Here is a 45,067-nt window from a genome sequence, read left to right as displayed (position 1 = left end):
TTAAAAGTTATTAGATCGAGTGCGAACGTTCCACGTTCGCCCCGATGTCGCTATTTGGCGCAGTAGAAAAGCGGTGGGGATAAAAGAAAAACCGCTGATAATGATTGATTATCAGCGGCTTTCGTTGTATTACCATTTGATTAAGTGATCCGCTTGGGGCTCGAACCCAAGACCCCAACATTAAAAGTGTTGTGCTCTACCAGCTGAGCTAGCGGATCGGTGCTTTTATAATGTGCTTCATAAAAGCGTGTGCAAAGGTAATATGTTTTTTTGAAACGGCCAAATTATTCCGGCTGTTTTTGCTCATTTTCTTCTTTTTCGGACGTTACGTCGATAGGGTGGGAGCTTGGCGTAGTGGCCGCCTCTTCGGTGCCTGAGGTGGCTGTTTCTTTGGTTACATATCGCTGGTAATAAGCTATTAGCAGTGTTGTCAGTGGCAATGCTATTATCAGGCCGATGAAGCCGAGCAGTGCTCCCCAAACCGACAGCGACAGCAACAGCACGGCCGGGTTGAGCCCCATGGCCTTGCCCATTATCTTTGGTGTGAGTATCATGTCGGTTATGAGCTGAACGACCAGGAACACCCCAACGGCCGATGCCAGTATTATCCAGAAATTCTGTCCCGTGTCGGCAGCTTTGAGCAGCGAAAGAAACACCATCGGTATCAGTGCCAGTCCGTGCACGTATGGTATGAGGCTCATTATGCCAATCATTATTCCGAGGCCGATGGCCATGGGGAAATCGATGATGGTGAAGCCGATGCAGAACAGAATGCCTATGCATAGAGCCACGAGGCTTTGGCCGCGGATATAGCTGTTCAGTTCGCGCTCCACGTCGCCAATCAGCGCTTGCCAGAAATGCCTGTTTTTGGGTGGGAATATCTTTATGAATCCTGCCGCCAGCTTCTCATAGTCGAGCAGAATGAAAAAGAGGTATAGCAGGGTGATCAGCGATGCCACGATGCTGATTATCACGTTGGCCGTTTGTCCGATAAACGTGAATAGTTTGGGCATGGTGTCGCTGAGGGCCTTTTTTACCTCCCTGTCGTTGAACACGTCCTGTATGGCCTGGCTGTTTTCTTCAATCCAAGTCCTTATGGCCAGCGGAAAGTTGCTTATGTGCGTTTTTTCATGCAGGTATCGGGTGACAAGCTGTCCCAGTTTCTCGAACTGGTCAATCATCGGCGGGATTATCAGGTAGATTATTCCGCCTATCACTGCCACGAGAAACACCAGCGACACGACAATGGCCAGCACACGGCCGGGAACGTGCAGGCGGTACTGCACGAACCTTACTATGGGATAGATGAGATAGGCCAGCAGCCAAGCCACAAAGAACGGCAGCAGCACGCTGCCAAGGTAGTTGAGCACATAGAGAATGGCTGCTATCAGCAGTGCACAGAGCATACCGCGCACAAATCTGTCGAAGGTTATCGTTTTGTCGAGCATGGGCATAATTCTCTTATATAATAATTAGTCAGCCTCTGGCATTGCCTGGTTCGTGAATGGCCTTCTGGTAGCATTCGCGGCATAGCGGCTCGTATTCGGCTGTCTCGCCGAGCATCACGCGCTTCTCGTCGGCCACGGTGCGGTGGCTGGCGTAGGCCAGGGCGCCGCAGCGCACACAGATGGCATGCACCTTGGTTACATCGTCGGCAATGGCGCACAATGCGGGCATTGGCTCAAACGGCACACCCTTGAAATCCATGTCCAGCCCGGCCACGATTACCCTTACGCCACTGTTGGCCAGTTGGTTGCACACGTCAGGCAGGCCATTGTCGAAAAACTGGGCTTCATCAATGCCGACGACGTCGACATCTTCGGCCAGCAGAAGAATTTCCTCCGACGAGTTCACCGGCGTGCATCTTGTCTTGTGCCTGTCGTGGCTCACCACGTCTTTATCGGAATATCGAGTGTCTATGGCGGGCTTGAAAATCACAACCTTCTGCTTGGCAAATTCGGCCCGTCGCAAGCGGCGTATCAGTTCTTCGGTCTTGCCCGAGAACATAGAGCCGCACACTACTTCTATACGTCCCTGTCGGCGGGACTCCCCTGTTAAGTTATCTGTCATTTCGACGCAAAAGTACAAATACGTTTTAAAAATTGCAAAGATTTGGCTGCTTTTTTTTGGCCGTAAGGAACAAATCGTTACATTTGCAAATAATATGGGGATACTTTACGTTGTTCCCACCCCGGTGGGAAACCTTGAGGATATGACATTCCGCGCGGTGAAGGTGCTCAAAGAGGCTGATCTCGTGCTGGCTGAAGACACCCGTACGTCGGGTGTGCTGCTTAAGCATTACGGCATCAGCAACCACTTGATGTCTCATCACAAGTTCAACGAGCACGGCACTTCGGCTGCCGTGGTGCAGCGTCTGCTGGGCGGTGAGACCGTAGCCCTCATCAGCGATGCCGGTACGCCAGGCATTAGCGACCCGGGGTTTTTCCTCGTGCGCGAGGCTGTTAGGGCAGGTGTCGAGGTGCAATGCCTGCCGGGGCCCACAGCCTTTGTGCCGGCCTTGGTGGCCAGCGGCCTGCCTTGCGACAGGTTTGTGTTCGAGGGATTCCTGCCACAGAAGAAAGGGCGGCAGACCCGTCTTGAGGCCCTTGCCTCAGAAACGCGCACCATGGTGTTCTACGAGTCGCCCTTCCGCCTGTGTAAACTAATAGGGCAGCTTGCCGATGTTTTCGGCGGTGAGCGCGCTGCCTGCGTCTGCCGCGAGATATCCAAGTTGCATGAGGAGAGCGTTCGCGGCACGCTGGCCGAACTGGCCGCCCATTTTGCGGCAGTGCCGCCGCGTGGCGAGATAGTGGTAGTGGTTGCCGGTGCAGATGAAAAAGAAAGTAAAACTAAAACTCAGTGAATATGAAGAAACTATTGTTTGTAGGAATATGCTTGATGGCCATCGTGGCGTGCAAGCAAGACAAGCCGAAGACAGACCTTGCGGCAGCGCAGCAGCGTGACTCACTGACACAGGTTATTGCTCAGAAGGACAATGAAATCAACGACCTGATGTCAACTATGAACGAGATAGAGGAGGGGTTCCGCGAAATCAATGAGGCCGAAAACCGACTCAGCCTGGCCAAGCAGGGTGAGGGCAGCAATCGCGAGCAGCGAATACGCGAGAATCTGCAGTTCATACAGTCGACAATGAAGCAGAACAGGGAGCTCATTGCCAAGTTGCAGCGCCAGTTGCGTGAGGGAACTATCAAGGGCGACCAGTTGCAGCGTACAATAGACAACCTGACAAAGCAGATGGAGGAGAAAGACCAGCAGCTGCAGCAGCTCAGGGCCGAGCTCGATGCCAAAGACATCCACATCATGGATCTCGACGAGAAGATAGCCAATCTCAACACCAATGTCAACAACCTCACTGCCGAGGGCAAGCAGAAGACAGAGACCATAAATTCGCAAGACAAGCAATTGCATTCGGCATGGTATGTGTTTGGCACCAAGAGCGAGTTGAAAGAGCAGCGCATATATGTTGACGGCAAGGTTTTGCAGTCTAACTTCAACCGTGATTACTTCACCAAGATTGACATTCGCGTCACCAAGGAGATAAAGCTCTACTCGCGGTCGGCAAAATTGCTCACGGCGCATCCCTCTGGCAGTTATACACTGCAGCAGGATGCCAACAAGCAGTATGTGTTGCGCATCACCAATCCACAGCAATTCTGGAGCACGAGCAAGTATCTTGTGATACTTGTAAAGTGACGGTGGCACGGCAGGCGGGCGCATTCGCCATCTTGCCGGCGCCTGGATGTCAATATGCTGTATAATAAAGAATTACCGTCGGGGGGAAGGCCATTGCTTTGGTCTTCCCTTTGGTGGTTTTGCATGCTTGTTGGCTACAGTTGCGTGCGGCTTGTGTCATACTGCGATACGTCATGTCTTAATTAGCTGTATTCTACATTCTTAGAATACTAATGATAATTGTTTTACCATTAAGCCTGATAATGTGGCAATGCCAAAACTCAACAATGTTCCTGCTAATGCATTTGTATGAATAATATCTCTGCCAACCCCAATATTATAAGTTAATTGACTTAAGTAGCTGTTCAAAATTAACCGATACAATAGACCTTGCAGGTGTCCTCTATATCTTTGCCACCATCTTGTGTGCTCTTTCGGGCCGCATACCAAAGTCTCATCGGTCGCGTAGCCCGCTACGCTCTCTCTTCGGACTTTGGCATGCATCTCCGAAATAGCGCACAATTTGATGGCAATTAATTTTGAACACCTACTTAAGTAGCTGTTCAAAATTAACCGATACAATAGACCTTGCAGGTGTCCTCTATATCTTTGCCACCATCTTGTGTGCTCTTTCGGGCCGCATACCAAAGTCTCATCGGTCGCGTAGCCCGCTACGCTCTCTCTTCGGACTTTGGCATGCATCTCCGAAATAGCGCACAATTTGATGGCAATTAATTTTGAACACCTACTTATAAAATGGAATAATAAGCGATTTGGCTGATTTCGATACATTATAAGTACTAAGTCTTATCTTGTCTGACTTATATTTCTGACTTTCCTATTTTAAAAATATGCCACTTATATGATTTGACACGTGATAAGAGTAAGATAAAATGGCGATACTAAAATGGTTGTAGACAATAAGTCACTTGTTATGGTGCAACGATATGGTGCTAAATATCAATGATTTATAAAATTACATGTGTTGTTGCCACCAGCCGTAACAATGCAGCCTGTCCAATCGGTTCGCCCGTTTTTGCCTGCCCGTCAGGCTGTCGTCCATGGACTGACGTTTTGGTTTGGGGCAGCCACGCTACAGTTTTTGTTTTGTGTCGTTTGCATTCGTGTTTGGTCTGTTTCTGTACTTCTGTGTTCTTTGCCATACGTTCAAGTGTCAATTCACTCGAGTTTCTGCACGGTTTTGCTTTTGTCTTTATCCTGGAGTACCCACGCTGCTTGCTTTGCACACATTGATAAGAAGATGTGGAAAACTTATTGTCATCAGTTTGTGCACAGTCCTGTCGATGTTTTACAAGGCACAATAAGAGTGGTTGAAGCGGACTACACACTCGATTTGTCTTTGGAAATAACCCGGAAGGGCGTGCAAGATGGCGGCAAGGACAAGATACACATATAGATTGGTTTTGCGCCGGTTGATTGTCAACTGATACTTTACTTTGGTGTTGCCGTTGCCAAGGCTCTGCCGTCGCCCTTTCGGCTGCCGTCAATGTAGGCTTGCGTTGTCATGGTTCATTATCAATCATATATTCATACGTTAGCCTGGCCACCGTGGCTGCAGTTGTGCATGCTCGACAGCCACGTGCCAATGGTCTCCCCAACCGCTCTCCGCTCACCGTGCGGCCACCCTTTTTAGACGTTTTTCATTGCCTTGAGCATCGGTTTGGGTGTCTCCAACCCCGTTACAGGCCATTTTGGTTCTTTTTCAGGTATAATTATCTCGCTCATTTTGCGCGTATTTCCGTGCAAGAGGCTTTGAGTTTTGCTCTGCGCGATTCTCACGCCATTTAATTTCCCCCACATTATATATATAGAACGCATTTTGCCGTCTTTCGACTTCAGTCCGAGTGATGTTTTTGTGGCTGTTTCTTTGCAGGAAAGAAGAGCGTAGCGGGCTACGTGACCAACGGCCGTGTAGAATCAGGACGAAAAGAATATCGGAATGAAGCCCAAAAATACTTTACGCAAATAGTTTTGATGAGTTCATAAGTGTCTGTTGACAATCAACCGGCACAAAACCAATCTATATGTGTATCTTGTCCTTGCCATCATCTTGCACGCCCTTCCAGGTTATTTTCCACAGACAAATCTGGTGTTTGGTCCGCTTCACTTCCTTCTTCGCCCTTGCCAAAAACATTCCCGTAACTGCGCATAATCTGATGATGATTAATTTTCAACAGCTACTTAAAATGTGTATTTCTTCGTATCGGCGAAGCCATGCTCCGGCATAGGCCAAAGGCATTATCGGCAGCAGGCATATTGCCTGAAGGTTGCCTGATGGCGCTCTATGTGCTTGAAAATCAGGGTTTCCCTCCTGCGCCTTTGCTTCGTGTAGCGCCTTTGCCAGGGCACTGCGCGCCCAAGTGCTGAGCCATCTTTCAGCAACTTGCCTTGAGTGCCGGCATGCACACCAGTCTTTGCCCAACCTTCGTTTACGTTATTGTCATGCTGTTGTCAGCGTATTCACATACAGGCAGCCGCGAGTTTTTCCACAGCTATACTTGGGCTCGTTGATTGCAACAGTTAAGTTATTTTATAATCGCTTTTGTTATCAAGAATGAATTTCTTTATTTTATCATTACCCAAATCCTAATTATCCATTCAAGGCCTTTCTTCATAACATCCGATTTACTGTGCTGTCTGTCGGTAGCGGCATTGTTGTACACTTTGAAATTTAACATTTGCTGTATCTTTTGAGTCTGTTCAATTACACCTTTGCCGGTGCTCAGTCCGCCCGTTTATATTTTTCGCATATATTTCAAAATGCTGAAAGCCCTTCAAGCCAGTTCCGTTAAAGTCTGTGTTTCTGTGTCTGTTGTTTCCTCCCAAATGGTAAGTTTCTCACCCTTGTGGTTTATTCGGCTGAACTTTGCGGCATGTTAATATGGGGTTGACGCCATTTTTTGAAGCAGATTTAACATGCGCATCGCGGCCATCCGCCATCGCCTGTCGTTCATTTGTGCATTTTGTGCGCAATTTTGTGTTTGATATCAATTTTACAGCACAATAGTATTTCAGTGCAATTTGTTCTCAAAATTATGTCCTCACCGCCTGTTTCCGTGTTACTTTTGTCGGCATAATCATCGGTCCTTGATATTTTCAGTTACTAATTCGTGCCATTATAGTTTTTAAAGTTCTCCGTTTTTTCCACCAGAGATATAATAATTATGTATGCGTGCGCGCGTACCTATAATATATAGTAGCCACGGCCTTCGTGAATTTAAGACTTGTTCTGTATATATCCTCTATATGCAATAAATATTTACATTGCAGTCTTTGCTTCCCATATTGCCTGTTTTGCACGCCCAAACAGCCCGTTTTGTGTTGTCAAAAGGGTTGTTTCGCCATGCGTTACCGGCCATTTTGCCTTTAGCCATTTACTGTTAACGTAACACATTGGGCTGCAACGGGTTTGCAAAGCCAAGCAATAGAGTAACAAAACTTTACATGGCTATTTCCTGGCGATGCCAGGTTGTATGGTCGGGTGGGGGCACTCATATTTCAATAGACCACGTTTTGGATGGATATTTATACGTTGTTTGACTTTGACGTTTGGGTATTTATGCAGCTTTTAGTGCTTAATTGACACCCAAATCGTTTGCAAACTGTAAACGAATGACTGATAATCTTTTCAATGTGGAATGTAAAACAATCACTTTTGAGGCTTTTGTAGCACGAAATAAGTTAAATATTTGATTTTTTTAGCCATTTATGCTGTGGGGTGAATAATTTTGTTTAATTTTGCATGTTGTAATGTTATAGTAGTAATTTAGTAAAGAAGAGAGTATTTATGGAAAGAAGATTAACTATGCTTTTGGCTTGCCTTCTCCTTTCAATAGGAATGGCTTTTGCCCAAACAAAAGTTACAGGTACCGTAATATCTCAGGAAGACGGGCTGCCGATCATCGGTGCTACGGTCATGGTTGAGGGAACCAAGACCGGTACTACCACCAACATGGACGGTCAGTTTACGCTCTCTGTGCCGGCCGGCAAGAAACTTCAGATAAGTTATGTCGGCATGAAGCCGCAGGTAGTGGTTGCGAAGCCTGGGATGAAAGTTTCGCTTGAGAGTTCTGCCCATGTCGTAGACGAAGTAGTCGTTACGGGTATGCAGAAGACCGACAAGCGTCTTTTCACCGGTGCAACTACAAAAATCGATGCCGAAGGGGCAAAGATTTCCGGTGTGGCTGACATCAGCCGCTCGCTTGAGGGACGTGCTGCCGGTGTGTCTGTGCAGAACGTGTCTGGTACATTCGGTACTGCTCCCAAAATCCGCGTCCGCGGTGCTACGTCTATCTACGGCAGCTCCAGCCCCCTCTGGGTTGTCGATGGCGTTATCATGGAGGACGTGGCAGAGGTTAGCACTGACCAGCTCTCTTCTGGAGACGCCAATACGCTTATCAGCTCGGCCATCGCAGGTCTTAACTCAGACGACATCGAGAGTTTCCAGATTCTGAAGGATGGTTCGGCCACATCTATCTATGGTGCACGCGCCATGGCCGGTGTGATTGTCGTTACCACAAAGAAAGGTAAGTCGGGCCAGGCTCACATAAGTTACAACGGTGAGTACACCATGCGCCTGATACCGCGATACTCTACGTTCAACATCATGAACTCACAAGACCAGATGTCTGTGTATCAGGAGCTTCAGCAGAAGGGCTACCTCAACTATGCTGAGACTGCCAACGCACAGAACAGCGGTGTGTATGGCAAGATGTATGAGCTCATCAACACCTACGACCCGAACACCGGCCAGTTCGGACTGGCCAACACTCCGGCTGCCCGCGCCGCTTATCTGCGCGCTGCCGAGTATCGCAATACCGACTGGTTCAAGGAGTTGTTCTCCAACTCCATACAGCACACCCACTCTGTCAGTATGTCGGGTGGTTCCGACAAGGGCAACTACTATGCTTCTGTCAGCGCAATGTACGATCCGGGATGGACGAAGCAGAGCAAGGTTGAGCGCTATACGGCAAACTTCAACGTAAACCACAACATTTCGAAGAAGCTGACCGCCGGCATCATCGGTAACGCATCTTACCGTAAGCAGAAAGCTCCCGGAACGCTGTCTTCGCAGCCCGACCCTGTGTCTGGCGAGGTTACGCGTGCGTTCGACATCAACCCTTATTCTTATGCGTTGAACACTTCGCGCACGCTCGACCCGAACGTGTATTACACGCGTAACTACGCTCCGTTCAACATCTTCCATGAATTGGAGAACAACTATATCGACCTGAACGTGGTGGATTTCCGTATGCAGGCCAAGTTGAGCTACAAGCCCATCACCAAGGTTGAGCTCACCGCCCTCGGCGCTGTGAAGTACAGCTCGGCCACCCAGGAGCACAATATCCTTGATGCCTCAAACCAGGCACAGGCTTACCGCGCCATGGGTACGTCTACAATACGCGACAACAACGACTATCTGTATACCGACCCAGATGACATCTACGCTCTGCCGGTGACGGTGCTGCCCTATGGCGGTATCATCAACCGTACAGACGACCGCATGTTCGGATACGACTTCCGCGCCACTGCACAATATAACGATGTGTTCGGCGAGGACACGCACATCGTAAACGCATACGGAGGTATGGAAATCAACAGCGTGGAGCGCCACAACACATGGTTCCGCGGCTGGGGTATGCAGTATGAGCTTGGCGAGACTCCGTCGTGGGCATACGAGGTGTTCAAGAAGAGCCTTGAGCAGGGTGAAGATTACTACTCTCTGAGCAATACCCACGAGCGCAGCGCTGCATTCTTTGCCAACGGAACTTACTCTTACAAAGGGCGTTACACCATCAACGGAACTGTTCGCTACGAGGGTACCAACCGCTTGGGCAAGAGCCGTGCGGCTCGCTGGCTGCCTACGTGGAACGTGTCGGGTTCTTGGAATGTTCACGAGGAACCCTTCTTCAAGAAGTTGCAGCCCGCCATGTCTCACCTGGCCTTCCGACTGTCTTACTCTTTGACTGCCGACCGCGGCCCGTCGTATGTCACAAACTCTACGGCCGTCATCATGGCCCAGAACCCGTGGCGTCCGTTTGCCGACGTACAGGAAACTGCACTTTATATATATCAGCTCGCTAACGACGACCTGACTTACGAGAAGAAGCACGAGTTCAACTTCGGTCTTGACATGGGCTTCCTCAACAACCGCATCAACCTGACTTTGGACGCTTATTCACGCCGCAACTTCGACCTTATCGGCCTCGCGCTGACAACAGGTGTGGGCGGTGAGCTGCAGAAGTACGGCAACATCGCCTCAATGAAGTCGAGCGGTGTCGAAATGTCGCTCTCTACAACGAACATCAAAAACGAGGACTTCTCGTGGACCACGAGCCTCATTTACAGCTACACTCACAATGAGGTGACCGAGCTGCGCAGCGCAACAAGAATGCTTGACCTGGTTTCGGGCGTAGGCTACGCCATGGAGGGATATCCCGTGGGCGCCATCTTCTCGATACCGTTCGTGGGTCTCAACGAGGAAGGTCTGCCGCAGTTCATCAATGAGTCTGGCGGGGTGACGGTGTCTGACATCAATTTCCAGCAGAACGATCCCGAGCAGCTCAAGTACCTCAAGTATGAGGGCTCGGCCGATCCTAAGCATGTTGGTAGCTTCGGCAACATCTTCAGGTATAAGAACTTCACTCTCAATGTGTTCCTTACATACTCGTTTGGAAATGTGGTGCGTCTTGACCCGGTATTCTCTAACACCTACGACGACCTCGTGGCTACGCCGAAGGAGTTCAACAACCGTTGGACTGTGCCCGGCGACGAGAAGCATACCACCGTACCGGTTATACCGAGCAAGATGCAGAACCAGCTTGACGCCAATCTGCGCTATGCTTACAATGCATACAACTATTCGACGGAGCGTATAGCCAAGGGTGACTTCATCCGCATGAAGGAGATTTCATTGTCTTACGATTTCCCCAAGTCGCTTATCCAGAACTTAGGCGTAAATACACTCTCTTTGAAATTGCAGGGCACCAACTTGTTCTTGCTGTATGCAGACAAGAAACTCAATGGCCAGGATCCTGAGTTCTTCAATACCGGTGGTGTGGCCTTGCCTATGTCCAAGCAGTTTACTTTAACTTTGAAGGTTGGTATTTAATCAATTAGATGAGCTTAACAATGAAAAAAAGAAATATTTTATATGTCGCAGCCTTTTCAGCCTTGATGGGCTCGTCGTTGGTGTCATGTGACTCTTACCTTGACACGATGCCCGACAACCGTGCTGAAGTTAACACCGAAGATAAGGTGGTTAGGTTGATAACATCTGCTTATCCCGACAACTCTTATATAATGGTGGCAGAGTGCATGTCTGACAATACCGACGACATGGGGCCGCGCTTCTCGAATTATACAAGCCGTTTCTACGACCAGGTGTTTGCTTGGCAAGACATTGTTGACACGGATAATGACGACATGCGTGTGTTCTGGCTCGCTTGCTACGGGGCCATAGCCAATGCCAACGAGGCACTGCAGTCTATCGAGGAGATGGGCGGGGCAACCACCCAGACGCTCCGCGAGGCCAAGGCCGAGGCTTTGCTCTGCCGCGCATACGGCCACTTCCTGCTTGTAAACATGTTCTCGCTGAACTATAACAAGGCTACCAGCTCTACGGATCTCGGCGTGACATACATGACCGAACCCGAGACAACGGTCAACCCTTCCTATGAGCGCAACTCGGTGGCCGACGTGTACGACAAGATAGACAAGGACATCCAGGAGGCTCTGCCTATGGTAGGCGACACACACCTCGATGTGCCCAAGTATCACTTCAACAGGCAGGCTGCCTATGCTTTCGCCACCCGCTTCTACCTCTTCTATGAGCAGTGGGACAAGGCTGTGCAGTATGCTACGGAGTGTCTCGGCACCAATCCTTCGTCGATGCTGCGCGACTGGGATGAGATGGAGTCGTATGGTATCACCGACGACCTGACTCCGCGTACCAACCAGTACATCAACAGCTCTGACAACTCCAACCTTATGCTGAGCACAGCCATCTCCATGATGGGCTACTGGAACAGCAATTATTCTTACATGTCTAAGTACAGCCACGACAGTTACATGTCGACGACAGAGACTCTTGAGGCCACCAACATCTGGGGCGGCTCACGACTGATGAGGTGCCAGCCGCTGAGGTTTATCGGCGGTACGCTCAACCGTGTGCTGGTTGCAAAGTCTCCCCGTCTGTTTGAGTATACCGACACGCAGAACCAGACCGGTTTCGTCCGCTCGGTTTATCCTCCGTTCAAGGCCGACCTCGTTTTGCTGGAGCGTGCCGAGGCTTACATCATGTTGGGTGAGTATGAAAAGGCTTGCGCAGACATGACGCTTTGGATGCAGAACTGGACAACGTCGACCATGACGCTCACGCCGGAGAACGTGACGTCGTTCTACAACTCAATGTCTTACTGGACATGGGATAACCCGACGTTGAAGAAGAAGCTCCACCCGGCATTCACCATCGATGCCGACGGAAGCACTCAGGAGTCTATGTTGCAGTGTGTGCTTAACTTCAAGCGACTGGAAAACATAGCCGAGGGCTTGCGCTGGTTTGACATCAAGCGCTATGGCATCACGGTTTATCGCCGTACGATGAATGCTTCTGATGAACCTGAGTCGATATCAGACTCTCTGCCAGCAAATGATTTGCGCAGGGCCATACAGTTGCCTTCGCAGATAATACAGGCCGGCATGCAGGCTAATCCCAGATAAGTCAGTCGAACTAACCAATTAAAGTGATTGTAAGTATGAAAAGAAATATATATTATTCTTTCTTGCTGGCGGGAGCAGCATTGGCTTTCACAGCTTGTAGTGATGACGACTTTTCTTCTCAGTCTATTATTACTACAGACATGGTGGAGCAGACGCCTCTCGACAAGTGGCTCGAGGTGAACTACCTTCAGCCATACAACATCGAAATGAAGTATCGCTACGAGTTCAACGAGAGCAATGCTGACTATTATACTGTACCGGCTGAGTATGAGCAGGCTGTGCAAATGGCTCACATCGTGAAGTACAGCTGCGTCGAGGCTTACGACGAGGTGGCCGGCATTGACTTTACGCGCCGGTATTTCCCGAAACTGTTCTTCCTCGAGGGCGAATGGCACTATCGTAACAATGGTACGTTTGAGCTCGGAACAGCCGAGGGCGGCCGAAAGATATTCCTCATGGGCGTCAACTATATCGATAGCTACAAGTATTCGATTGAGTCGCTTAACGAGTATTACCTGAAGACCATCCACCACGAGTTCACACATATCCTGAACCAGACGGTAGACTATTCTGCCGCCTACCAGATGATTACTTCCACAGGCTATGTGGCCGACAGCTGGAGCGACGCTCCTTGGAACACCGACTACCTGAAGCGTGGCTACATCTCTGCCTATGCCCAGCAGTCTCATGCCGAGGACTTCGCCGAGATGATGTCGATGTATGTCACAAACACCGAAGAGCAGTGGGAGCAGTGGATGCAGGAGGCTGCCGGAACTGACGACAACCCGCAGCCCGGACGCGCATACCTTGAGAGCAAACTGGACATCGTCCGTTCTTACATGAGGGATAACTTCAACATTGACCTGGATGAGTTGCGCGACGCAGTGCTTCGCCGTGAGCATGACATCGTTTCAGGGAAGATTGATTTGACAGACGTTTCAATTGATTAAACAAATGAAGGTTATGAAAATTAAGAATATATTGTTTCTGTTAGCGCTGGCTCTTCCGGCATTGGTGCTTACTTCTTGCCAGAGTGAAGAGGACGATGCGTTCAACGAATCATCATCCCTGCGCCTTCAGCAGGCCATGAATGAGGCAAAGAAAGTCTTGCGGAGTGCTCAATACGGTTGGGTGATGGACTATTATATAGGTGACGACCAGCAGTATGGAGGCCGAGCCATGACCGTAAAGTTTGACTCGCTCACTTGTACTGTTGCATCGGAGAGCATGCCTCGGGAGTGCACTTCTTACTATAAGATGAGCACCGACCAGGGCCCTGTGCTTACTTTCGATACATACAACGAGGTGCTTCATGAGCTGTCTACGCCGAGCTCTACCAACTATGAGGGGTATCATGCTGATTACGAGTTCGTTGTTGAAAGCGCTACGCCTGAGCTCGTTGTCCTCCGTGGAAAGCGCATCGGCAACTATGCCTACCTGCATCCTCTCACCGAGGCGCCGCTCGACTACCTGGCTAAGGTCAATGCAATGAGAGACAGCATCTATGTCGCCACGGCTGACGGCATGATTGGGTCTGACTCTGTTTCGGCTTCATTTGACTATGACAGCCGTACTGTAACGTTCAACTACACGAACAACAGCGTTGATGAGCAGGTTCCCGTCGCATTCACTTATACTGACTCGGGCATACGCTTGTATGATGACGTCGACGTGAATGGCACTACTCTCTCTGAGTTTGCTTATAATGGCAATGGAATGACGTTCTCCGGGATAAACGCCGGGGCAAACAACTTTGCCATGACTGGGTCTGTGCCTGACGACTATGTGTCTTTCGAGAAGTTTGCCGGCAATTACAGGTTGCTCTATTATGTGCCGGGCAACAACAATGATATGGTTGAGTCGACCATCGATGTGACGCTCACTCCTTCTGAAGACGGCACTTCTTACAATATGTCCGGGCTCAACCCGAACTTTGAGGTTGTGCTTCATTTCAACCGCCAGGCAGGCCGCCTCGAGTGGAATACGCAGGCCGTAGGCCAGCAGGGCAGCAATATAATCTGGCTGAATGCCATGAACTGGGCTTCAGGCGGCAACCTGTTCCCGGCTTACACAGGCTGTGGCATGGTTACGGTATGGAATGGTGACAGCGAGAATCCTGTGTATAATTGGGTGACAAATTCCGATGTTAACCTGACAACAGACTCGTTCTGCTTCTGGCTCACAGACTCTTCTGGCGAGAGCCTCGGGCAGTTCACTGAGTGGGGTGTTAATGGTTATGTGCTCATGCTCAACATAACATCAATGACAAAACTAAATTAATCGACAGTTATGAAGAAACTTTTTAATATATTGCTTGCCGTTTGTTGCCTCGGTTCGTTCGTGGCTTGCGACGACGATGTCGAGAATCCCTATGCAACGGAAAGTTCAATTTCGATTGTGGCCGCTCACTTGGATTTCTCACCGGCTTCTTCAGTGGGCTCAATACACTTCGCCTCAAATTCTGGCACGGTGACTGCAACAGCGCGTGCATCATGGTGTACTGCCACCGTCAGCGCCGACTCGGTAATTGTTTCTGTCGATCAGAACACCGGCGTTTCCGGTCGCTCCACTGTGGTGGTGCTCCGCAACGGTTCCGACTCGATACAGGTGCCTGTCACCCAGCGCGGAATCATCTTGTCGGTAGACAAGTCTGAGATATCGTCGGGCAATGCTGCCGGTTCTGATGTGGTTGTTTTCACATCAAACATGGACGTTCAGGTTCTCTCAGCCCCCGATTGGATAACCACGTCGCTGTCGGGAGATACCCTCGAGGTTTCTTTCACGGCTAACACAACAGGGCATATCCGTCGCGGATATGTTGCATACCAGTCGGGTGGAGTGAAAGACTCGTTGCGCGTGCAGCAGGCTGATTTCGATACCGACATTGCCGGGACATACACGTTCTATTACAGTGACGATGCCGAAGGGCCACAGCGCAACTTCAGCGTTACCGTTTCAAGGGATGCGTTGCGCATCACTGCCCTGGGCCTGAGCATACCGATGGCTTACGACTCTGATGCGATGAGCTTCACGATACAGAGCGGTTGCTATGTCGGACGTTACAGTTCCTATTATGTCTATGCTGCGTTCCAAGCCGGTAATTACTGGACCGCATACAACACTATGTCCACCCTTACGCTGTCGTTTGATTACGACGATGTAGAAGGCACAAGTGGAACGTTCAGCGGTTACCTCGGGACCACAGCCGGAGCGTTGCCTATAGACGGCATCATCCTTGAGGCGTTCTCTTCCAACTCGATGACGGAGAGTGCCGACCAAGGCCCGCTCATGACGTTCTACCGTCCGACGTTGAAGCGCGCTCCCGTTGTAGCGTCATCTTACGTTTTGCGATAACTAATCATCAAATGTCCGTGTCGGCCGTTGGCCGATACGGACATTATAACCTTTTAAATCAAGATTGAAATTATGAAGAGTATCAAAGTTTTGCTCGTAGTTGCTTTCCTCGCCATCGTAGGTATAGCGCAGGCACAGACATTGCCGGCCGTTACTCTTAAAGACATTAACGGCAAGACGGTACAGACAGATAAATTGTCGAATGACGGCAAACCGTTTATTATCTCTTTCTTCGCCACATGGTGCAAGCCCTGCAACCGTGAGCTTTCTGCCATCAGCGAGGTTTACGCCGACTGGCAGGATGAGACAGGCGTCAAGCTCATTGCCGTCAGCATCGACCAGGCACAGAACATCAACAAGGTAAAGCCCTTGGTTGACAGCAATGGCTGGGAGTATGATGTGCTCCTCGACCCCAACAGCGACTTCAAGCGTGCCCTCGGCATACAGATGATACCTTATGTGATCATCGTCGACGGCAAGGGCAACATCGTGTACAAGCACAATGGCTACACCGATGGTGCCGAGAAAGAGCTGATCGAGAAAGTGCGTGAACTGATTAAGTAACCCTTTAAGCCAATTGTTTTGAGACTGTTTAGACTAATATCCGTATTTGGATGCTGCGTCGCTTGTGCGTCTGTGGCCATGGCCCAGGAATCGGAAGCCGGTGGCAACAAGGTTCAGGTGAGCGGTAGCATACAGAGCGACATCCTTATACCGCAGTCCGACGCGACGATTGGCGCTGAGGATTATAGCGAGTTTGCCCTCACCAATACCTTTGGCGAGGTCAACTTGTCGAGCAAGTACATCGACGCCGGGGCGCGTGTGGAATATCTTGACCACCCGCTTCCCGGATTCGAGCCCGACTACAAGGGGTGGGGAATACCCTACATCTATGTTAAGGGTAAGTATAAGAATGTAGAGGTGACCGCCGGTAATTTCTACGAGCAGTTCGGTTCGGGCTTCATTCTCCGCACGTATGAGGAGCGCAGCCTCGGCATCGACAACTCTTTGCTTGGCGGCCGACTGGTCTACAAGCCTTTCAACTGGGCTACGGTGAAGGTGCTGGCAGGCAAGCAGCGCCGCTATTGGCATGACGGAGGCCCGTTTGAGGGGCTCAACCGCTCGTGGGTTGGCGGTGCCGACGTTGAGTTGAGTGTTGACCAGTGGTTCAAGAAGATGCAGGAAAAGAACACATACCTCACCTTTGGCGCCTCGTTTGTCAACAAGCACGAAGGCGACGAGGAGATGATTGTGAGTTACGACGGCAAGCAGCGCCTTAACTTCCCGACCGATGTCCAGGCCTTCGACGTGCGCCTGCGCCTGCAGACCGGCAACTGGAACGTGCTGGCCGAGTATGCCCAGAAGTCGCAAGACCCGTCGCAAGACAACGACTACATCTACCGCAAGGGGTATGTGGCCATGTTGTCGGCCAGTTACTCCAAGCGTGGCATGAGCTTCTTGGTGCAGGCCAAGCGCAGTGACAACATGTCGTTCCGCAGCCAGCGCACACTGCCGTCGCTGTCGGAGAACTCTTCGTTCATCAATCACCTGCCTGCGTTCACGATGGAGCACACCTATGCTCTTGCCGCACGTTATCCGTATGCCACGCAGCCCGATGGCGAATGGGCTTACCAGGCCGAGCTGGCTTACAACTTCAAGCGCCATTCGTTCCTCGGAGGTAAGTATGGCACGAAGGTTAAGTTGAACTTCTCGCATGTTCACTCCATTGCCAAGAACACTCGTTACGCCGACGGCATCATGCAGGGTTCCAACGGTTACTATCCCGGAACCGACGGCTACGGCTCTGCTTTCTTCAAGTGGGGCGACTCTAAGTACTATCAGGACTTCAACGTACAGATTGAGAAGAAGTTCACCAAGGCCTTCAAGCTCAACCTTATGTACATGAACCAGTTCTACAACAAGACAGCGGTAGAGGGCCACGGCGGCATGCTCCACAACAACATCTACGTGGCTGAGGGCAAGTATCAGTTCAACGACAAGTTCACCCTGCGTGCAGAGGCCCAGTATCTCGACATGACTTCGGGTGTGAACAATGAAGATGGCGACTGTGATTGCGTCTACGGACTGCTCGAGCTGTCTGTGTTGCCATACCTGATGTTCACCGTTTCGGATGAATACAGCATCGGTGACGAGATACATTACTACAACGGTTCAGTCACATTTGCCAAAGGTGCCCATCGTCTACAGGTGGGATATGCGCGCACCCGTGCTGGCTTCAACTGCTCAGGCGGCGTATGCCGCTGGGTGCCGGCAAGCAAGGGAGTGACAATGTCGTACAACTTTAATTTCTGACATCGACTATGCAGTTAAAGAAATCAGTATTCATGGCTTTGGCCCTCGTGGCGATGGGAGTTGCCTCTTGCGACCAGATAAGCGATGGCGACCGTTACCTTGCTGTCGACGACCCCATATCACCCGGCGACAGCACCGGTTCTGACACTACCGACATCAACGCCCCGATATACCACTCAGTGTTGGTTGAGGAGTTCTCCGGCCAGTTGTGCGTCAACTGTCCGGCTGCATCCGAGGCTCTCGAAGTTATGCAAGAAGCCAACGGCGGGCCAAACAAAGTCATTGTAGTTTCAATACATGCAGGCAGGAACATGAATCTCGCCATAGGGGTGGGCCAGAATCCGCAGTTTGAGGGCTTGGCCACCGATTTCGGCGAACAACTCTTCAGCCGATACGGTCTGCAGAGCGAGCCTAATGCCATCATCGACCGCACTGGTGGGGTGCTAAGCCAGCCCAACTGGCTCACGGCCATTGTCAACGGGCTAAGGCGCGAGACTACGGTTGCTCTTTCCGCCCGTTCGTCATACAACGAGGCTGACCGTAGCGTGACGGTCAGCGTCATGGGCCGCGCCAAGTCCGATTTCACCGGCAACGCCCATGTTTGGCTCACAGAAGACAGCATCGTTACGATGCAGCTTTTTAGTAGCGGGCCGGTCATAGACCACCGTTTCAACAACATCTTCCGCACATCAGCCACGCCGATTGATGGCGTTCCTGTCACAATTAGTGCCGGCGAAGATATGAAGGAAATATACACCACAACGATAAAGCTCGACGATATATGGCGTCCGCGCCACATGGCTGTCGTTGCTTTCGTCGACAATTCATCCGGCGTTGTTCAGGCTGCGCGCACCGAAGTCCTGCCGTCGGAGTGATTAATTAAAACATTACAAACTTAACAGGTTATAGGCATGAAAAGATTGTTTATTACATTTATCCTTGCTGTTGTATCAACAGTGATGGTTGTAGCGCAGACGTTTGAGTTCCGTATGGATGGCAAGACCGTTCCCGAAGGCTCTACAGTAGAGTTCGTTTCCACTTATGAGCCGCTGTTTATGCGGGAGGACTGCTACATGGGCAATCGGCTGGTGCTTTGTAACCTGACGTCAAGCGAGTTGAAAGGAAGTCAAATCCAGATTAACTATAGCTACGTTAGCGGTTCGTTGGGTGATGGCGTTTACCCCGTGAATTGCATGGGTGGTGAGTGCAGGACCAACGTGTGGTCAACTTACACCGCCACTTTGGGATTAGGTCCCAATGGCAGCATGGGTGTTGACATTCATGTGGAAGATGTCAAGAACGGCGAGATGCTAACCAAGCTTAGTGTAACCATAGGTCGTGAGACCCATGTAGTGTACATCAAGTTTGTCTGCAACGCGACATCGGGCATTGGCAATGCCGGCATTGCATCGGCATCGTTTGATGTCTACGACCTTACAGGCAGCGTAGTAGCCAAGGGAGTCTCGGCGTCGGGTCTCCGCTCGCTTCGTGCGGGAGTGTATATATTGGTGGATGCGAACACCCACACTGCCCGCAAATACGTGGTTAGATAAGATTGCTTAGTCTATCTTATATTTACTGAAACTAATTTTAGGGTTATGATCAAAAAATTACTTTTATGCTTAGCCATGGTTGCTTTCGTGGGTACGGCGAATGCCCAGAACGCAATCAGGCTCGGCTCCGGCTTTGCGAAAAACAGTAGCAAGCAGGTTCAGAAGGCAGCAAGCCTGAAGTTGCCAGACTTCGGCTTGAGTGTTGTCAACAAGGTATCGGGCCGTCCGATGCAGCTTTCCTCGACGGCCAATGGTGCCAAGAAACTTGCGCCCATGCAGCGTGCAGACGCAACCTCTTATGTTCTGTGGGGCTATCCCATGAACTCACAAGGTTCCGGCTATGTGTGGGGATGGAATGCTTTTTCAGAGGTGTTTGATGATGCTTCTATGGCCGGCCTCACAGACTACAATGTAGCTGTATATGTTCCATCTACTTATGCCAAGGCCGTTATCGACTCTGTTTACTCAGTGTTCCCGTCTGGCGCCTATTCAAACTTTAAGATTTGGGTAAGTGCTTACGAGACAGACGGCCAGTACATCATCCTGCCGTCAACCCCCGAAGAGGCCGACTATTGTGAGAACATTGGTGACCACCAGGTTGATGCCCCGTCCGGCATGGTTACTCAAGAGGGCTACGAATTGTCAACCCCGTATACAGTGCCTGATAACGGATGCTTCATCGGCATCTCGTTTACAACAACCGTAGAGTTTCCATTGTTCACTTGGAATGTTGAATCATCGTCGGGTGCCTTCTACATGCAGATGCCTTACCAGGGCGAAATGTTGTGGAACAACATGGCATCATACGGCCTTTTCGGCAATCTGCCCATCATGGCATTGATGGACATATCCAATTGCTCGCAGAACGATGTGTCGATACAAACGATTCCCGAGACAGCCGTGCTGATGAATACCGCTTATGATTTTTCACCGATTGTATACAACAACGCTATCGCCACCGATGTGACAAGCGTAAGCTATGTCCTCACTGTCGACGGCGAAGCCCAGGAGGAGCAGACACTTAATTTCTCTTCGTCTCTGCCCGGTGGATCTGGCGGTTACATCAGTGTTCCTTACACATTCACAACAGAGGGCATCCACCCAGTCAGCATAGAGATTACCAAGGTAAACGGCGAGGCAAACGCTTCGACATCTGCTTCGACGGCATTCGATGTGCTGGCCCTTGAGACATCAGCCACGCGCACACCGGTTGTCGAGGAGTTCACCGGCACATGGTGCGGATGGTGCCCTCGCGGCCATGTTGGCCTTGAATTGCTGAAGGAGCGTTATGGTGAAGGCATTATAACCCTTGCCGCTCATGCATCATCCAGTTCTACAGTAATCGACCCGATGGAGTGTGCCACATACTTAGACGTTGTTTACGGTTTCGCCCAGGGCTTCCCGTCAGCCCTTTACGACCGTTGCCTGCTTGGCGACGCATACCAGGGCATCGACGGTAACCAATATGCATTCGGTGCCAACCAATATATTGATATATTGAACTCATCGTTCCCCTCTGAGGCAACAGTTACCCTTACCGCCGACTGGGGCGACACAGACAAGAATGTAATCAATGCAAACGTCGGTCTCACCTTCGGTTGCACGCGCATCAGCCTTGGTTCCGCCAATCCGTATGCCGTTGCCTTTGTGCTCTCTGAAGACGACATGACCGGCGAGGGCCAGCAGTGGCTGCAGTACAACTATTATTCAGGCGAAACGAGTTTCGGCAATGATGACAATATGCTGAGCTGGGTTAGCGCAAGCGAATATGTAAAGATGGATTACGACAACGTTGTCGTCCAGGGATGGGATGCGCTTCTCGGCATCGACGAGAGCGTGCCTTCCACTGTGTTCAAGGGTGAGAACCTGACATACAACGCCACTCTCGACATCTCGGCCAACACCCTCATACAGAACAAGGAAAAGCTGCATCTCACAGCCCTTCTCATCAACCGCAACAACTATTCAATAGTCAATGCGGCACAGGTGAGCCTCGGCGACGGTGGCAGCTCAGCCATCGAGGGTGTCACTGACGATGCCAACGGAGCAGCCGAGGTTGCCCGTTACAATGTCAACGGCGTGCGCCTTGACAAGGCACAGAAGGGTCTTAACATAGTTAAGTACTCCGACGGTACCACCAAGAAGGTAATCGTGAAGTAAATCAAGCATATTGTTGTCTGCGGGTTATGCCCCTCATGCGGGGCACAACAGGCTTGTTGGAAGTCGCGGGCAGCAATGCATAACAACAAAGCCGCAGGAAACTGCGTGTTTCCTGCGGCTTTCACATGATCGTTCTCCGGCCACCCGGTGGCCCGGCACACATAGCGGCAGGCTCTTCCGTTACATGGGGCCACAGTCAGTAGTATTAACTTAAGTCACTATTCATTATGTTTATGTTTAACAAAGTTCGTTTCATGGCAGATGCAGCATCCCACCCCTTGTAATGCAGGAGGGCGAGGCTGTAGCCCGAAGTCAGAGTCACGGTTCACAATGTTCATGTTTAACTAAAGTCGTTATGTGTGACATGCGGCCGCCCATGCGCCTTTGCGTTGTCACGCAAGCCTTGCGCAGGCTTTTATAGTCACAATCCGTCATGCCCATGTTCGACTCTCTTCGTAACGTTTGACATGCAGTAGCGTACATTCCTTCCAAGGGTGTCGCGGCCAGAAATAAATATATTAAATCACTATTAATTAAATTAATGTTTAACTAAAAAATTATCGTTATGATTAAAAGGTTGCTTTTAGGCGTAACTATGTTGGCTTCCCTCGGCTCCGTGAGCGCGCAGGAGGCTGTTGTGCTGAATCCTCAGCAAGTAGAAAACGTTAGCTCGTTGATGGAGAAGTCAGCAAACTTAAAAGTAGGTGACATGGGGTTCGCCGGTGCGTCCCAACATCCGTTGGGCATAGCACAGATGCCTTCGCAGTTGCGCAGCATGAAAAAGCCTGCTCCGATGCGTCGTGCAGGAGAAGATAATACCATTTGGTTCGCCTACCCGATGAGTGAAGATGGCAAGTTTTCAGCAATAGGTTGGAAAATCATTTCAGTTATTTTTGATGACAAGGCCAGTGCTTACGCACAACTTACCAACTATAACGTGGCATTTATGGTGCCCGGCAATTATGCCAAGGCCGTGGTCGATTCAGTCATAATGGTGTTGGGTGTCGGCAAGTACACAAACGTAAAGCTGTGGATAGACGGTGTTAAGTCAAATGCCCAAGGGAGTATATCATTCCCGCAAACGCCCGACATGGCCGACTATCACGAGAATCTAGCCGACTTCGAGTTGAAGGGGGCGGGTAGGAACATGTTTGCCCTCAAGGACCTTGAGCTGGCTTCCAAATACACCATTCCGGAGAACGGATGCCTCATTGGCTTTTCTTTCACAACAACAACAGAGAGCCCTCTGGTGTTCTGGGGTGAACCCATGAGTGGCGGTTTCTTCTTTGGTGTTCCAGCACAAAATCAAGACGTCTTTCTTGACATGTCATTGTTGAAACTTGGCAGCTTGGTTGCGATGGCCCGTCTTGATGTCACCAACTGCTCACATGCCAATGTCTCAATGGACAAGCAGCTTGAGAAGCCGGCGCTGATCAACCAGGAGACAAGGCTGTCGGCTGCCGTCTACAATAATGCAGCTTCCGCAATTGACAACGTGAGCTTTGTGCTTACAGTCGATGGCGAGGCCCAAAAGGAGCAGACATACAACTTCCCGGCCCCTCTTGCCGGAGGCGGCAATGACGAACTTGTAGTGCCTTACACCTTCACTACCGAGGGCGTCCATCAAGTGGAATTTAAGATAACAAAAGTCAATGGCGAGGTCAACACTTCGTCGAATCCGTCAACTTCATATGAGGTGTTTGCCTTTGAGAAGTCGGCCAAGCGCACGTCGGTTGTCGAAGAGTTCACCGGTACTTGGTGCGTTAACTGTCCTCGTGGCCACGTCGGTGTGCATAAGCTGAAGGAGAGGTATGGCGACGACATAATCATCCTTGCGGGGCATGCTTCGAGGGACGAGAAAGACGTCGATCCGATGGAGTGTGCTTCTTATTATGATGTTATTAGGGCATACAACCCCGATTTCCCCATAGCCTTGTACGACCGTTCGGCTTTTGGTGACCCATATGCAGATCCGGCAAGCAGCACACTTACTTTTGGTTCCTACAAATATGTAGAATTCGTTAAAGAGATTATGCCAACAGAGGCAACGGTGGCTCTCACGGCCGACTGGGCCGACACAGGCAAGTCGGTCATCAATGCCAAGGTTGATTTCAGCTTCGGCTGCTCTCGCATCAGTCTTGGCTCTGCCAATCCTTATGCCATAGCCTTCGTGCTTTCAGAAGACGGCATGCAAGGCGAGAAAGACGACCACACCTGGTATCAGGCCAATGGATTTTCAGGCGGCACAGGATATAATGCCGACTTTGGTAGTTGGACAAGTGCAGGCCGTTATGTTAATATGGCATACGACAATGTGATTGTTCAGGCGTGGGATGCCCTCAATGGCATAGACGAGAGTGTGCCCTCGGTGGTGATGAAGGATGAGAAACTGTCGTACAGCACCACTCTCGACATATCGGCCAATACGCTCATACAGAACAAGGAAAAACTGTATCTCACGGCCCTTCTCCTCAACCGCAACAACTATTCAATAGTCAATGCGGCACAGGTGAGCCTCGGCAATGGCGGCAGCGCATCCATCGAGGGTGTTACCGACGATGCCAACGGTGCAACGGTGGTGGCCCGTTACAATGTCAACGGCGTGCGTCTTGACAAGGCTCAGAAGGGCCTCAACATCGTCAAGTACTCCGATGGCACCACAAAGAAGGTGATGGTCAAGTAATGCAGATTGTTTACCTCGTTTACCCCGGTGTGTCTTGACATAATCGGCAAGTGCATCGGTTATATTTAGAATGGCCGCGCATCCTTATATTTTGGCCGCAGGAAACAAACTGTTTCCTGCGGCCTTTTTGTCGTCATTCGGTTTTCGGCCGTGCCGTAGGCGTCGTGCCGCTGCCTGGTGGTTTTGTGGCCAGCCGTCCGCCTGTGGGTTGATGGCAGCCTTCCCCTTGGCCCCAATTGTCACTATTATGTCCCAAGCGGCTTCATCTCCGCTTGTCTGTGGCGTCGGCCTATGCATGGTGGCATCCTGTTCACCCCCAATTCCTCGTTATGGGGCAAGGCACCCCCGCCCGGTTGCTGGGCATATTGGCCGCCGCCTTTGCCCCCGGCTTGGCGGGCAACGGCGCGGCAATGCGTCAGGCAATATGCCGGCAACAGAGCGAAAGCACCATAAGGCCGTGATAAGCATCAAAGGCGCATCCCCGGCGGATATGATGGCCGATTGGGCTCAATATGAAGCTGTGCACGGAATGCCCGCAGCAATCACCCTGTCTCTGATGGCGTCGAGTTCGTCGCGTGTGGCTTTCTTCAGGCCGTGGTCGGGCGTTTCGCGGTCAATGGTGTATATCATGACTTCACGCGGCGCAATCTCTACCACCTTATCAAGCCACGGGCCTACATATTCCTCGCCCGTGTTGTCAACGCTCACGCCCCCCGTAGACCCTTTCATGAACATTGTCTGTATTATCAGGTGCCCTTCATACGACTTCAGTGTCGACACCACGTCGTCCACATTGAATCTGCATGCCGGTCGGTTCACCAGGTTGATATACCCCGGGTCTACCGTGTCGAGTTTCAGAATGTTGTTGTCAACCCGCATGAGCGCATTGCGCACGTCGGGCCTGTGGGCCGCCGTCGAGTTGCTCAGCACCGAAATCCTTGCCTTCGGTGCATACCTGTCGCGCAGGCATATAGTGTCGCCTATTATCGCTGCGAAGTCGGGGTGAAGCGTAGGTTCGCCGTTGCCGGCAAACGTCAGCACGTCGGGCAGCAGTCCCTCGACCGCCATCTGCTTCAGCTTTGCCTCGAGAGCGCCAGCCACCTCTTCCCGAGTGGGTCTCGGCAGTGCAGGTCGCCTTTGTGCGTTCAGTCCGCATTCACAGTAAATGCAGTCGAAAGTGCAAATCTTGCCGTCGGCCGGCATCAGGTTGATGCCAAGAGATACTCCCAGCCTCCGGCTGTGTATCGGCCCGAAAATGGGCGAAGGGTATATCACAGTGCTCATGATTCATTTCTTTTGGTTAATACGTTGATGGTGCAGTCCGGCACCGCCAGATGCCCGGCCTCGGGCCCGGCCGGCGCCTTCGGCCGCGCCGCCGTGCCAAGACCGGGGCCGAAGGCGTGGCATTGCCACTCTTGCCCGGGTGCATCTTGTCTTCTGCAAAGGTATACAAAATAATGCGACACCCGTTGTTAATAGTAGTTAATCAGTTGCCCGTGAACGGATTTTTTTGTTACTTTGCACAATCTAAGATGTATTACATCCTGCTAAGATAATGGGAAAGAGACGTAAAAGAGCCGGCGGCCGCCATGGGCTGCAGGTGGTTACTTTGTGTATAAGCACCACAATGGTGCTCGTTTTGCTTGGGCTGTTGGTGTTTTTCGTGCTCACGGCCCGCAACCTTTCGGCCTACGTTAAGGAAAACCTCACGGTGACGGTGATGTTGGCCGACAGCGTGACCGACAATCAGGCGCGCCTGATGTGCCGCGACATGTACCGCCGGCGTTACACCCGCAACGTTGACTACATAAGCAAGGAGCAGGCCCAGCGGGAGCAGACGGCCGCCATGGGCGCCGACCCGTCTGAGTTTCTCGGCTTCAACCCGTTCTCGGCCACGCTCGAGGTGCGCATGAAGTCGGAATATGCCAACCGCGATTCGCTCCGTTGGATATCGGCCGAGCTCATGAAAGACAGCCGTGTTACCGACGTGGCTTACCAGGAAGACCTCATGGACAGCGTCAACAACAACCTGCGCAAGTTCAGCGTGGTGCTGCTTGCGCTGGCCGTCCTGCTCACGTGTGTCTCGTTCTCCCTGATTAACAGCACCGTGAAACTGAGCGTTTATTCCCGCCGTTTCCTCATCCACACGATGAAGCTTGTCGGTGCCTCGTGGGGCTTCATACGTCGCCCGTTCCTGCGCAATGCCATAGGCATAGGCCTGCTGGCCGCTGTGCTGGCCTGCGGTGTGCTTGGCGGCGGGGCCTACCTGCTCTATACCTACGAGCCTTCGATAGTGGCCGTGGTCACATGGCGCGAGCTTGCCATCACCGGGGTTGCCGTGTTTGTGTTCGGCATAGTCATCACCACCCTGTGCTCTTGCATCTCGGTCAACAAGTTCCTGCGCATGTCGGCCGGCGACTTGTATAAGATTTAGCCTGCCACCCGCTCCGGCAGCCACGCGGGGGTGCCATTGCGTGGCCGCAGCCACGGCTGCATGCAGCCGGCTCCGGCCCGGCGTGCGTCGCAGTCTGCCGCCGTGGGGGCGTTTGCATATTGGTTTTTGATAAGAGTATTAGTTTAATTATAATGGACAAGAGAAATTTAGCATTCGACCGTACGAATTTCATATTGCTGGCAGTATGCATGGCAATAGTGATAGTCGGCTTCGTGCTCATGAGCGGGCCCGGGTCGACTGAAGACGTGTATAACCCCGACATCTTCAGTGCGCGCCGCATCAAGGTGGCTCCCGTTGTGTGCCTTGTCGGCTTTGTCGGCATGGTTTACGCCATTATCCGCAAGCCAAAGTCTGTTGCAGGCGAGGCCTTAGAGAGTGTAGAACCAACCCAGGAGGCAACGGCAGAGTAAGATGGGAGACATGACATTGCTCGAGGTGATAATCATCGCCATCGTCGAGGGACTCACCGAGTTCCTGCCTGTGTCGTCAACAGGCCACATGATAATTGCCCAAAACGTGCTTGGCGTAGAGAGCACCGTGTTTGTCAAGGCATTCACGTTCATCATCCAGTTTGGTGCCATACTCTCTGTGGTGGTGCTCTACTGGAAGCGTTTCTTCCGCCTCAACCGTGAGCCGCTGCCCGAGGGGGCTTCGGCTGTCAAGCGTTTCCTCCACAAGTTCGACTTCTACTGGAAGCTCCTGGTGGCCTTCATCCCAGCCGCCGTGCTCGGGCTTTTGTTCAGCGACATGATCGACGCCATGCTCGAGAGCGTCATGGTTGTGGCCATCATGCTCGTGGTTGGCGGTGTGTTCATGCTCTTTTGCGACAAACTGTTCGGCAACGGCAGCGAGAGCACCAAGATGACCGAGCGCCGTGCGTTCATGGTGGGCCTCTTCCAGTGCATCTCGATGATACCGGGCGTTTCGCGTTCCATGGCCACCATCGTGGGCGGCATGGCCCAGAAGCTCACCCGCAAGGCCGCGGCCGAGTTCTCGTTTTTCCTCGCCGTGCCCACCATGTTTGCCGCCACGGTCTACAAGATGTACAAGCTCTTCAGCGAAGGCGGCACCGACATAATCATGAACAACCTCGGGGCGCTCATCGTAGGCAACCTCGTGGCATTCGTCGTTGCCATGCTTGCCATAAAGTTCTTCATCAGCTATGTGACAAAATACGGCTTCAAGGCATTCGGCTGGTACCGCATTATCGTCGGGCTGGTCATCCTTGCGCTGCTGTTCACTGGCCACACACTTGAGATGGCATAATGAACTTCACCGAGGGAGAGTACATCTATCTTGACAAACCCTACGGTATGTCGAGCTTCGGGGCGTTGGCAAGGGTGCGTTACCTCATATCCCAGCGCCTCGGCGTGAAGCGGCTCAAGACCGGCCACGCCGGCACGCTTGACCCGTTGGCCACCGGCGTGCTCATACTCTGCACCGGCCGGAAGACCAAAGAGATTGAGAGGCTGCAGCTCACCACCAAAGAGTATGTGGCCACCATGCAGCTCGGGGCCACCACTCCGAGCTTCGACATGGAGCACACCGTCGACGCCACCTATCCCACGGCGCACATCACGCGCGCCAAGGTCGAGGCCGCGCTGGCCCGTTTTGTGGGTGAGATAAGCCAGGTGCCGCCCGAATACTCTGCCTGCAAGGTGGGCGGGGCCCGGGCTTACAGCCTGATGCGCAAGGGGCGCGACGTGGAGCTCAAGCCCAAGACGCTGCGTATCGACGAGATAGAGCTTATGGATTTTGATGCCACGCGCATGAGGCTTGCCGTCAGGGTGGTCTGCGGCAAGGGCACATACATACGCGCCCTGGCCCGCGACATTGGCCGCGAGCTGGGCAGCGGAGCCTTCCTCACGTCGTTGCGCCGCACGCGCATTGGCGCCGTCAGGGCCGAAGACTGCGTGACGCTCGACGACTTTCCGGCGTGGCTCGAACGACAGGACATTGAAGACAATATACTGAAAGGAGATTGAATATATGAAACTGACACAATTCAAGTTTAAGTTGCCAGAGGCGCAGGTGGCCCTTGAGCCGCCGTTCCGCGCGTTCCCCAATCCCGACGGCACCGTCGACAAGGTGTACCATCGCGATGAGTGCCGCCTGATGGTGGCCCACCGCAAGAGCAATAGTATAGAGATGTGCAAGAAAGACGCCGAGGGCAACGACATGCTAGATGCCGATGGCAATCCCGTTTACCTCGGTTTCCGCGACATAGTGAACTACTTTGACGACGGCGACGCCTTCATCTTCAACGACACCAAGGTGTTTCCGGCCCGACTCTACGGCACCAAGGAGAAGACCGACGCAAAGATTGAGGTGTTCTTGCTGCGCGAGCTCAACGAAGAACTGCGCCTTTGGGACGTGCTGGTTGAGCCGGCCCGGAAGATACGCATAGGCAACAAGCTGTTTTTCAACGACGACGGGCCGATGGTGGCCGAGGTCATCGACAACACCACGAGCCGCGGGCGCACGCTCAGGTTCCTGTATGACTGCCCTCACGATGAGTTCAAGCGCGAGCTCTTTGCCTTGGGCGAGGCACCGCTGCCGCGCTACATCATCGACCGCAGGCCTGCCACGGCCGACGACATGGAGAACTTCCAGACCATCTTCGCCAAGAACGAGGGGGCTGTCACTGCACCTTCCACAGGGCTGCACTTCAGCCGTGAGCTGATGAAGATGATGGAGATTCGCGGCATCAACAAGGCGTTCATCACCGTGCATTGCAGCCTCGGCAGCTTCGAGCCCATCGAGGTGGAGGACCTGACTAAGCACAAGATGAACTCCGAGCAGATGATTGTGGGTGCCGAGGCTTGCCGCGTGGTCAACGAGGCTAAGCAGGCCGGCCACCGCGTCTGCGCTGTCGGGGTGAGCACGGCACGTGCCACTGAGACTGCCGTGGGCACCGACGGGCTGCTGAAAGAGTTTGACGGCTGGACAAACAAGTTTATCTTCCCGCCCTACGACTATGGCATGGCCAACAGCATGGTGGCCAACTTCTACCATCCCGAGTCGACCATGCTCATGGCCACGGCTGCCTTTGGCGGCTACGAGCTCGTGATGGAGGCCTACAAGATGGCGGTAAAGAATGGCTACAGGTTTGGGTGCTACGGCGATGCGCTGCTCATACTTGACGACTGACGTGGCCGGAGGCATGCGACATGAGTGAAGGCATGGCATTCCACGATGTCTATCTTGGCCTCGGGGCCAACATCGGCGACCGCGCAAAGACCTTGGCCGCTGCCACCGACAGGATTGGCGAGCTGGTTGGCGAGGTGGTGGGCCGCTCCGCTCTGTATGAGACAGAGCCGTGGGGGTTTGAGTCAGACCACATGTTTGTCAACTCCGTGGTGCATTGCCGCACGGCCCTGAGCCCGCGGCAGGTGCTCGAGCAGACGCAGCTCATAGAGCGCGAGCTCGGCCGGAGGCGCAAGTCGGTTGGCGGGTGCTATGCCGACAGGCCCATCGACATCGACATTTTGCTTTACGACGACATCACCGTCGACGAGCCCGACCTCAAGATTCCGCATCCGCTCATGCACGAGCGCGACTTCGTGATGATGCCCCTCAACGAGATATTGGGGCGCTGACGGGCTTTCGGCCTGTCAGCGGGCATGCGTCCGCTTGGCCATGAAACAAGGCGCCACAGGCAGTGCTGTACTGCCTGTGGCGCCTTTCGCATATATCTGGCCGGCTCTGCGCCATGGCCCCCTGGCTGCTGCGGCTGCTTGCCGTGGGGCAAAAGCAAAGGCAGGAAGCTCCGTTTTGCCGGTGCTTCCTGCCTGTTTTCCTTTTCCGCCTGGCGCTTGCCTGTTACTTGCGCAGGCCGAGAGCCTTGATGATGGCGCGGTAGCGGTTTACGTCGCGGTCGTAGAGATAGTTGAGCAGTGCGCGGCGCTTGCCCACGAGCTTGGTCAGCGACCTTTCGGTCACGAAGTCCTTGTGGTGCTTCTTGAGGTGCTCTGTCAGGTGGGCGATGCGGTATGTGAACAGCGCAATCTGGCTTTCAGCCGACCCTGTGTTGGTCTTTGACGTTCCATACTGCTCGAAAATCTCTTCCTTTTTTGCCTTGTCTAAATACATGGTTTTTTGTTTGATTAATTTGTTTGATAATTACATCCTTCTGATGCCGGCAGCCTTAATCACAACGGCCGCATCGTCGAATGCATCGGACTTTCCGAATTTGCGGCTGCAAAGTTACTTATTTTTATTCATATTACGCTGTTTGTCAGCATGTAATTGGTGGCGCGTTAACATATATTTAGTGTTCGGGCCCCTCCGGCGGTGCTGTCCGCTGCGCTCACCAGCCCATTATGTTGCGCAATATCCACCATCCTGTCACCGCCAGCAGCACGCCCGCGGTAAACTTGGTGTTGTTGACCGCGGCATAAAACCCCGGACGGCGCTTTCTCACAAGTTCGCCCACCAGCAGCAGGGCCACGGCCGGCAGCGAGGCCACCAGCAGGAAGTTGTAGGCGGCCGCCCCCCTGATGTCGGCGTGCAGCAGGCAGTGGATGGCCCTTTGCGAGCCGCATCCCGGGCATTTCAGGCCAGTCAGCGTCAGGAACGGGCACCGTGGGAATATGGCGTTCGTGGCCGGGTCGAGCGCGAAATAGGCCGCCCCGGCCAATGCTATGGCACATGCCGCGAGTGCCGTTGTGGCTATTCTTGCTGTTTTCGTCATTGTTTGGTTTGCTGTTTGTTGCCGGGTGTGGCGGCGGGCAGTGGCCTGCGCGGCCTGCCGGCCCATAGCCCGGCCATGGCAAAGGCCCATCCGCTGTGGCGTGATGGGCCTTTGTGGCTTTTCTTGCTTTGGCTTTGCGGCGCCTGCCGTGCTTTGCTGCGCCGCGCGGTAGCGCCTACATGTCGGGCAGTGCCGACTTCAGCATCACGCCGTAGCTGATGGCATAGACGATGATGACCACTATACCCACTATGAATCCTATCTTTGTCCACTTGGCGGCAGTGGCACTGGCCTGCTGCGCAGCCTCTATGTTGCCCGATGCGTAGAGCGAGTTGACCTTTGCGGCGTTGACTATTCCAACGATGCCGAACGGCAGGCAGCAGAACAGGGTCACGAGGATTGACTCAACGAGCCACGTCTTTGGTTGTACGTTTTCTTCCATGATAGCTTTGTTTTAAGTTGTTATTGATAATTGTTGACGGTCGTTTGCAGGTGGGTCACAGTGCAGAGAGCAATGCGCCCATGACGATGAAGCCTATGTACAGTACTGCCACGCCGGCCCCTATGCCAATGCCCCAGAACACCATGTTGCGCGCCTGGCGCGACTTGTATTCGGCCATTTCGTAGTTGCCTTGCAGGTAGTTGCTTTCCACTTGTGATGAATATACTATTGCTATCACTCCGAACACTATGCAGCACAGCAGCGTCACGACTATCGATTCGGCCAGCCATGTCTTCGGCATGGGCGGGCGGGTGGCCTCGGCCTTGCTGTCTTGCGGCGCGTCCACCGGCGGCGGGGCTGCAGGCAGTGCAAACTCGGCCAGCTCGGCCACGTCGGCGGCGACTGTCCATCCGTCCAGTCCTTCGCGCCATACCTTTGTGTCTTGTGTCAGCCCTGTTTCTCTCAGGTATTCTATAGAGTAAGGGCCTTGCCTCCGGTTGTCTTTGATGATGTAGTAGTCCATGTCGGTCTGTATGTTCGTTAGTGTCGGCCCGGTGTTGCTTTGTGGCTCCGTGGCGTGGCATTTTGCCTTGCCTCCCATGCTCCAAGCCTTATGCAAATGTACGAATAAAATTGCAAACGGCAATGAAAAAACATGAAAAATGTTTCAATTCGGCATGTTGTGATGCAGTGGCGTTGCCCATTTCGGTTGTTTTCGCTGCTAATTTGTGCTGGTTTTCGGTATGTCCCGGTTTGTCGTCCAGACGTGCCGGGCGTTTGCGGTGCTGCGGGCGGGGTGGTGGCGGTGTGGCTTGGCTGCGTCGTCGCCGCATGGTGTGGCGCCATGTGGTGTGAGTTTTTAGTCATGTCGTGGCACTTTGCGCAACCGGTTGAGCCACAGCCTGTTTGCCTTGCCTTGGTCATGGCTGTGCAGAACGGGCCGTTTTGGCTTGCCGTTTGGGTCGTTTTGCACTGCCAAGCGGGCCGTCCTGTTTGGCAAAACGGCCCTGGCCGTACGGCTGCCGTTGCGTGTCGGCATATTTCGCGTTGCGCAGGTAGGCTCTCGCCCGGCCGTGGTGGCGTGCCGGCGCAGCCCTTGCGCAACAAACATATTTTGCCCGTGCGTGTTAAAAATACCGCGCATGATTATTTATTGTGGATTAAAATGTGTAACTTTGCAGCGGTTTTTAAGGTAACAACTCAATGCAAGACATCAGAAACATAGCAATCATTGCCCACGTTGACCACGGAAAGACAACGCTGGTGGACAAGATGATGCTCGCCGGAAACCTGTTCCGCGACGGGCAAGACCTCAGCGGGCAAGTGCTCGACAGCAACGACTTGGAGCGCGAGAGGGGCATAACAATCCTCTCGAAAAACGTCTCCATCAATTGGAAAGGAACGAAGATAAACATCATAGACACCCCGGGCCACTCGGACTTCGGCGGCGAGGTGGAGCGCGTGTTGAACATGGCCGACGGCTGTCTGCTGCTCGTCGACGCCTTTGAGGGCCCTATGCCGCAGACGAGGTTTGTGCTGCAGAAGGCCCTGCAGATAGGGCTGAAGCCCATAGTGGTGGTAAACAAGGTCGACAAACCCAACTGCCGCCCCGAAGAGGTGTACGAGATGGTGTTCGACCTGATGTTCTCGCTCAACGCCACCGAAGACCAGCTCGACTTCCCCGTGGTCTACGGCTCGGCCAAGAACGGCTGGATGGGCGAAGACTACAAGGAGCCCACGGGCGACATCAACTACCTTCTGGACAAGATTGTCGAGGTTATCCCGGCGCCGAAGGTGATTGAGGGCACGCCGCAAATGCTCATCACGTCGCTCGACTACTCCAACTATACAGGCCGCATTGCCGTGGGGCGCGTGCACCGCGGTGTGTTGCGCGAGGGCATGAATGTCACCATAGCCCATCGCGACGGCTCCATGGAGAAGACGCGCATCAAGGAGCTGCACACGTTTGAGGGCATGGGCCATGTGAAGGCGCCCGAAGTGGCCAGCGGCGACATCTGCGCCATCATCGGCCTTGAGCGTTTCGAGATTGGAGACACCATCTGCGACTTCGAGAATCCCGACCCGCTGCCGCCCATAGCCATCGACGAGCCTACCATGAGCATGCTGTTCACCATCAACGACTCGCCGTTCTTCGGCAAGGAAGGCAAGTTTGTCACCAGCCGCCACATCAACGACCGCCTGCAGAAGGAGCTCGAGAAGAACCTCGCCCTGCGCGTGCGCCAGTTTGAGGACAGCACCGACAAGTGGATAGTGAGCGGGCGCGGAGTGCTGCACCTGTCGGTATTGATAGAGACCATGCGCCGCGAGGGCTACGAACTGCAGGTGGGCCAGCCACAGGTGATATACAAAGAGATTGACGGTGTGAAGTGTGAGCCCATCGAGGAGCTTACCATCAACGTGCCCGAAGAGTTTGCAAGCAAGATGATTGACATGGTTACCAGGCGCAAGGGTGAGATGACTTCGATGGAGAGCCAGGCCGACCGGGTGAACATCGAGTTCGACGTGCCGTCGCGGGGCATCATCGGCCTGCGCACCAACGTGCTCACTGCAAGCCAGGGCGAGGCCATCATGGCCCACAGGTTCAAGGAATACCAGCCTTACAAGGGTGACATCAGCCGCCGCATCAACGGCTCGATGATTGCCATGGAGACGGGCACCGCCTATGCTTACTCTATCGACAAGCTGCAAGACCGCGGCAAGTTCTTCATCGACCCGGGCGAGGAGGTGTATGCCGGCGAGGTCGTAGGGGAGCACGTTCACGACAACGACCTCGTGGTGAACGTTACAAAGGCCAAGCAGCTGACGAACACCCGGGCCAGCGGTTCCGACGACAAGGCGCGCATAATACCCCGCACCGTGCTCTCGCTCGAGGAGGCCTTGGAGTACATCAAGGAGGATGAGCTGGTAGAGGTAACGCCGAAGAGCATGCGCATGCGCAAGATAATACTCGACCACAACGAGCGCAAGAAGAGCCAGAAGTCGTAAGGCTTTTGGCCAGGATATACGCAGCTGGATTGTTGCGGCGCCGGTGCCGCAATGCGAAAACAGGGCAAAGGCGGATCGGGGCATGGCTTGAGGCCGTGCGGCTCGGTCAGGCCTTTGCCCTTTTGCTTGCCATACGGTGGCCTTGCATGGCAACGTCGGCTGTGTTGGAAATGTATGGCATGGTGTCGGAAAACGCCGCCCGGCCATCCCCAACGGGGGTGGCCGGGCGGCGCTGTTGTTGTGGTTGAGGCCTATTCAGGGTAGGCCATGTTCTCGTCCTTTATGCAGTCGAGCACCTCGGTCAGGTATTTGCGGGCCTCCCACCGGGCCATCGGCAGGTCGTGGAGCAGCCAGTTGCCGCAGTCCTTGGGCGCGGCGCCGGGCACGTCGCCCTCGTACGACGCAACAAAGCCGAACGTACGGCGCATCAGGTCGACGATGTCGCGGCTCTCCAGGTCGCCTTTCATGAGCAGGTAGTTGCCCGTCATGCATCCCATCGGCCCCCAATAGACTATACGGTCGCGCCATTCGGGGTCGTTCCTGAGGTATGTCGCGGCCAGATGCTCAATGGTATGCAGGGCGCCGGGGTGCATGGCGGGCTCCCTGTTGGGCTCTTTCATGCGTATGTCGAACGTGGTCACGGTCTCGCCGCCCACGTTGTCCTTGCGCGAAACGTATATGCCGCGCAGCAGGAGGTTGTGATTGATTGTGAAACTTGGTATCTTGTCCATCTCAATAACGTTTTGGTGTGGTTGTGCTGTCTGTTGTCTGTTGCTGCCGCAAGTCACGATATGCTTTCCAACAGGGCCCTTGTCACGTGGAAAGAGCTGTCGGCCATGCGCTCCCAGAAGTCGAAGTACTGGCTTGCCTTGTCGTCTTTGAGCGGTATGTCGCTTATTATCCGGAAGCTGATGAACGGCACCCCGAACTGGTGGCAGGCCTGTGCTATGGCGGCAGACTCCATGTCTACGGCCATGGCTTCGGGGAAGTGGGCGACGATGGCGCGCATCTTGTCGCGCGAATCGACAAACCAGTCGCCCGTGACGATGAGCCCCGGCGTTATCTTCGTGCCGCAGTCGATGGCCGAGGCCGCCCGCAGCAGGGCTTTGTCAGAGGCAAACCGCGGCGGCATGCCCATTATCTGGCCGTACTGCTGGTCGCTGCCGCAGTAGGCGTCGTGGTAGCACGACTCTGTTGCCACCACCACTTCCTGCACGTTGAGGGCCGTCGAGGCACCGCCGGCCACGCCCGTCGAGATGACCACGTCGGGGCTAAAGGCGTTCACCATGTCTGTCGTCCATATGGCGGCGTTCACTTTTCCGATGCCGCACTGCACCATCACGACCTCGTTGCTGCCTATGGTGCCGGTGGTGTAAGTCTTGCCCCGCCGTGCCGTTTGCTTCACTTCGCCCAGCATCGAGCACACCTGGGCGAACTCTTTGTCCATAGCTATGACTATGCCTATTCTCATTTTGTGTCTTGATTTGATGGTGCAAAGATAGCAAATAAATATGAATTATGTCTTTGAGGCCGATGTTATGCAATGCCATTTGGTGCTTTTTGAATTAAAAAACGTATCTTTGCACCCGTGAATTGAACCAATAATAAAAACAATTATATAGATGAAGACATTGAAACGATGCCTGCCCGATGTGTTGGCAGTGCTCTTGTTTGCGGTTCTTTCGTTCGCTTATTTCTTCCCGGCAGACACGGAAGGGCGCATCCTTTACCAGCATGACGCCTCGGCCGGGCGCGGTTCCGGCCAGGAGATTGCCGATTATCGTGCCCGCACGGGCGAAACCCCACGGTGGACCAACACCCTTTTCTGCGGCATGCCCACCTACCAAATCGCCCCGTCGTACGACAGTTCGGGCATCCTCTCGACCGTCGAGACGGCCTACCACCTGTGGCTTCCCGACTACGTATGGTATGTGTTTGCCTACCTGCTTGGCTTTTACATACTGCTGCGGGCCTTCAATTTCAGGCAGTCGCTGGCCGTGCTGGGCTCCATCGTATGGGCTTTCAGCAGTTACTTCTTCATAATCATAGCCGCAGGTCACATCTGGAAGGTGATGGCCCTGGCCTATCTGCCGCCGATGATTGCCGGTGTTGTGCTGGCCTACAGGGGCAAGCTGTTGTGGGGTTTCATACTCACGGCCTTGTTTGCCGGCCTTGAGGTGCACGCCAACCATGTGCAGATGACATACTACTACCTGTTTATCATCTTCTTCATGATAGTGGCTTTCCTCGTCGACGCCATACGGAAGCGCCGCATGGCGGCTTTCCTAAAGGCCACGGGTGTGTGTGCCGCCGCCGCCGTGCTGGGCATCTGCATGAACATCTCAAACCTTTACCACACGTGGGAATACTCGCATGAGTCGATGCGAGGCAAGAGCGAGCTGGTCAAGGAGCATACGGCCAACCAGACAAGCAGCGGCCTCGACCGCGACTACATCACCCAGTGGAGCTACGGGGTGGGCGAGACGTGGACCCTGCTCGTGCCCAACGCCAAGGGCGGGGCATCGGTGCCGCTGAGCCTCAACGAGACGGCCATGGAGCACGCCGACAACAACTACGTGCAGATATACCAGCAACTGGGGCAGTACTGGGGCGAGCAGCCCGGCACGAGCGGCCCGGTCTACGTGGGCGCCTTCGTGCTGATGCTGTTCATTCTCGGCCTGTTCATCGTCAAGGGGCCCATGAAGTGGGCCTTGCTTGCCTCGACCGTGCTCTCCGTGCTGCTGTCGTGGGGCCACAACTTCATGTGGTTCACCAACCTGTTCATAGACTATGTGCCCATGTACGCCAAGTTCCGCACGGTGGCCTCAATACTCGTCATTGCCGAGTTCACCATCCCGCTGCTGGCCATGCTGGCGCTGAAGAGGCTTGTCGACGAGCCCGAGTTGCTCACGAAGAAGATAAAGCTCGTCTACGTGAGCTTCGGCCTGACGGGCGGCATGGCCCTGCTGTTCGCGCTGATGCCGGGCCTTTTCTTCCCCGAATACGTCTCGTCGGCTGAGATGCAGGCCATGTCGCAGATTCCCGCCGACCAGTTGCAGCCGCTGCTGGCCAACCTCACCGAGATGCGTAAGGCCATTTTCACTGCCGACTGCTGGCGGTCGTTCTGGATTGTGGTGGCCGGCACGCTGCTGTTGCTGCTCTTCAAGGCGCGCAAGCTTAAGGCTTCCTACATGGTCGGGGCCGTCACGGTGCTCTGCCTTATTGACATGTGGCAGGTAAACAAGCGCTACCTGCACGACGATATGTTTGTCGACGCCAGCGTGCGCACCGCCCCGGTGGAGATGACGCAGACCGAGCAGCAGATACTTCAGGACAAGCAGCTCTACTACCGCGTGCTCAACCTTGCCACGAACACGTTCAACGAGAACGAGACATCGTATTACCTGAAGAGCGTAGGCGGCTACCACGCCGCCAAGCTGCGCCGTTACCAGGAGCTGATAGAGGCATACATCTCGCCCGAGATGCAGAAGCTGTTTGCTGCCGTGGCCGAGAATGCAGGCGACATGACGCGAATCAACGGCGACAGCATATTCCCCGTGCTCAACATGCTCAACGCCAAGTACTTCATAATGCCGCTGCAGTCGGGGCAAACCGTGCCGCTGCTAAACCCCTATGCCTATGGCAATGCATGGTTTGTTGACAAGGTAAGCTATGTCGACAACGCCAACCAAGAGCTCGAAATGGTGGGTAAGGTAAGCCTGCGCCACGAGGCTGTGGCCGACAAGAAGTTTGCCGACTGCCTCGGGCAGAGCCAGACGCAAGACAGCACGAGCGTTGTCAGGCTCACCGCTTACGATGCCACTAAGCTGACCTACGACGTCAATTCGTCGAAGGGCGGCGTAATAGTGTTCTCCGACATATATTACCCGGGCTGGACGGCCACTGTCGACGGTCAGGAGGTAGAGGTAGGGCGTGTCAACTACGTGCTGCGCGCCATCAACGTCAAGCCCGGCCGCCACACCGTCGAGCTGAAGTTCTTCCCCAGGTCGGTCGATGCCACCGAGACAATAGCCTATGCGGCCTACGCCATACTTGCCGTGGTGGTGCTTTTGCTTGTTTATCTCGAGTGGCGCAAGCGCCGCAAGGGCGGGCCGGCCGCAGAAGGGTAAGGCGGTTGTGACATATCGATGGCCGGATGGTTGTTGCCGGGCTGTTGCGCAAGGGCGCATGGCCGGCGGCGCCCATCCGGCCTCTTTGTTGCGTGCGGGCGTCGTTTATGCCGTATGGGCAGGGTCTGCCGTCCGTCAGCGGGCTTGCTAACGGGCGCCGGGCGGTTGCTGTCCGATTTCCCGACATTAGGTATGCCGCCATGCCGTAGATGCCGTATGGTGTTGCGGCATGGGCCGTTTCAGGGTGCAAAAAGGGCCGTTCCGAAGTGTGGAACGGCCCTTTTTGCGAGGCTATTCGGCCCTGCTGCCCAAGTGGCTGGCGCCCAGATGGTTGGCAGTGGGGCGCAGAGGGTAGGGCCGAAGGTAAAAAAATGCTACTCGGTGTGTGCTGTAGCCCGCTGCTTGCGCTTCTTTTCGCGCAGGTAAGCCCGTTGCCCGTAGACGGCCACGACCACGAAGCACACCAGCGGCACGGCAAACGACGTGTTGGTGGCAGGCAGTCCGGCCACGGTGAAGCCCGCGTCGATGAGTGCCGCCTGCAGCGGCGGGAACACCGAACCGCCCAGTATCGACATTATCAGGCCGGCCCCGCCAATCTTCACATTGTCGCCCAGGCCGCGCAGGGCTATGCCGTAGATGGTGGGGAACATGAGCGACATGCACCCGCTGACGGCCACGAGGCAGTAGAGTCCGCGCCGGTCGGTGAACAGGATGACGCCGCAGACGGCCACCACGGCCACCACGGCGAGCACCGTCAGCAGGCGCCCGGGACTGACGTACCTGAGGAACCATGTGCATACAAAGCGGCTGCACGTGAACAGCACCAAGGCCGCTATGTTGAACTTCTGCGACAGTATCTCGGCCGCATGCTCCTCCATGCCCTCGCCCATGAGCACGTGGGTGCCGTATTGTATGATGAATGTCCAGCACATCACCTGTGCCCCGATGTAGAAAAACTGCGCCACCACGCCCTCGCGGTAGTTGCGCACGCGCGCCAGCTCGGCCAGCGAGGTGCGCAGGCTCTTGTCTGTGGGCGCGTCGCCGTCCTTGGGCATCTTGGTCAGGCGTATCAGTATGAGCAGCGCTATGACCACGATGCCAATGAAGAGGTAGGGCTGTATGAGCACGTCGAGGTCTTGCTCCTTCAGCATGTTGAACTCCTCGTCGGGCAGCGTCAGCCGTTCAGCCGTGGGCATGGGGTTCATCCGCGCCTGGACAAAGGCCATGGCCACATACATTCCGGCCAGTGCGCCTATCGGGTTGAACGCCTGCGCCATGTTGAGGCGCCGCGTTGCCGTCTCCTCGCTGCCCATGCAGTAGATGTAGGGGTTGCAGCTGGTTTCGAGAAACGACAGGCCGCACGTCATCACGAAGTAGGCCAGCAGGAACGGGGCGTACACCCCCATGGCCTTGGCCGGGAAGAACAGCAGTGCCCCGGCGGCATACAGCGACAGCCCCACGAGCACTCCGGCCTTGAACGAATACCGCCTTATGAACATGGCGGCGGGGAACGCCATCACGAAATAGCCCAGGTAGAAGGCCACCTGCACCATTGCGCCCTCGGTGACGCTCATCCTGAATATCTTTGAGAAGGCCTTGACCATGGGGCTTGTCACGTCGTTGGCAAAGCCCCACAGGGCGAAGCAGGCTGTGATTGCCGCGAAAGGCAGCAGGAAACTGGCGCCGTTTTTGGTGAAAAGTCCGTCGGCCGGTCTTTTCGCGCCGTTGTCGTCTTTGTTTGAGTAGTGTCTGTCAGTTTGCATATAAATAGATTCTTAAACGATGTAGCCGGCACGGGCGCTTGCCCATGCCGGCTGTCTGTCATAATTGCTTTATGGCTTTTTCGATGCTTTTCCGGTCAAACTGCCCTTCCTTGAAGAGCATGAGCGTCTTCAGTTCGGTGGGCCCGTTGACGTCGGCTGTGGCGTTTATCGTCTCGGCGAAGCGCGTTTCGGGGTGCAGCCCCTCGGTCCTGACGTATTCCACCTTGCCCCATCCCTTTACCGGAACAAGCGCCAGCGAGTGGCGTCCGTTGTAAATGGTGTAGGCTTTCAGCCCGTTTTTCAGGCTTATCGTGGCCTCCTTTATCGGCGTGTCGCGCTCGGGCAGGGCGTAGTGGCCCAGCCTCAGTGTCGTGGGCGTGGCGCAGCCGGTCACCGAGTCGGAGCGCATCATGCCGTCGGGCAGCGTCTTGTCGGCCAGGCTCATGGTGAAACGCTTGTCGCTCTGCAGCCACACCGTGCGGTGAAGCGTGCCGTCGGCATATCCCGTGGTGGTGTATCGGCGCATAGGCTCCCACTGCCCCTTGGCGTTCTTCACCACGTATGCCATGGCCACCTCGCCGTTCTTGCCGTCGGCCATCCACGGGAATAGCGTGTTGTAGGCCAGCCTGTTGTATTGCTCCGAGCCGCGGAACTTCTCAGCTCCGCGCCGTTCGGTGTCGTAGTCGCAGAAGGCCCTCGTCTCTGCTGCGCCGCTGTTGGCGTAGTTGGTTATCAGCATCTTCGGCCCGGGCAGCCACAGGTTGTCCACCTCGCCGGCCTTCATGCCGGCCCAGAAGCCCTCGTTCTCGGTGTCGCTCCAATAAGGGTGGCTCTCGGGGAGCATCAGCGGGAGGAACGCCTTGGCGCACCAGTAGACGCTTCCGCGGCAGCTGTAGCCTTGGAGCACGGGGTCGAAGAGGCCGTAGAAGCCCGGTGTGGGCACTCCGTCGGCATAGATGAAGTCGGGGTTCTGCAGGAACTGCAGCAGGCATCCGGAGGCTATGCGTCGCATCCAGCCGTAGTTTATGCCCTCGCCCCATGCCAACGGCGCCGCGGCGGCAAAGCGGTACATGTTGCTCCGGCCCCACATGGGCATGTGTCCGTCGCGCCCGAACATGCGCGGATAGCTGCGGTACATCTCGGCGAAGTTCTTTTCAAACTGCGCCGCCAGCTCCGGGTAGTGCTCGCGGCCGAAGAACCGGGCCCAGAGCTCGCCGTAGAGCTGGTATGCCCACATCGAGTAGAAGTCGTAGTTGGGGTGGTCGAGATACCAGCCGTCGCCGCGGTAGTCGCCTTGTAGCAGGCGTACGTACTTCACGAGCAGCGAGTCGTTGACCTCGTAACCCTTCGACTTGAAGAACGACATGGGGAAAACGTTGAAGAAACGCCAGTTTTGCGGTATGGTAGGGCCGTCGGCATAGCTCTCTATCATAGAGTATAGCGAGTCGCGGGTGGCCTTGGGCAGCGGTTCCCAGAGCACGTCGCCACAGATGAAGAGCGATATGCCCAGCGCGCCGAACTCCACCAAGTCCTGGCACGGGCCGCGGTTGCCGCGGTGCGCAACATACTGCTTGCTGTCCGGGTCGACGAGCAGTGACAGTTGCCGGCGGTAGTAGTCGGCCAGCCGTATGCCGTTGATGGTCAGCGTAGAGTCTTCGCGCAGCAGCGGCGAAGCCAGGAACAGGGTGCGGCACATGCCTTCGAGCGTTGCCCCGCGCACGCGGCTGTTGTCTTTCGGATAGCACACGTTGCCCAGCCGGTCGAAGTACATCGGGTCGTCAAGCGAGCGTATGTGGCCGAAAGCGCCTTCGAGCAAGTATTTGTCGGCTTCTATCCAGTGTCGGCGCGTCATGCCCGTGTAAGGGCTGAGCTTGCTGTCGGGGTTGTCTACTTTAAACACATTGCCGGCTCCCATGGCCGACAGCGTGGTGGCTATGGCCAGCGACAAGGTGAGGAAAAATGCTTTATTCATTGTCTTGAGTCATTGGTTGTCATGCAGGTGTGCGCCTTGTCATCCCGTTGGCGGCTTCTGTCGGCAACGGCATGCCTGTGGCGTTACAACTGCAAAAATACTAATTTTTGGTGCAATATGCGGCCCTTTCTGTAGGATAATTTGCCAAAGCATAGAGTGGTGGCCACATTTAGACCAATGTGGCGGGGCGTTGTGGCGTGTGTGGCGCTGCTGAATTTCGTTTACAAACAGTCTCGTGAGAATGCTGTCTGCGCAGCCGTCGGCCGGTGGCAACGCTTTTGCGCCGTTGTGGCGTGTGCAATTGCAACCCATTGTCCTGCATTTGTTTATGCGTGCTGATGGCTTGCCTGTGCAATGAAAATGGCTGTCGTGGGCCCCCGGGGCAACGCCATGCCCCGGCCAAACGGCACGTTTTAGGCCCTCGAGGGCTTGCTTAGGCAGGGCTATGCTGTGTTGCCGAGCTTCCAATGAGGGCCGTTTTGCATCGCTATATGTGCCGTTCGGCGTTGCCATCTGTGCCGTTTGCCAATCCGACACGGCCCGTTCTGTTGAATTTCGAAGCCCTTACGGGTTTTCCGTTTCTGTTTGGTCGAGTGTTGACGAGGCTTTTTTCTGCATGTTTTATTTACAAAACACAGTAGCCCCTTCTGCCCGCCGCCATGTCCTTTCAAGCCCCGGCGCTTGCCCGGCATACGTGCATGGCAGAAAAAACATGGGCCTGCAGGCCCGTAGTCTCGCGATTTTTGTGTAAGTTTGCAAGCAAGTTACTGACCGCGGCATACCATGGCCGCCTCATGTCGGTGTGCTTGCGGGCCCACGGCCACCGCCTGGCGGGCTGCCACAGCAGTCGCTGCCGGGCCTCCGCCGGGCGCCACCGTTGGCGGGGCTAAGGGTGCGCAGAGTCACGGCGGGGCGGCATGCATGTTGCCGACTGCTAAAACATGATATGCAATTATGAAAAAACTGCTTTCATTGCCCCCCAACCTGGTGGGCTGTTTCCATGAGATAACGGGCGCAGACCCGCAGGAGTATTTCTGTACCAGCGACCCCGTGGGCCGCAAGCTGGGCAGCGGCGGCGGCACCACATGGCTGCTGGAGCGTTGCCATGAGGCCTGGGGGGCGGGCCGGGGATTCGACGAATGGCTTGCCTCCGACCGCCGCATACTGCTGCATGCCGGCGGACAGAGCCGCCGCCTGCCGTCATACGCCCCGTCGGGTAAGATACTCACGCCCATCCCCGTGTTCCGTTGGGAGCGCGGGCAACGCCTGTCGCAGACGCTGCTCGACCTGCAGCTGCCGCTTTACGAGCGGCTCATGCGGATGGCGCCGGGCAACATACACACCATGGTGGTGAGCGGCGACGTCTACATACGCGCTGCCGCACAGTTGCCGCCGGTGCCCGATGCCGACGTGGTTTGCTACGGGTTGTGGCTCGACGCGTCGATAGCCAAAGACCACGGAGTGTTCGTAAGCGACAGGCGCACGCCGTCGGTGCTCCGCCGGATGCTCCAGAAGCCATCGGTGCCCAAGCTCAACGAACTGTTGCAGACGGGCTTCTACCTCACCGACATAGGCGTGTGGATGCTCAGCGACAGGGCTGTGCGACTGTTGCGGAGCAGGTCGAAGCGCGGAGCCGACACCGTGGAATATGACCTCTACGGCGAGTTCGGGTGCTCGCTCGGCACCGACCCCGTGATCGACGACCCCGAGCTGCGCTCGCTAAGCGTGGCCGTGGTGCCGCTGCCCGGCGGTGAGTTCTACCACTTCGGCACGAGCGGCGAGATGATTTCGTCGATGCAGGCCATACAGAACATTGTCAACGACCAGCGGGAGATAATGCACCACGGGCGCAAGCCGCACCCGTCGATATTCGTACAGAACGCCATCACCGAGATAACCATCACGGCCGAGAACACCAACCTGTGGATAGAGAACAGCCATGTGGGCCCCGGCTGGACGATAAGCCACGACAACATCATCACCGGGGTGCCCCGCAACGACTGGCACATAGCCCTCGGCGCGGGCCAGTGCATCGACGTTGTGCCTGTGGGCGAGGGCTCGTTTGCCGTGCGCCCCTACCGCATCGGCGACAAGTTTGCGGGCGAGGA

34 protein-coding genes and 1 tRNA gene (1 of these 35 running past the window's edge) are annotated in these 45,067 nt (G+C 54.3%); 23 read left to right on the top strand and 12 right to left on the bottom strand.

Annotated features, from left to right (window positions below):
• Positions 1-145: 145 nt before the first annotated feature.
• The 3 genes from M3089_RS08035 to M3089_RS08025 form a co-directional block, all read right to left on the bottom strand.
• Positions 146-218, bottom strand: a tRNA-Lys gene (locus M3089_RS08035).
• Between the two features lie 66 nt (positions 219-284).
• Positions 285-1,448, bottom strand: coding sequence for an AI-2E family transporter (locus M3089_RS08030; RefSeq protein ID WP_205112147.1), 1,164 nt, complete (start codon positions 1,446-1,448; stop codon positions 285-287).
• A gap of 28 nt (positions 1,449-1,476) precedes the next feature.
• Complete coding sequence (locus M3089_RS08025) at positions 1,477-2,070, bottom strand: thymidine kinase (protein WP_249083194.1); 594 nt, start codon at positions 2,068-2,070, stop codon at positions 1,477-1,479.
• A gap of 94 nt (positions 2,071-2,164) precedes the next feature.
• Here M3089_RS08025 and rsmI point away from each other — a divergent pair, with 94 nt between their 5' ends.
• The 13 genes from rsmI to M3089_RS07960 all read left to right on the top strand — a co-directional run bounded on the left by rsmI (position 2,165) and on the right by M3089_RS07960 (position 24,498).
• Positions 2,165-2,863 carry a 16S rRNA (cytidine(1402)-2'-O)-methyltransferase gene (rsmI, locus tag M3089_RS08020; RefSeq protein ID WP_205112143.1) on the top strand — a complete coding sequence of 233 codons (699 nt, stop codon included), beginning with the start codon at positions 2,165-2,167 and terminating at the stop codon, positions 2,861-2,863.
• Positions 2,864-2,865: 2 nt separating this feature from the next.
• The gene (locus tag M3089_RS08015) at positions 2,866-3,714 is read left to right on the top strand and encodes a Cbp1 family collagen-binding glycoprotein adhesin (protein ID WP_205112141.1); all 849 of its coding nucleotides are present in this window, start codon (positions 2,866-2,868) and stop codon (positions 3,712-3,714) included.
• A 3,787-nt stretch (positions 3,715-7,501) separates the two neighbouring features.
• Positions 7,502-10,825 (top strand): SusC/RagA family TonB-linked outer membrane protein, encoded by a 3,324-nt coding sequence (locus tag M3089_RS08010; protein WP_249083192.1) that lies wholly within the window; start codon positions 7,502-7,504, stop codon positions 10,823-10,825.
• A gap of 20 nt (positions 10,826-10,845) precedes the next feature.
• On the top strand, positions 10,846-12,435 hold the full coding sequence (locus M3089_RS08005; RefSeq protein WP_249083191.1) for a RagB/SusD family nutrient uptake outer membrane protein: 1,590 nt from the start codon (positions 10,846-10,848) through the stop codon (positions 12,433-12,435).
• 35 nt (positions 12,436-12,470) lie between these two features.
• Positions 12,471-13,385: a zinc-binding metallopeptidase gene (locus M3089_RS08000; RefSeq protein ID WP_249083189.1), complete on the top strand. Its 915-nt coding sequence runs from the start codon at positions 12,471-12,473 to the stop codon at positions 13,383-13,385.
• A 13-nt stretch (positions 13,386-13,398) separates the two neighbouring features.
• Complete coding sequence (locus tag M3089_RS07995) at positions 13,399-14,715, top strand: DUF4302 domain-containing protein (RefSeq protein WP_249083187.1); 1,317 nt, start codon at positions 13,399-13,401, stop codon at positions 14,713-14,715.
• 9 nt (positions 14,716-14,724) lie between these two features.
• Positions 14,725-15,789, top strand: a complete 1,065-nt coding sequence (locus M3089_RS07990) for a BACON domain-containing protein (RefSeq protein WP_249083186.1) — start codon at positions 14,725-14,727, stop codon at positions 15,787-15,789.
• 72 nt (positions 15,790-15,861) lie between these two features.
• The gene (locus M3089_RS07985; RefSeq protein WP_205108990.1) at positions 15,862-16,353 is read left to right on the top strand and encodes a TlpA family protein disulfide reductase; all 492 of its coding nucleotides are present in this window, start codon (positions 15,862-15,864) and stop codon (positions 16,351-16,353) included.
• 24 nt (positions 16,354-16,377) lie between these two features.
• The gene (locus tag M3089_RS07980) at positions 16,378-18,102 is read left to right on the top strand and encodes a DUF6029 family protein (protein ID WP_394802267.1); all 1,725 of its coding nucleotides are present in this window, start codon (positions 16,378-16,380) and stop codon (positions 18,100-18,102) included.
• An 8-nt stretch (positions 18,103-18,110) separates the two neighbouring features.
• Entirely contained in the window at positions 18,111-18,977 is an 867-nt protein-coding gene (locus M3089_RS07975; protein WP_205108992.1) for an Omp28 family outer membrane lipoprotein, read from the top strand.
• 36 nt (positions 18,978-19,013) lie between these two features.
• Entirely contained in the window at positions 19,014-19,655 is a 642-nt protein-coding gene (locus tag M3089_RS07970) for a hypothetical protein (RefSeq protein ID WP_249083184.1), read from the top strand.
• Positions 19,656-19,700: 45 nt separating this feature from the next.
• Positions 19,701-21,815 carry a hypothetical protein gene (locus M3089_RS07965; protein WP_249083183.1) on the top strand — a complete coding sequence of 705 codons (2,115 nt, stop codon included), beginning with the start codon at positions 19,701-19,703 and terminating at the stop codon, positions 21,813-21,815.
• A 565-nt stretch (positions 21,816-22,380) separates the two neighbouring features.
• Positions 22,381-24,498, top strand: a complete 2,118-nt coding sequence (locus M3089_RS07960) for a hypothetical protein (protein WP_249083181.1) — start codon at positions 22,381-22,383, stop codon at positions 24,496-24,498.
• Positions 24,499-25,005: 507 nt separating this feature from the next.
• Here the strand turns inward: M3089_RS07960 and M3089_RS07955 are convergent.
• Positions 25,006-25,782, bottom strand: coding sequence for a radical SAM protein (locus M3089_RS07955; protein WP_249083178.1), 777 nt, complete (start codon positions 25,780-25,782; stop codon positions 25,006-25,008).
• Between the two features lie 271 nt (positions 25,783-26,053).
• Here M3089_RS07955 and M3089_RS07950 point away from each other — a divergent pair, with 271 nt between their 5' ends.
• The 6 genes from M3089_RS07950 (at position 26,054) to folK (ending at position 30,552) form a co-directional block, all read left to right on the top strand.
• Positions 26,054-26,932, top strand: a complete 879-nt coding sequence (locus M3089_RS07950; protein WP_205109001.1) for a cell division protein FtsX — start codon at positions 26,054-26,056, stop codon at positions 26,930-26,932.
• Positions 26,933-27,084: 152 nt separating this feature from the next.
• Positions 27,085-27,363, top strand: a complete 279-nt coding sequence (locus tag M3089_RS07945) for a DUF3098 domain-containing protein (RefSeq protein WP_249083177.1) — start codon at positions 27,085-27,087, stop codon at positions 27,361-27,363.
• Between the two features lies 1 nt (position 27,364).
• Positions 27,365-28,219, top strand: coding sequence for an undecaprenyl-diphosphate phosphatase (locus tag M3089_RS07940; protein WP_205109005.1), 855 nt, complete (start codon positions 27,365-27,367; stop codon positions 28,217-28,219).
• Complete coding sequence (gene truB, locus M3089_RS07935; RefSeq protein WP_205109007.1) at positions 28,219-28,938, top strand: tRNA pseudouridine(55) synthase TruB; 720 nt, start codon at positions 28,219-28,221, stop codon at positions 28,936-28,938. The genes M3089_RS07940 and truB overlap by 1 nt, the downstream gene beginning before the upstream one ends.
• A gap of 4 nt (positions 28,939-28,942) precedes the next feature.
• Complete coding sequence (queA, locus tag M3089_RS07930) at positions 28,943-30,103, top strand: tRNA preQ1(34) S-adenosylmethionine ribosyltransferase-isomerase QueA (RefSeq protein WP_249083175.1); 1,161 nt, start codon at positions 28,943-28,945, stop codon at positions 30,101-30,103.
• A gap of 32 nt (positions 30,104-30,135) precedes the next feature.
• Positions 30,136-30,552, top strand: coding sequence for a 2-amino-4-hydroxy-6-hydroxymethyldihydropteridine diphosphokinase (gene folK, locus M3089_RS07925; protein WP_249083174.1), 417 nt, complete (start codon positions 30,136-30,138; stop codon positions 30,550-30,552).
• Between the two features lie 223 nt (positions 30,553-30,775).
• On the opposite strand, the gene rpsO is transcribed toward folK, so the two are convergent.
• The 4 genes from rpsO to M3089_RS07905 all read right to left on the bottom strand — a co-directional run bounded on the left by rpsO (position 30,776) and on the right by M3089_RS07905 (position 32,689).
• Positions 30,776-31,045, bottom strand: a complete 270-nt coding sequence (gene rpsO, locus M3089_RS07920; protein WP_205109011.1) for a 30S ribosomal protein S15 — start codon at positions 31,043-31,045, stop codon at positions 30,776-30,778.
• A gap of 217 nt (positions 31,046-31,262) precedes the next feature.
• Positions 31,263-31,646 carry a DUF2752 domain-containing protein gene (locus M3089_RS07915; RefSeq protein ID WP_205109012.1) on the bottom strand — a complete coding sequence of 128 codons (384 nt, stop codon included), beginning with the start codon at positions 31,644-31,646 and terminating at the stop codon, positions 31,263-31,265.
• Between the two features lie 175 nt (positions 31,647-31,821).
• On the bottom strand, positions 31,822-32,088 hold the full coding sequence (locus tag M3089_RS07910; RefSeq protein ID WP_249083172.1) for a CD225/dispanin family protein: 267 nt from the start codon (positions 32,086-32,088) through the stop codon (positions 31,822-31,824).
• A gap of 55 nt (positions 32,089-32,143) precedes the next feature.
• A complete protein-coding gene (locus M3089_RS07905) occupies positions 32,144-32,689 on the bottom strand; it encodes a CD225/dispanin family protein (RefSeq protein WP_249083171.1) in 546 nt (181 codons plus the stop codon).
• Between the two features lie 54 nt (positions 32,690-32,743).
• Here M3089_RS07905 and M3089_RS07900 point away from each other — a divergent pair, with 54 nt between their 5' ends.
• A complete protein-coding gene (locus M3089_RS07900) occupies positions 32,744-33,313 on the top strand; it encodes a hypothetical protein (RefSeq protein WP_249083169.1) in 570 nt (189 codons plus the stop codon).
• Positions 33,292-35,094 carry a translational GTPase TypA gene (gene typA, locus M3089_RS07895; protein ID WP_205109019.1) on the top strand — a complete coding sequence of 601 codons (1,803 nt, stop codon included), beginning with the start codon at positions 33,292-33,294 and terminating at the stop codon, positions 35,092-35,094. Before M3089_RS07900 ends, typA begins: the two co-directional genes overlap by 22 nt.
• Before the next feature lie 251 nt (positions 35,095-35,345).
• On the opposite strand, the gene M3089_RS07890 is transcribed toward typA, so the two are convergent.
• Both M3089_RS07890 and M3089_RS07885 read right to left on the bottom strand, forming a co-directional pair.
• Positions 35,346-35,825 carry an S-ribosylhomocysteine lyase gene (locus tag M3089_RS07890; RefSeq protein ID WP_249083167.1) on the bottom strand — a complete coding sequence of 160 codons (480 nt, stop codon included), beginning with the start codon at positions 35,823-35,825 and terminating at the stop codon, positions 35,346-35,348.
• A gap of 53 nt (positions 35,826-35,878) precedes the next feature.
• On the bottom strand, positions 35,879-36,565 hold the full coding sequence (locus tag M3089_RS07885) for a 5'-methylthioadenosine/adenosylhomocysteine nucleosidase (RefSeq protein ID WP_205109022.1): 687 nt from the start codon (positions 36,563-36,565) through the stop codon (positions 35,879-35,881).
• A gap of 151 nt (positions 36,566-36,716) precedes the next feature.
• On the opposite strand from M3089_RS07885, the gene M3089_RS07880 reads away from it, so the two are divergent.
• On the top strand, positions 36,717-39,224 hold the full coding sequence (locus M3089_RS07880) for a YfhO family protein (protein ID WP_205109024.1): 2,508 nt from the start codon (positions 36,717-36,719) through the stop codon (positions 39,222-39,224).
• A 374-nt stretch (positions 39,225-39,598) separates the two neighbouring features.
• On the opposite strand, the gene fucP is transcribed toward M3089_RS07880, so the two are convergent.
• Positions 39,599-40,987 (bottom strand): L-fucose:H+ symporter permease, encoded by a 1,389-nt coding sequence (gene fucP, locus M3089_RS07875; RefSeq protein WP_249083165.1) that lies wholly within the window; start codon positions 40,985-40,987, stop codon positions 39,599-39,601.
• A gap of 58 nt (positions 40,988-41,045) precedes the next feature.
• Positions 41,046-42,959, bottom strand: a complete 1,914-nt coding sequence (locus M3089_RS07870) for a DUF2264 domain-containing protein (protein WP_249083162.1) — start codon at positions 42,957-42,959, stop codon at positions 41,046-41,048.
• A gap of 954 nt (positions 42,960-43,913) precedes the next feature.
• Between M3089_RS07870 and M3089_RS07865 the strand changes: the two genes are divergently transcribed.
• On the top strand, positions 43,914-45,067 hold the beginning of the coding sequence (locus M3089_RS07865; RefSeq protein WP_249083160.1) for a bifunctional fucokinase/fucose-1-phosphate guanylyltransferase. Its footprint extends 1,573 nt past the window's final position; the window shows 1,154 of its 2,727 coding nt (coding positions 1-1,154); it begins with the start codon at positions 43,914-43,916; its stop codon lies off the right edge, out of view.

The sequence above is a fragment of the Marseilla massiliensis genome, assembly GCF_023336985.1.
GTDB lineage: Bacteria > Bacteroidota > Bacteroidia > Bacteroidales > Bacteroidaceae > Prevotella > Prevotella intestinigallinarum.
Note: the sequence above shows the minus strand (reverse complement) of the source record. Positions and strands in the feature narration are given on the sequence as shown.

Bases quoted from the DNA above. Each gene is read 5' to 3' on its own strand.
- M3089_RS07990 (WP_249083186.1), top strand. From the start codon at position 14,725: ATGAAGAAACTTTTTAATATATTGCTTGCCGTTTGTTGCCTCGGTTCG.
- M3089_RS07975 (WP_205108992.1), top strand. From the start codon at position 18,111: ATGCAGTTAAAGAAATCAGTATTCATGGCTTTGGCCCTCGTGGCGATG.
- rsmI (WP_205112143.1), top strand. From the start codon at position 2,165: ATGGGGATACTTTACGTTGTTCCCACCCCGGTGGGAAACCTTGAGGAT.
- M3089_RS07940 (WP_205109005.1), top strand. From the start codon at position 27,365: ATGGGAGACATGACATTGCTCGAGGTGATAATCATCGCCATCGTCGAG.
- M3089_RS07985 (WP_205108990.1), top strand. From the start codon at position 15,862: ATGAAGAGTATCAAAGTTTTGCTCGTAGTTGCTTTCCTCGCCATCGTA.
- M3089_RS08005 (WP_249083191.1), top strand. From the start codon at position 10,846: ATGAAAAAAAGAAATATTTTATATGTCGCAGCCTTTTCAGCCTTGATG.
- queA (WP_249083175.1), top strand. From the start codon at position 28,943: ATGAAACTGACACAATTCAAGTTTAAGTTGCCAGAGGCGCAGGTGGCC.
- folK (WP_249083174.1), top strand. From the start codon at position 30,136: ATGGCATTCCACGATGTCTATCTTGGCCTCGGGGCCAACATCGGCGAC.
- rpsO (WP_205109011.1), bottom strand. From the start codon at position 31,045: ATGTATTTAGACAAGGCAAAAAAGGAAGAGATTTTCGAGCAGTATGGA.
- M3089_RS07970 (WP_249083184.1), top strand. From the start codon at position 19,014: ATGAAAAGATTGTTTATTACATTTATCCTTGCTGTTGTATCAACAGTG.
- typA (WP_205109019.1), top strand. From the start codon at position 33,292: ATGCAAGACATCAGAAACATAGCAATCATTGCCCACGTTGACCACGGA.
- M3089_RS07910 (WP_249083172.1), bottom strand. From the start codon at position 32,088: ATGGAAGAAAACGTACAACCAAAGACGTGGCTCGTTGAGTCAATCCTC.
- M3089_RS07955 (WP_249083178.1), bottom strand. From the start codon at position 25,782: ATGAGCACTGTGATATACCCTTCGCCCATTTTCGGGCCGATACACAGC.
- M3089_RS07885 (WP_205109022.1), bottom strand. From the start codon at position 36,565: ATGAGAATAGGCATAGTCATAGCTATGGACAAAGAGTTCGCCCAGGTG.
- M3089_RS07965 (WP_249083183.1), top strand. From the start codon at position 19,701: ATGATCAAAAAATTACTTTTATGCTTAGCCATGGTTGCTTTCGTGGGT.
- M3089_RS07900 (WP_249083169.1), top strand. From the start codon at position 32,744: ATGAAAAATGTTTCAATTCGGCATGTTGTGATGCAGTGGCGTTGCCCA.
- M3089_RS08030 (WP_205112147.1), bottom strand. From the start codon at position 1,448: ATGCTCGACAAAACGATAACCTTCGACAGATTTGTGCGCGGTATGCTC.
- M3089_RS07995 (WP_249083187.1), top strand. From the start codon at position 13,399: ATGAAAATTAAGAATATATTGTTTCTGTTAGCGCTGGCTCTTCCGGCA.
- M3089_RS08010 (WP_249083192.1), top strand. From the start codon at position 7,502: ATGGAAAGAAGATTAACTATGCTTTTGGCTTGCCTTCTCCTTTCAATA.
- M3089_RS07960 (WP_249083181.1), top strand. From the start codon at position 22,381: ATGATTAAAAGGTTGCTTTTAGGCGTAACTATGTTGGCTTCCCTCGGC.
- M3089_RS08025 (WP_249083194.1), bottom strand. From the start codon at position 2,070: ATGACAGATAACTTAACAGGGGAGTCCCGCCGACAGGGACGTATAGAA.
- M3089_RS07915 (WP_205109012.1), bottom strand. From the start codon at position 31,646: ATGACGAAAACAGCAAGAATAGCCACAACGGCACTCGCGGCATGTGCC.
- M3089_RS07870 (WP_249083162.1), bottom strand. From the start codon at position 42,959: ATGAATAAAGCATTTTTCCTCACCTTGTCGCTGGCCATAGCCACCACG.
- M3089_RS07945 (WP_249083177.1), top strand. From the start codon at position 27,085: ATGGACAAGAGAAATTTAGCATTCGACCGTACGAATTTCATATTGCTG.
- truB (WP_205109007.1), top strand. From the start codon at position 28,219: ATGAACTTCACCGAGGGAGAGTACATCTATCTTGACAAACCCTACGGT.
- M3089_RS07880 (WP_205109024.1), top strand. From the start codon at position 36,717: ATGAAGACATTGAAACGATGCCTGCCCGATGTGTTGGCAGTGCTCTTG.
- M3089_RS07950 (WP_205109001.1), top strand. From the start codon at position 26,054: ATGGGAAAGAGACGTAAAAGAGCCGGCGGCCGCCATGGGCTGCAGGTG.
- M3089_RS08000 (WP_249083189.1), top strand. From the start codon at position 12,471: ATGAAAAGAAATATATATTATTCTTTCTTGCTGGCGGGAGCAGCATTG.
- fucP (WP_249083165.1), bottom strand. From the start codon at position 40,987: ATGCAAACTGACAGACACTACTCAAACAAAGACGACAACGGCGCGAAA.
- M3089_RS07905 (WP_249083171.1), bottom strand. From the start codon at position 32,689: ATGGGAGGCAAGGCAAAATGCCACGCCACGGAGCCACAAAGCAACACC.
- M3089_RS08015 (WP_205112141.1), top strand. From the start codon at position 2,866: ATGAAGAAACTATTGTTTGTAGGAATATGCTTGATGGCCATCGTGGCG.
- M3089_RS07890 (WP_249083167.1), bottom strand. From the start codon at position 35,825: ATGGACAAGATACCAAGTTTCACAATCAATCACAACCTCCTGCTGCGC.